The organism is Halodesulfovibrio sp., assembly GCF_025210605.1.
Taxonomy (GTDB): domain Bacteria; phylum Desulfobacterota; class Desulfovibrionia; order Desulfovibrionales; family Desulfovibrionaceae; genus Halodesulfovibrio.
The window spans coordinates 1-55,307 of the sequence record NZ_JAOARI010000012.1; the positions used below are offsets into that span (position 1 = coordinate 1).

Consider the following 55,307-nt stretch of genomic DNA (forward strand, 5'->3'; position numbering starts at 1 on the left):
ACTTTTGCTTTTTAACAATTTTGTAAAAAACGCGATGTTTTTGTTTGGATAAAATTGTCATATTTACAAAATTGTCAAAAATGAGTTTTTTACATTGCCTTCAAAAATAAAAAAAGGGCAGTCTCAATTGAGACTGCCCTTCGTATTGGTATCGTAGTAGATAGTACTACAAAAGACTTCCCACCAGTTCACCGAATGCTTTACAGCCTACGGTTGTGGCATTTTCCATTTGATCTGCAAGGTCACAGGTCACAGTCTTTTGAGAAATAGCCTTACTTACTGCGGTATGAATTGAGTCAGCGGCTTCTGTCCAGCCCAAGTGCTCAAGCATCATGGCACCGGAAAGGATAAGGCTGCCGGGGTTTGCCATGTCTTTTCCTGCAATAGTAGGAGCTGTACCGTGTGTAGGCTCAAAGAATGCCAGATCGTCTGACATATTCACACCCGGAGCAAGCCCGAGACCGCCTACCTGCGCTGCTAATGCATCAGAGAGGTAGTCCCCGTTAAGGTTTGTTGTGGCAAGAACTGAGTATTGTTCAGGGCGGATAAGCGCTTCTTGAAACATAGCATCCGCAATGCGGTCTTTCACAACAATTTTTCCTGCTGCTGGTGCATCTTCTGTCGTTGTCTGTTCTGCAAACTCTTCTGCTGCAACATCATAGCCCCACTGGCGGAATCCACCCTCAGTGTATTTCATGATGTTTCCTTTATGCACAAGGGTTACGCTTGGCTTACCTTGAGCCACTGCGAATTGCAGCGCCTTACGCACAAGACGTTTAGAACCGTTCGGGGTAATCGGCTTTAAACCTATCCCTGCATCAGGACTGACAGTAACACCAAGCTCATCGCGGAAGAAAGCGATAAGGCGTTTGGCTTCGTCGCTGCCGGACTGGAATTCGATACCGGCATACACATCTTCTGTGTTTTCGCGGAATACAACCATATCAACAAGATCAGGACGTTTGACGGGTGACATAATGCCTTCATAGTACCGGATAGGACGAATGCAGGCATATAAATCAAGTGTTTGGCGCAGGGTTACGTTAAGACTTCTGAACCCTTTTCCAACAGGCGTCATGAGTGGGCCTTTCATGGCAAGCTCGGCACTCTGCAACGCAGTTATGGTATCCTGCGGCAGATATTCGCCTGTTTCCTTAAATGCTTTCTCTCCGGCAAGAAGCTCCTTAAATTCCAAGGAACGTTCCTTACCGTACGCTTTTTCAATCGCAGCATTAAGAACCGGACGTGCGGCTTCCCACACTTCTTTGCCGATTCCATCGCCTTCGATAAAATACACTGTTTTTTGCACGGATGAACTCTCCTTGTTACATGTAAAAATGTAGTTTGATCGGGAACGATAGCCCGAACTGCCGGAGCTTTGCAAGAGTTCTAAAAGCACTATTTCACTGTTTTTACACAATATCCTTAATTTATTACAAAAATGTAAATATAGAACATGCGTAAAAAGAAGCCTCTGAATATCATCCAGAGGCTTTCATTATTTTGTATGACCAACGCGCAACAGCGCTTTGATCTATTGAGTTATTACTGCTTGTTTTCATGGTCTAAAGCAATTTCAACTGCTTCAGAGTATAAATCAAGCGGCAACGCTCCACGGATAAGGATGTTGTTTACAAGGAAATACGGTGTGCCTTCAAGTTCAAGCGCTTTTGCGTCTGCCATATCTTGTTCAATAATGGCGTTTACGGCATCGGTGCGCGCTTCTTCAGCAAGCTTTTCTGGATCAAGCCCAACTTTTTTAGCAGCCTGTTTCATAAATGGCTCACCTTCTGCCATGAGTTTTTCACGGTTGGCGAAAAACTCATCATACAGCTTCCATGCTTTTGCGGAATCCAAATTGTTTGCCGCTACAAAGTACTGAGAAGCAAGATGGGCGTTGTCGTGAGAAGCAAGCGGATAGTTTTTGAATATAAGGCGAACTGTTTTGCCGTAATGTGACATAAGGCTGTTTAATGTGTACGCTGCCCGCTCACAGTAAGGGCAGGTAAAGTCAGAAAAAGCAACGATAGTAATAGGTGCATCTGCATTACCGCGAATAGCGCGTCCACTTAAGGCGACATTTTTAGGAACAGCTACATCTTGCTTCCATTGTTTTTTCATGGCTGCAATTTTAGCTTTCGAGTTACCTTCGCGCAGCGCCAACAGAACCTGCTCGCTGTTTTCTCGGACTATATCGAGTAAAATATCCGGATTCTCGCGCAGGATAGATTCTATTTGAGCCTTCAGCTCGTCGTTAGCATCAGCAGAAGCTGTCTGTGGGATAAGAAGCAGTAATGCGAATACTGCCATAAGAATTCTTTGAACCATGCATCCTCCGGACCGGTCTTTCAGAAAGTTTAGGGGCACAAAAAAGAATTGCCGTGACAGGCGAACTGAGTTGAGTAGTACCAAGTGACTGCATACTCGAAAATTAGTGTACTGTCTGTTCAAACAACTACAACGGCAAAAGGCATATTTTTCGTTATGCCGTATTGCTTTATAGTGCAATAAACCTGAGGTTACAGACAATACTATTCCTTCGTCCGCCATTTGTTCATACAGCGCATTTTTTTTCAAGTTAAAATATAATGCTGGACGGTCAGTATACTAAAGCTGTCACCATAACTGCAAGTAATATCAAATTGCAGTGCACTTACAAGTCAGTTATAGAGCTTCAATACCGAATAAATAACGATGCCAACCAAGGGCATCGTATACCGCCATACGATTGCAAGGAGACAGGGACATGCGTAGAACTCCCATAGTTGATGCACTACAGGCAGAACAGGCTGCCAGTGAAATTAAAATTTGTGGCTGGGTGCGTACCCGCCGTGACGCCAAAGGCTTTTCTTTTCTTGAGTTGAATGACGGCTCCTGTCTCAAAAACTTGCAGGCTATTGTCGATGAGTCAGTTCCTACGTACGAAATTATCAAAGGCATAACCACTGGTGCAGCTGTAGAGGTTATCGGTGAACTTGTTGCTTCCCCTGGCAAAGGGCAAAAATGGGAAGTACGCGTAACGGAACTTAAAATGCTCGGTGCTGCGGATGCAGACGACTTCCCGTTACAGAAAAAACGTCATTCCGATGAATTTCTGCGCCAGATTGCTCACCTTCGTCCACGCACAAACAAATATGGTGCAGCATTTCGTATCCGTTCAGAAGCATCCTTTGCCATACATAAATTTTATCGCGACAAAGGCTTCTTTAACGTCCACACACCAATTCTCACAGGCTCTGACTGCGAAGGTGCGGGCGAAATGTTCCGTGTTTCTACCTTGCCAGCAACCGGCGTAGAAGCTCCAAAAGAAGGCTCTGTTTTTGAAAACGACTTCTTCGGTCGTGAAGCAAACCTTACAGTATCCGGTCAGCTTGAAGCAGAACTGCTCGCTATGGGGCTTGGTAAAGTTTACACCTTCGGACCAACATTCCGTGCTGAAAATTCCAATACGCCGCGCCACGCAGCAGAATTCTGGATGATTGAGCCAGAAGTTGCCTTTGCTGATAATGAAGACAACATGGATCTCGCAGAAGAAATGACCAAGTATGTAGTAAAACACATTCTAGATAACTGCGCAGATGACATTGAATTGTTCGCAAAATTCGTCGACAAAGAGTTGATGGGACGCCTCGAAAACATCATCAACGAGCCGTTTGCGCGTGTAACGTACACAGAAGCTGTTGAGTTGTTGTTAGCTGCGAAGAAAAAGAAATGGGAATTCCCAGTTGAGTGGGGAATCGACCTTCAGACAGAGCACGAACGCTACCTCGCAGAAGAGCATTTCAAAAAGCCTGTCATTGTATACGACTACCCTAAAGACATTAAAGCATTCTACATGCGCATGAACGACGACGGAAAAACCGTTGCCGCCATGGACGTGCTTGTACCACGTATCGGTGAATTAATTGGCGGTTCACAGCGTGAAGAACGTATGGATGTTCTTCTCGAACGCATCAACGAAATGGGACAGAATCCTGAAGATTACTGGTGGTACACCGATCTTCGTCGCTTCGGTTCCGTGCCGCACGCTGGCTTCGGCATGGGCTTCGAGCGTTTGCTCATGCTTGTAACTGGCATTACAAACATTCGTGACGTAATCCCGTTCCCTCGCACTCCGCAGCATATTGAATTTTAATCGCTAGAAGCGGTCAGTACGCAAATATTACAGCAAAGGGTGGAAGGTTTCTTCTGCCCTTTTTGTTGTTTGAGTTACGACTATTTTCTGAGGGGAGAGTGTCTCCGACGGCGCTGCCGCGGGCTTTAAGAACCTTTTTCGAAGAAAGGTCTCAACGTTCCGTTACCTTGTGCCTTCGGCGACCAGAGAACCTTCTTGAAAGAAGGTTCTCTGGACTCTCCCAGAACTTTTACCCGCGAGGCCAGCACGTTTTTTACACCACCTCGCGGCTTACGCCTCACTACCTTTCCTTATCCTTGTATACTGTTGCATCATGAGTCCTTTTGATGCGAGCCTATTCAAAATCAAAATAGTACATGCAAAAGGCTGTCCTACATATGAAGGACAGCCTTTTTGTTTAAACTAGCTTTGCTAAGCCGTACAGAGACATATGCGACGGGGTGTCCTCGCATAATAAAAAGTTTTGAAGGGGGGCTGGGGGAAACTTTGCAAAAGTTTCAGCCCAGCCGTCGGAGACAACAAACTACGGCACGCCGTTGGAGACAATAATCTTCAGGGATAACTATTTATTTCCCTGACAACGTCCAGCGTATGCTTTGGCAAGTCCGCCAGTAGACGTTTCGCGATAGAGGCTTGGGAGGTCGTGCCCTGTCTGTTTCATAACGTGGACAACTTCATCAAAAGTTATGTGGTGAGTTCCATCTGAAAGTATTGCCATTTGCGCGCATGAAAGAGCACGAGTGGCAGCACAAGCGTTGCGTTCAATGCAAGGAATTTGCACCAGACCATCAACAGGATCGCATGTAAGTCCTAAGTGATGTTCCAGTCCCATTTCTGCTGCATATTCAATCTGCCGTAATGTTCCACCAAGCAGTTCGGCTGCTGCGCCCGCTGCCATTGCACACGCTGAGCCGACTTCACCCTGACAGCCAACCTCTGCGCCAGAAATTGACCCATTAAATTTAATAACATTTCCGAACAGTGCTGCTGTTCCTAAAGCACGAAGGATATCAATGCGCTTCAATTGCTGTTGTTCTTGCAGGTAGTACAAAACAGCGGGAACTACACCGCTCGCGCCGCACGTCGGTGACGTTACGATAATACCGCCCCCTGCATTCTCTTCTGAAACAGCAAGTGCGTAGGATGTAATAAGCCCTGTTTGCTGCATCTCATCTGATGCGTTGCGGCATCGTCTATGATATCGCCATGCCTGTCTGCTTAGCCCGATGGAACCCGGTAAAACACCTTGGTTTTCCAACCCGCGCTTTACAGCCGTTTCCATTGTCTCCCAAACAGTATCAAGGAACGTGAATATTGATTCCCCTTCGCACTCCACTACATATTCCCAGTATGTAATGCCTTTCTGCGAACAGTACTCCATAATATCTTTGACTGTTGTTAACGGGTAGACAGCGTCGCTTTCTTGCTCTTTATCACCAAGCTCCCGGATTGCACCGCCGCCAACGCTGAAGAATGTGCGAGATCCTAACAGGGTGTCCTGTTCGTCAAACGCTTCGAATTTCATAGCGTTTGGATGTTCCGGCAAGCATGTTTCAGGGTGCCATTTAACCTGAGTGTACTCTTTGCCGAGCACTTCCAGTACAGCTTGATCTGTAAGGTGACCTTTTCCTGTTGCTGCAAGGCTTTCGTACAGATGAACTACGTACCTGAAGGCATGCGTGTACTGTTGTAAAAAGAGTTCTGCCGCTCTTTTGGGTCCCATAGTGTGGCTAGAAGATGGCCCGACGCCAATTCTGTATAATTCACGAATGGATTTCATACCTACTCATCTCCATTTCAAATGTAGAATTGTCTGCCGCTACGACCCCAACATTGCGGTTTAACAATTTTTTACATTTTTTGAAAAAGTATTTTTTCCTACTCAACCCCAGAGTGTTGCACACAATCAAAATTGCGCTCGAGAAGCAAGCTTTTCTAAAACGTTTTTCCTATCTTATTAGAATAGCTAAACACTGTTCACTCTTCGAGGGTAAGTAATCCCTGCCGTAAATAACAGTATGATGGCGAAAAAAGCAATCTTTACTCCTAATAAGTGAAGATAACAGTAGCACTCTCACTAGTGTTTGCAGCTGTTTTATGCAGTGCTGTTATTCATGTAATTGCCTGATTTAGCTTGCAAATTGCAGAGCTTGAGATTAGGTGAGTGCTACTTCATTTTTCAAAATTGACCAGATGAATATAGGTCGAAACGGTGATGAGAGTCTAAGGGGAAAGGCTGCTTGTCATTAACTTGCATTAGGAGAGAATGTGACTCGTCGCGTAATCAAACTCATTGTTATCTGTACTATGGTATTAAGTGCTGTTTCTGCTCAAGCAGCAGGGTTCGGTATTTATGAATACAGTGCTCGTGCAAACGCACTCGGCAACTCTGTTATGGCTGGTAAGGCAGACCCTTCCTCAATTGCAGTTAACCCTGCACAGGTAACCCAGCTTGAAGGCACTCAGCTTGCTGTAGGTGCTACCGGTATTTACCCTTCAGCTACTGTAAAAATTGACTCACCTGCGGAAGACGCCGGTTCTTACGATGGTAAAAGCAGTGTTTGGACTATGCCGCATCTGTACGTAACTCATGCGCTTACTGATGAGCTGTACCTTGGCGTTGGCACATTCGCCCGCTTTGGTCTCGGCACTAAGTTCGATGAAGAATGGGCAGGCGCAAGTGACGTGCACGACGTACGTATCCGTTCATTCTCTATCAACCCTGTTATCGGGTACAAAGTAACTAAGAACTTCTCAGTTGCTGCTGGACCTGAAATTATGTGGTTCGATTTCCTTCTTAAAAAGAAAACCGGTCACCCTCGTGTTCCGGGTTACCTCGATACAGAAATGTCCGGTGACAGCTGGGGCGCAGGTTTCACTCTTGGTGCTCGCTACCAGTTCAATGACTGGCTTTCTGCTGGTGCAAGCTACCGTTCTGAGGTTCGTCAGGATGTTGAAGGCGACATCACAATGGATGCAGGCAGCATGCGTCTTTTAGATACTAGCGCTTCCGGCAAAATTACTCTTCCGCAGCAGATCGGCATTGGTTTCAACGTAAAACCAACAGACAAGTTGAGCGTAGAAGTTGGCGCAACTTGGATTGGCTGGAGCAGCTACAGCGAACTTTGTGTAAAGTTTGATGGCGGTCCATTCGAAAAGAAAAGTGATTACAAAGATACATGGCGCTACAACATTGGTGCTGAATACAACATCAATGATAACTGGGATGTACGTGCCAGCTATGTATACGATAACTCACCGCTTAACAGTGACAGTTTGAGTTACATGGTTCCTGCAAGTGATCGCCAGTTGTTTGGTGTAGGCGCAGGTTGGCATGATAACAGCTGGTCTGTTGACGTAAGCTACACATACTTGCTCATGGCTGAACGTTCCTTCTCTGTTCATGCTGCTAAGTCTACTGGCATGCCATACACTCAGAGTGGCGAATTTAAAGACGGTGATGCACACCTTTTGGCACTCACTATTGGCTACAAATTCTAATTTGAAGAATTCTTCAGCAGAGCTGGTTACGGATACTACCCTGTAGATGACCTTTCTAGCTTTCTGATCTTTTTTAGGCGGCTGCTCAAGAGCAGTCGCCTTTTTTAGTATTCAATACATAAGCCCCTGAACATACTCTATGAGAGTATCATTCAGGGGCTTTTTTATTCTTCGGGAAAACTGGTTATCACACAGCGAGGTACATACTTATCCTGAAGAAAGGGGTATTTGTTGCTGTTAGTTTTTACCGCAGCATTTTTTGTACTTCTTGCCGGAATTGCAAGGACACGGCTCGTTACGACCTACTTTAGGAGTTTCTCGGCGGTAGGTGTCGTGGTTTTGAACCATACCTTCAACGTAGTACCAGTTTTCTCCTTCTTTACGGAAGAAGCTATGCTCGTGCAGTTCCTGAGGTACGCCGCCGAGTTTGTAGTGCGCTACAAACTCTACTTCGCCAACTTCGTCTTCTGCGCTACCAGCTTTGGTGTCCAGAATTTCAAGTCCGGTCCATGTGATCTGTTCAGACCATTCTTTAATTTCATCTACAGAAAGGTCGCCGCGCATTTCAGGGTGCATGGAGGTTCCAAGGTATTCATACATTCCTTTTACATGAGAAGAGTAACGGGAACGCATTAAGGCTTCTGCTGTAGGTGCAGGAGTTTCGCCGGAAATAATAGGCTCACAACAGGCTGCAAATTCAAGTTCGGAACCGCAAGGACATTTGGACATGGTCACTTCCTTATATCTATTTAAAATTTTGAATATAGCTACATTGTTATTGCACAAGTGCGCATACTGCACTGTAAAAAAAGTGGGTGGCAGGCTGCTACACCATATGCAAGTTGCAAACTGTTATTTTCAAGATGATTACAGTACGCAGCTGAGTGGGTACAACATTCAATATAGTCTGGCAAGTATGCAGTATTATCCCAAAATAATTGGAACTTTATAATAGCATCTATACTTGTTTGCTGTGATATTCTTGCACAAGCACTCATCTAACGTTCCTTTCTGTATGCAGAGGGGACAAACTACGCGGCGTATAATACCCCTTTAATCAATATGGGACGATTGCAACATGCCACACGAGGTTCATCATCAGGAACGCCGGGCACTGCCACGTTACACAACTCCGTTTACAGCATCCATTGCAGAATTTGTATTTCCAATGTCTTACCAACCGGAATTTAAAGCCGAGTGCCTAGACATTACCCCAAAGGGTGCCATGCTGAAAGTGCCTTCTGTTATTTCGAAAGGGAGCGTTCAGCAGGTGAGTATTGACCTGCCTGGGTTTGAAAAAATACTGCAAACGAAACATCAATCAACATGCGATATTCCATGCCAGATTAGAGTTGTTTCCCGTGTTATATGGACTGCCATCAGCGAAGAAACTTCTACTATAGGAATAGAGTTTCTGAATATGGGAAAAAGTGCAGAACAAGCACTTGCTAGATATTTGAAAGACATGATCTCCTAATAGCTGACAGCCATATCCTGCTTTAAAGCAGGTTTTATTTTATCCAGTACGCCAATTTTAACCGTGCGTGGTGCGTGTATAATAACGGCAGCAGACAGAAAACGTTTATAGGTGGCTGTGCTTTTCATGTTCTTGAGTTATTGCTGAAAGTTGAAATGAGGGTTGTGCATTGTTTTGCAGAACCCTTCTTTATTATGTTCAGTCAATATTGATATCCAGCCGACTCATCATATTGCGAAGTACACCCTAATGTAAAAAAAATAACGCACCGCAAAATATCCCGCAGACCAGAGACTACGCCTCTTCCCTGTGAATTCCATATCGCCATGCCTGCAAAGTTATTCAATGTTCATTGACACAAATGAGTGCATTCAGCATATTTGTAATGATTCAGATATGTTGTTTATGCTCACTTTTGCCTACTATGCAGAAAAATAAAGGACGCAGTCATGGCGGAAACTCCAAGCACCCCTCGCAAACGACAAGAAATGCAGTCGCTTCTTTCCGAATCATTTAAGCAGAAAATACAACATGTTCCTGTTCAGGAAGAAGTTCAAACAGACATTCAAAGAATAATGCTTGCCTTAGGGTACGCTATTGCGCTTACCCCAACTGGAAGCACCGCCTTTACAAAACAGACTCTGTATAAAGGAATTGATGTTCGGGTCTGGATTCTTAACGAGCAGCAAAATGGTTGCCCTCATTCGTTTCTGGAAACAGTATGGGTTGGCTATTACACTCACGGTGATTTGCGTGAGATGGTAGACGACATTGAATACCCTAGACTTATGGACTATCTGCAAAAAGTTCATCCAGAAATATTCAATTTGTAAGCATCGCATTAGCTGCTATTGAAAAATAGACTCTTGTAAACAAAATATATGGTGTTGATTTATCTAAGTTGACGCCATATTTTCCTGCGGCTATGCTACCAAATCGTACTAAATTTTAAGGAGCCGCATTTCAATGCTCGATCTCAAACTTTTGCAGAAAAATCCGCAAATTGTAGCTGAAGCTTTAGCAAAACGAAACTCTTCTATTGACGTTGATGAGTTTACTAAAATTGACACACGTCGCAGAGAGCTGCTTGTAGAACTGGAGTCTCTCAAAAGCGAACGCAACAAAGCTTCCGGTGAAGTAGCTAAGATGAAACGCGCAGGCGAAGACGCATCTGAGCTTATTTCCCGCCTCGGTTCACTGTCCGATAAAATTAAAGAGCTTGATGCTGAAACGGAAACCATTAAAGCCACAATGCACGAATGGCTTATTGCTGTTCCAAATATACCACACGAAAGTGCTCCTGTAGGTGCAGACGAAGACGATAACGTTGAACTGCACACATGGGGCGAAAAGCCATCTATGTCTTTCACTCCTAAGGAACATTGGGAGCTTGCAGAGACATTGGGCGGTCTTGATTTTGAACGTGCTTCCAAGCTCACAGGTTCCCGCTTTTCCGTATTGTGGGGCTGGGCTGCTCGCTTAGAACGTGCGCTCATCAACCTGTTCCTCGACATGCAGACAACTGAACACGGCTACACAGAAGTGTTCCCGCCTGCTATTGTAAACAGCACTACAATGACCGGTACAGGTCAGCTTCCTAAATTTGAAGAAGATCTTTTCCGTTTGAATCATAAAGACTACTACCTTATCCCGACTGCTGAAGTACCGCTTACTAATATGCACTCTGGAGAGGTTTTGAGCGAAGAAGACTTGCCGCGTGCCTTTACTGCACAGACTCAGTGCTTCCGTTCAGAAGCAGGTAGCTATGGTAAAGATACAAAAGGACTGTTCCGCCAGCACCAGTTCACAAAAGTAGAAATGGTTCGCTACGCGCATCCTGATAGCTCATACGATGATCTTGAAAAAATGCGTCAGCATGCAGAAAACATCCTTCAGCGTCTTGGTCTGCACTACCGTGTAGTAACCTTATGCACTGGTGACATGGGCTTCTCTTCCGCTAAAACCTACGATATTGAAGTATGGTTGCCGGGTCAGGATAAATACCGCGAAGTTTCTTCCTGTTCTAACTGCATAGATTTTCAGGCTCGCCGTGCAAATCTCAAGTTTAAGCGTAAGGGCGCTAAAAAGCCTGAATTTGTGCATACATTGAATGGTTCCGGTCTTCCTACTGGTCGAACCATGATCGCAATCATTGAAAACTATCAGCAGGAAGACGGTTCTATCGTAATTCCTGAAGCGCTGCGTCCTTACATGGGCGGTCTGGAAAAAATTACTCCAGATATGGCAATTAAATAAAAAAACATTTTTTTTCAAAAAGTGTTTGACAATATGAGCACTCAACTATAGAACTGCACTCCTCAAACGGGTCGTTAACTCAGTTGGTAGAGTATCTGCCTTTTAAGCAGAGAGTCACTGGTTCGAGCCCAGTACGACCCACCACTGGATATAAAGACCGGAATTTCGGTTCCGGTCTCATTTATACCACCGTTTGAGTCAGGCAAATCGCTGTCAAAAATTTTAATAAAAAATGTTTGACATGAGGAAGCGAAGTCTATAAAAAATTTCTCCTCAAGAGGGTCGTTAACTCAGTTGGTAGAGTATCTGCCTTTTAAGCAGAGAGTCACTGGTTCGAGCCCAGTACGACCCACCACTGGATACATAAGCCGTATTTGCGAAAGCGAATACGGCTTTTTCGGGTGAAAGGGATGTAATATTTTTTTCTACTTTTTTTAGAAAAAATGTTTGACAAGAATCCACGGAATCTATAAACCACATCTCCGAACGGGTCGTTAACTCAGTTGGTAGAGTATCTGCCTTTTAAGCAGAGAGTCACTGGTTCGAGCCCAGTACGACCCACCACTGGATATATAAGCCGTATTTGCGAAAGCGAATACGGCTTTTTTTGTTTGCATTTTACTGTTCATATATAGAGTAGAATACCTCTAACTGATAGTTAATGAGTTGCGTTTAGCAAGAAGTGCTTTTCGGCTTGCATTTATGGCAATTAATTCGGGAGCATAAATGAATACACATGGTTTGCTCTTCTAAAATGAAAGATTTTGCCCATGAAAAATTGCTTCTTCTCCAAGCTCATTGCGCCGTCAAAAAACTACTTCGGCTCGTTTTTTGCTTTAAATTACATACGAAGCAATTTTTACCACCGGAGTGTATCATGGCACCTATCGAAGGCATCGGACAAGACGCTTTTTCTTTCAAGCTTGGCAATTTGTTACAGTCAACAACACAGAAAGCACAGGAAAAACAGGCTGTTTCAGTTCCTCAGCCAGCTCCTGCTCAAATGGCAGCACCTGTTCGTTCTGAAACAGAGGCGGCAAACATTGCCTATGGTAACACAGTAACTGCACTCGAAAATGGACAGCAGCCAGCCGGTCAAACAGGTCATGCTCTTGACCCTGCCCGTGTTGCAGCCTTGCTGGACTTTTAGTCAGCATAGTTTCAGGGAGTGTTCGCACTCCCTGAAGAAAGACACAAAAAAAGCGTATTGTCATAACAATACGCCTTGTTCACTATACAGTGCATTACTGCGCTGAGTTTTGGAGCTGTGCCTGAAGCTTGGCTGCCCCCATCTTATCCCCTGAAGCTGTCAGAGCTTTAAGCAGATTGAATTGCACTTTTCTTTTATCAGGATCAACTGTAGCGGCTTTCTTTAAGTAACGCACAGCCAGTTTAGGCTGTTTGCAAGCCATGCACCATTCTCCCATCATACGAAATATGCTGTGCTCATCAACATAGCATGAAGCAGCTTCCTTGAACGCATCAAGCGCATCATTCACATTGCCAGCTACAAGATAGCGACGTCCACGGTTCAGTGCTTTATCAAGCGTCAGCTTTCGTTTGAGCTGCTCGTGATATGATTCTGACTCCTGAGCCTTCCGCAGTTCCAAGAACAGCTTTACAAGGCTGTCGTGAACTGTTTTTTCCTGCCCCTTCGTGTAGACAAGCCCTTTAGGGAACATTGTTTTGACTTCTGAAACTCTATTCATATTGTGCAGCACTTCTTTCAGTGCTGAATCAATCGTTATTCTGTCAATGCCGGTAACTTTTCCCGTCAAAACAAGTCTGAGGGCGGCAATAACGGAAGCAGTAGCGCGCAGGACATCATGGCGCTGAAAATATGCTTTCGCACGGGCAATATGTTCTTTAGCAGCTTTGGAATCGTCTTTCATACAGTCACCTTGCAACATTTTATTGAATACAAAGCTACGATAGTAGAATAATACTGAAAGTCAAATATCATTGTACGGTATTCAGAGCATGCTATTCACAAAAGGTACACTTGCAACAAACTCTTTAAGGGAGAATCATATGGCTAAGAAACTACGTATTGACGAAGAAGAATGTATCGGTTGTGAATCTTGTGTAGAACTTTGCCCAAAAGCATTTGAAATGAATGCAGATGGCGATAAAGCCATTGTAGTAGATGAAGACTGTACGGATGATTGTGTTGAAGAATCCATTGACACATGTCCTGTGAGCTGCATCTTTTACGAAGGCTAGGTAATTTAGTCCCAAATAAAAAGCACTGCCTCAATTAGAGACAGTGCTTTTTTCTTTTTTTGTCTATTGTTGCGTCAAACACTAAGTATATTATAAAAACATTAAGAAAAGACAGCACCTTTTGCTTTACCCCAAACGCCTTCTCCTGTAGAACATCTCAACATTGTAAATATCGCATTTTTTTGCATTTGCTAAATTGTGCCCCCATCAGACGTTACTGTTGCAAAAATTATCTGTTTCTGTACCATTTTGATACGAAACAGATGGTATTGATGCGTAACGAGTCTTTTTTATTATACACCAAGGCTCTCTTCACGCTGCTTACTGTCATAGGAGCTGTTATGAATTCTGACGTTACCTTTGCTAAGCCTTTCATTAGTGCTACCAACAATGTACTTTCCACAATGGCTGGCATCACCCCGGTTCCGGGTGCTCCATTTGTAAAAAAAGATAATATTGCGTGCGGTGATGTTTCTGCAATCATTGGTCTTACAGGAGAAAAACGTGGCAGTATCTCTGTTACTTTTTCTAAAAAATGCGCGATTGCTTTGGTACGTGCGATGCTGGGCGATGATGTTCAGGATATTATTTCTGATACAAAAGATGCAGTGGGCGAAATCTGCAACATGATTTCTGGTCAAGCGCGTGCCGGTCTTGCTGAAGTAGGCATTAAGTGTGATGGTTCAACACCGTCTATAATTATGGGGGCTGACCATACTGTCAGTCATGTGACATCAAGCCCTGTTATTGCGGTGCCGTTTACCACTCCTCATGGTGATTTTACCATTGAGTTTTGTTTTGGCTAAATTGTCTTACATTACAGACAAATAGTACATATTTTCTTAAAAAACGCTCACAGTTTGCTGTGAGCGTTTTTTATTACACAGCACCAGCTCGGCTAGTTTCAACGGTTTCACGAGGTTGTAGGTTGTTTCACGCATTTTATGCACACCATTTCCACAGCCGCATGTTAGATTTTGACACTCCGTTATTACTTTTTTTTTACAACCAAACCCGTTGAGATGTCTCACTTCTAATTAATTCCATACCCTGTCTGGAAAAAAGTCTATTGCTAAAAAACTGCCAGCATGAGTATGATTTACTTCTTGCAACTGAGTAGACAAAAACGTCTACTTGTGTTTTTTATATCAATTATTACAATTAGTTATATGATATGAAGTGCTCACGCTACATATCAAGACACACACTTTTGAGGGTTATAGTATGGTATCTGCTTGGTCACGTGTTTTTGGTTTTGAAAGGGTAAGTCTTTGCGATTGGCCCGGTATGAATGCAAGCGTCATTTTTCTTGGCGGCTGTAATATGCACTGCCCAACATGCCACAACTATAATCTTGCCTGGCATAGCGACACAATGGATGTCATCCCGCAAGAAGCGATTGAGTCTTACCTGACTAAACGCGCGCGCTGGATTGACGGTGTCGTCATTACGGGGGGGGAAGCGACGATTACGCCGGGGCTTATTGACCTGATTAAGGATTTAAGAAAGCTCGGTATGCCGGTTAAAATGGACAGCAACGGCATGCGTCCCGACGTAATACACCAATTGCTCGACGAAGATCTCGTTAAGCTTTTTGCAGTTGATGTTAAAGGCCCTTATCAGAAATATCCTGTGCTTACCGGCGGTACGACATCCCCAGAAGAAGCAGCAAAAAATCTCTCTCAGATTTTTGAACTGGCAAAACAGTATCCTGACAAATTCCTGTTCCGCATTACTAAAGTGCCTGTGCTGACAGAAGAAGATATTCGGGAAGCTGAGAGCTACCTGCCGGAAGGTTTTACGCTTAAGCATCAGGAGTACGTTCCCCCAAGGAGAGAACATGCCGAAACAAATTCTGAAGCGCGACAAGTGTCTGGAGACATGGTCGCTTGAGCGAATTGCACATGCAATCCTCAAGGCACTTAAAGCTAGCGGAATTAAAGATCCGCTTCTTTCAAAGCGACTTGCACGAAAAGTTGAAATAAAACTCGGTGCAACGGAAATCGCGCCGCAGGAGTTAGTACAGGACACCATTGAGCAAGTGCTGATGGAGTCCAGCCTGTATCATGTTGCAAAGCGTTTTATTATCTACCGTGAGCAACGCAGGCAATTACGCGAACAAAAAGCTGCTTATCTGGACATCAAAGAAACCATAAATAATTATCTTGATAAAGCAGACTGGCGCGTAAACGAGAATGCGAACATGACGCATTCGTTCCAAGGGCTTATGCTGCATCTTTCCGGTACGTTGCAGGCGAAGTATGCGCTTGAAAAGTATCCGGAAGAAATTCGCCTTGCGCACGAGCACGGCTATTTCCATATCCATGATTTGTCATTCGGTCTTGCAGGGTATTGTGCAGGCTGGAGTCTGCGTGATTTACTTCTTGAAGGATTCAATCTTGAAGGTCGTTCCAGCGCGGGACCTGCGCATCATTTTGATGCCGTACTTGGTCAAATGGTGAACTTTTTAGGAACATTGCAAAATGAATGGGCGGGTGCTCAGGCATTTAACAATGTGGACACGTATTTAGCACCGTTTATCAGGAAAGATGGACTTACGTACACGCAAGTGCGTCAAGCCATGCAGAAGTTCATCTTTAATTTGAACACAACATCCCGCTGGGGTGGACAAAGTCCATTTACCAACCTGACATTTGACATTGTGCCGCCAAAGCACATTGCCAAGGAAGCTGTTATTATTGGAGGAGTGTTACAAGACTCCACCTACGGTGAGTATGTTGAAGAAATGGCGATGATAAACAAGGCGTTTCTCGAAGTTATGCTGCAAGGCGATCATCATGGACGCATTTTTTCATTTCCTATCCCGACATACAACGTCACCTCTGAGTTTCCATGGGAAACAGAAAATGGTGACCTGCTCATGCAGCTGACAGCTAAATACGGTGTTCCGTATTTTCAAAACTTCATCAATTCCGACCTTGATCCGGAAGATGTTCGCTCCATGTGCTGCCGTCTGCAAATGGATTTACGTGAACTGCGTAAGAAAACAGGCGGGCTGTTCGGTGCAGGTGATCTGACAGGTTCTATCGGCGTTGTTACTCTCAACCTGCCGAAACTTGCCTACCTTGCACATAACGAAGAAGACTTCCTCGACCTGATTACAGAATACGCAGAGCTTGCAAAAGATTCACTCGAATTTAAACGTAAGCTTATTCAGGAAAACCTTGATCGCGGCATGTTCCCGTGGTCTGCGCGATACCTGAAAAATGGTTTCAAAGCGCATTTTGCGACAATCGGTCTGGTCGGTGGACATGAAGCATGTCTGAATATTCTTGGAAAGGGTATTGAGACAGAAGGCGGTGTACGCCTGATGCAGCGGGTGCTGAATCATTTACGTGAGCTGACATCGAATTATCAGGAAGACACAGGCAACTTGTACAATCTGGAAGCAACTCCGGCGGAAGGAACAAGTTACAGACTCGCCCGTACAGATAAAAAGCTCTACGCGGACATCATCGCTTCCGGCAACGGTACTCCGTACTACACTAACTCTACAGCGCTACCTGTAGGGGCTACAGACGACGTTTTTGCAGCATTGGAACATCAGGATCAGTTGCAGCCTCTTTTCACAGGAGGGACTGTTTTCCACACATATCTTGGTGAAGCTGTGGCAGACCATGCGGCGTTGAAAAAATTCATTGTAAAGGCGTTTACGAAGACTAAATTGCCGTACATTTCCATAACACCGACATTCTCCGTGTGCAAAGATCATGGATATATTGCAGGTGAGCATTTCTCCTGCCCGACATGTGATGCAAATACTGAAGTATACACGCGCATCGTCGGGTACTATCGTCCGGTTTCTCAGTGGAATAAGGGTAAGCAGATGGAGTACGATGACCGTCTTTGCTACAACAGCGCGCCTGTTGATACAGGAGCAGCGCAGGAACAAGTTAAAGACGCCGTATAGTTCGCAACAAGTATCTGTTACTGATGGTAATCAGCTGTAGAAGATAGACGCATACTGAGCGCAAAGCTCAGACTGCATAGTACTCGCACCATACCGCATTAACCACGCATAAAAAAGTCCCATGATGTACATTCCTCGAAATCAAGGAAAGCGCATCATGGGACATTTTTTGTTTTGTAACCACAATAAATATGCCGTGCCATTGAAGCGGCATCGGCAAAAAATTATAGCACTATGTTATGAGCTACTCGCAGTTTAGGCAGTGTTGATACCCGCTTATCCAGCGGGAATACGAGCGGAAAAGGGTTGCGGCTCGGCAAAATGGATGCCCCTGCACATAGCCCCTTGGAATTCGCCAGTGCAGCAGCACCAATCGGGTCTACTCCTGTCACAGCTGACTTTTCGCTTAATGAAAGGATATTAACAACAGACCGTGCACTGGCATCGATCATGGAGCGCAAATACTTTTTGTCTGCCGCACCTGGCATAGTGTGATGAATAAGCTTGAGAGAGCTTTTCCATGGAAAAGCGCCGCAAAGTGCTACGCTGCTACGAAACACTTGTTTGCGGATGGCAAAGCCGCCTTTATGCTTATTGGTTGCTGCGAGAAGTTCGCAGTCATGATCGGTACAGGATATTTTAAAGAGTCCACGCACGCTGTTGCTGTTCCAGCGCACCATGCGGTCTGCCTGTGCTTCAATATATACGTGTCCAAGCTTACCGGCTGTCGGTGCTCCCGACATAAGGCTTGGAACATAATTATTGTGTGCCACGACATCTGCTGCCAGATGCGAAAGGTATCCGTATGCGTATGAGCGAAGCTTGGGGCTTCGCACGTTTTGTAGAAGTGTAAAGCCGGTTTCCCAGTTATGACTATGACCGGGAACAACTGTGCTGCCTTTTCCAATGAAAATGTCCGCAGAAAGAGCACCGTATTTAAAGGCGTCTTTATGCAAAGCAATGGTATGTGCAACAGAAGCAGGAAGAATAGAGAGGTTGGAAAGCAGCCATTCAGCTATGGATATGTGAACTCCCGGTCCCCATGCGTATGCGGATTCCGGAAGAAAAACAAAAGCAAAGGCAGCAACGGCTGCCAGTACCAGACACTTTTTCATAAAACCATGTCCCCCTAATGCACCTGAGGTTTCAGGCTGAGGTCATAGAGTAGTACTCGCATTCAGAATGTCAACACTTCATTTGTTGCAGTCGCCCCATAGCTTCAAAGAGGTTCTCTATAATCGTGTTGGATACCAGCATGCCGCGCTTGGTAAGGTTGAGATACCCATGACGAATTTTAACCAGACCATGTTGATGCAGGGCTGTTATCATAGGGCGAAAATCTTCCATAAAACTTCTTCCGGTGAGTTCCTTGTACGCAGCAAGGCGTAGTCCCCGTGCTGTGCGCAAACGGAGCATTACAAGCTCTTCCATGCGTTCGTACGGCGTAAGCGTTTCGGCATGTTCACCAATCTCACCACTGGTGGTTTGCTCAGCATATTGGGATAAGTCTTTTGTGTTCATCCAGCGCTGACCATTAATCGTTGATACTGCCGAAGGTCCTAAGCCAAGGTAGTCTGCGCCTTCCCAGTACCCTATGTTGTGGCGGCATTGGTATCCCATGCGCGCAAAATTTGAGATTTCGTAATGCGTGAATCCTTGCAATTCCAAAAAATCTGAGCCGTACAAAAACATTTTGCTTTGATCGTCATCTGATGGCAGCTCAAGTTCGCCGTCATCATATGCTTTTTCAAACGGCGTATTTTCTTCGATGGTAAGGCTGTAGCAGGAAAGGTGATCCGGAGCGAGTTCTACAATAGCTTTCAGCTCTTTCAGCCAGTGTGACAGTCGCTGACCGGGTAATCCCCATATGAAGTCAACGTTGATATTTCCAAATCCGCTCTGCCGTGCACGCTCAACAGCCATGATAGCTTGTTTTGCAGAATGCGGTCTCCCCAGCGTGTGGAGTAAATCTCGATTTAAGCTCTGAATCCCTAGGCTTAACCTATTAATTCCTGAACTGCGTACATCGTGCAAAAAAGTGTCTCGAAGGGCAGATTCCGGATTTGCTTCCATGCTGATTTCTGCACCGTTGCTGACTGAAAAAGTTTTAGCAACACGGTTCAGTATGGTATCAATAGCTTTGGCTGGCAGCATGGAGGGAGTGCCCCCGCCTAAGAAGATGGTCTCAACTGAAACGGTGCCGAGTCTGTCACCCCAAAGGGCGATTTCTCGCATTAAAGCATCCAGATACACTTGCAGTGCATCATCACTCAGTACTTGAGAATGAAATGCACAGTATCCGCATTTACTGCGGCAAAATGGGACATGTAGGTATAACAGCATACGTGGGAACCTAGGGATAGCAACGCAATGCGTCAAGGATTCAATTTAGCGATGTCATTTTAAATGAGGAAGCAAGCTGAAAAGCATTTCGTTTGGTAAAAGTGTCAGGATTTCGTTAGTTCATTCATTTGTGTAACCATCTTACTATACAGGGAATAGTAAAGAATATCTTAGCACTACAGCCCTACCTTCAATACACTGTCAATATGAGTACTATATTATTTTTATTACTGATATTGGCAATGTGTATTGGATGGTACGGGCATAGGATGGGAGCAATTTACGTTACGATTTTTTCAATCGTACTCGCGATCATCTGGTTTGTAAGCCATGCAACTGACCCTTTGAACATTAACCTGTAGAGGGCGTATGCATCCTGATCTTGCGCGTAAGATTAATCTTCTGCTGTTACTGCTGGTCGCGGTAGTTATGTGCGGTTCTCTCTCCGTACAATTCATTATTGGTGACTTGCCGTGTCCACTTTGCATATTGCAACGATACGCGATGGTTGGTCTTGCTATGGGACCGTTGCTTAACTTGCGGTTCGGCATCAGACCTCGCCACCTTTCGGTGACTCTCATGTTTGCCCTTTTCGGAATTGCGGTCAGTGTGCGGCAGGTTCTCCTGCATATTATCCCCGGCACTGGTAATTATGGTGCACCTGTTCTTGGTATGCACCTGTATACGTGGTCGTCACTCATATTTTTTATTGCATTAGTGGTTACTGCGCTTTTGTTACTTATCGAAGACGTATGGTCACCTCTTGATACTCCGCCGTATAACGACAAGATTGTCCATATCGGTTTCGGTTTTATGATCTTAATCACATTACCGCTTGCAGTTGTCACCTTTGCGGAGTGCGGTTGGCGTTGTCCTGATAACCCCGTGCACTATATGCTTCTTCAACCTGCTAATTATATACAGTTTCCTTAATCTATAAAAAATAAAGCCTTCTGTCTTTCAATGCTTTTTCTTCTATTATTAAAACTAATTCTCTATAAAACCTTGACGTAGATTTTTAAATGATCTTTATTGACGCGTGTACAATATGGAATGTGTTAACAATTCGGGGGCGTTTGTAAGGATTTTATGTCTATTCAACAAAAGAAAAGTACGAAAAAAGTATATCTGTCCGTTATTTTAGCAGTATTTATTGCTGCGATTACGTATGGTACAATAATATCATCACGTAACGTACAACCCGCAGAAAACACACAGCCTGCCATTTCCTCGGAAGCAACGGCACAAAATGCCGAACCGTTGCAACAGCCTCCCGCTCCACAGCCTGTTGTGGAAACCTTTAAAGGGACAATTGGTAAAGGGGCGACTGCCTCTACCCTGTTGAACCAATGGCTCTCAAAAGCGGAAGTCTATCAACTGGCATCTGCCGCAGATAAGACATTTCGTCTTACCAAATTGCGTCGGGGAAATCCTTTTAGGGTTATCACGACTGATGGTGATTTTACCCGATTCGAATATGAAATTGATAATGATACGTACCTGTCTGTTTCCAAAATAAGCGAAGGTTTTACCGCAGAGCTTAAGGACATTGAGTACGAAATTGTTACCGACCGTGTTAATGGTGTAATTACTTCCAGTCTTTACGAGGCACTGGCAGACGCAGGGGAAAAAGCCTCTCTTGCTGTCCGCATCGGTGATATCTTTGGCTGGGAAATCGATTTTATTCGTGATCTGCGCAAAAACGATCAATTCACTGTTGTTGTCGAGAAAAGATTCCGTGAAGGGAAATTTCAAGGGTACGGGCATGTGCTTGCCGCACGTTTTGTAAACCAAGGCAACGCGCATGAAGGGTACTACATGAAGGATAAGGATGGCTTTACGCAGTACTACACTGCGGAAGGTAAAAACTTGCGTCGAGCATTTTTGAAAGCTCCGCTTAAGTTTACCCGAATTTCTTCAAAGTACAGCAACCGTCGTCTACACCCGATCCTCAAGACATACCGTCCGCATCATGGCATTGACTACGCTGCACCGCGCGGTACACCAGTATCTGCTATCGGGAATGGTAAAGTGGTCAAAATTGCACGTAGCAGGGGAGCTGGTAAGTACGTAAAAATACGTCACAGCAACGGGTATGAATCTGCCTATCTTCACTTGAACCGATTTGCTAAAGGGCTCAAAGTCGGCAAAAAAGTAACGCAAGGGCAAACCATCGCATACGTAGGCTCAACAGGTCTTTCAACAGGACCGCACCTTGATTTCCGTATGAAAAAGAATGGGAAATATATTAACCCAACCAGAGCAACGAACCCGCGTGCGCCTAAAGCAACCAAAGAGCAAGTTGTTTTGCTTAAGGAAAAGGTCAAGCTTCTGCATCCGGAAGTGCCAGCCAACAATGTTGCAGAGCAGTCTGCTGACGGAACGGTATAACTGGATAGGATATTCTTAAAGAGGTTTTCGAAGCTCTGCGAGGCGGTTGTCGTCTCCGACGGCGCTGCCGCGAGCTTTAAGAACCTTTCTCGAAGAAAGGTTCTTAAAAATCTCCAAAGATTTTTATTAGCGAGGTAGCACGTTTTTTTATGCTCTCTCGCGGCTTAAGCGATACTACTTTTTTATTCTTGGGCGTTTTTTATAATAAGCCTTTTTGCTACGAACTGATTTAGAAATAGTAATGAAAAAGGCTGCTCCCATACGTGTGGGGCAGCCTTTTATATGTGCATCAGTAAGCTCAGCTAACTAGTTATAACCGAATGATAATCGGTTAAGTTCGCGGTCAAGGGGGCGTCCCCCTTGCGGGTGCAGGGCAGAGCCCTTGCCCCTCGGAGAGTCGCCGAAGGCTTCTAACAAAAAGTTTCAGCCCAGCCGTCGGAGACAACACTCTTCAAAAATTAGGCTATTCGCCGCATTTCTCTTTAAGTGCTTTTGCCAGCTCTACACCCATTTCGTAGCATTTTTTGTAGGAGTCGTGCTTTGGTACGAACTGGTTTTTCACGCCATCTACAGGCATTTCAAAGCCCATATCAGTAAGGCTTTCTGTAAGAGCTTTTACACACTCGCCAGACCAGCCAAAGGAGCCGAACGCACCACCAATGCGATTTTGTGGACGAAGTCCTTTCATGTAGGTGAGCATTTTAGCAACTTCTGGAAGGATACCGTTGTTGTGTGTAGGGGAACCGAATACTACCGCACTGGAACGACCAAGCTCTGTCATAACTGCACTGTGGTGGTCAGATTTAAGAGACATGATGCGTACTGGCACGCCTTCGCTCTCAAAGCCTTCTGCAACAGAGCGTGCCATTTTTTCAGTGGAATGCCACATGGTGTCAAAAATGATGACAGCACGTTTTTTCCATGCCTGCTCTGCAAATTCGCGGTACTTATCCATGCACCATTGTACATCCTCTTTGCCACGGAAAATTAAACCATGATCCGGTGCAAGCATATCAATTTCGATACCCATTTCTTCAATGGCATCAAGAGTTTTGAGTACTAACGGTGAGAACGGCAGAACGATGTTGTGGTAGTATTCCACCATATCGTGTTCAACAACTGCGCGGTCAACTTCATCAACAAAACGTTCAGTTGTTGAAATGTTCTGACCGAAGATATCGTTACAAATAAGCAGCTTGTCCTGCGGGATGTAGGACACCATAGAATCAGGCCAGTGAAGCATACGTGTTTCGATAAAGTGGATATCACGAGAACCGATGTTAACGGTTTCGCCTGTTTTTACCACTTCGATTGGCCAGCCTTCGGTATCAAAGTGTGCTTGCATGGAACGTTTACCGAGCGGTGAGCAGAAGATTTTTTCCGGCTTACAGAGTTCTACAAGCTTTGGCAGACAACCAGAATGGTCTGGCTCAAGGTGGTTACAAACAATGTAATCAACTTTTTCCAGCTCAGTCACATTAGACATGCGGCAAAGCATGGTATCTAAAAAATTGCCTTTAACTGTGTCGAAAAGAACAGTTTTTTCATCTTTTACAAGGTACGCATTGTAAGTAGTGCCCTGCGGAGAAAGAGAGTATCCGTGAAAGTCACGGCTTGTGTAATCAACAGCACCAACCCAAAATACGTCTTTTTTAATTTCAACAGGATGCATATGTTTTCCTTATAAGCTCACCCTGCGTACCGCACAGGGTCTTAGAGAGAAATTTTTAGCTGCGTAGAGCGCATTGCTCTTGCAGAATGTTTGTTCTGACTTCAAAAGTCGCTGTGTGCCTGTGCTAACAGCCAGATTTTAGCACAAAATATACTGACGATAGCAATGACATAGCAGATACCCAAATCGATAGCATGCAGGGCTACAGCATGTACAGAGTCAGGCATATATCAATTTACCAAAAAAAGCCCCCCTCGGCGAGGGGGGCTTGAGGATGCGTATTTACTATTCCAGTAAATGCGTGTGAATCTGTGTTGCACTGCTGTAACGGATTGTCTGCGCTGAGTGCATTACGCCGAAAATCAAGCGCGTTACAGCTGTTAAAGATTCACCTTCAGCTTATGCTGGTTCGAATTCGCTTTTAGGTGCCCCGCAAACCGGACAAAGCCAGTCTTCAGGAATATCTTCAAATTTTGTACCTGGCGCTACACCGTTATCAGGGTCGCCTTCGGCTGGATCATATTCGTATCCACAAATTACACATACGTATTTTTCCATGCTGGTATCCTTTTTTTACTAAGCTTCTGCTTTCCAGTGACCGTGGAGGTTGCAGTACTCGCGTGCTGTAACCTTTTCTGCTTCAACACAGAATTCTGCTTCTGGAGCATCGCCCGGGTTGAGGAATTTCGTGTAACTTACGCCGTCAGCAACAAGTTCAATCCACTGAATCCAGTGTTTGTCAACCATAGGATGAGGTACTTCGCCAACTTTTACGAGGTAGCCGTTCGCAGTTTTTTCAATAACAGGAATGTGCTTTTCGCGTGCTGCATCAACAGTACCTTCAACCTGAAGAACCATGTCTTCACCACAGCAAACTAAAGATGGGCCGCCACCTACGAGAATTTCAGCCATATTTCCGCAGTGCTCACATTTGTAAACTTCGAGACGATTTGGCATCGGGAGCCTCCTGATCGACATTGTAATATTTGTATTCGGGGTAAAATCGTTTTCCAATTGCCAGAAAATTTTATAGCAGCGTCACTATACACATAAAGTCATATCAGTTCAACGCGTTGAGCAGGTATATACGTGTTCCTGCTTGCCGTTGAAAAAAGATATACGCAGTTGTTATGGAATAATCAAGCTAATAATAATTATTCTTAATAAGAAAGTATGAATTTTAGCTTTTTGCATTAGATTTTATACTAGCTGTAGCAGCATTTTCTAAACAAATAAACAACAAAAGCAGATGGATATACCACCTGCTTTTGTTGTTTAACAATGTATCAAACTTGGTTCTAAAAATATGTAGAGTCGCAGTTCTGAACAGAGATACTACAAGAGAATGATGACTGAGTACTTGCGACCAGATTTCATTTCAACATATCACAACACCATAAGTAGGGTGGTGCTATGTGATACGGCAGAGTTGATAACCAAGTTACATGTTTTATTTTTTACGGTTGAGCTGATATTTGCGAACAGCCTTGTTGTGCTCTTTCAACGTTTGACTGAACTTATGAGAGCCATCGCCTCTTGCAACAAAGAACAGGTATTTATGCTTTGCAGGGGTTACAGCGGCTTTAAGCGCTTCCAGCCCCGGAGAGCATATAGGACCGGGTGGCAATCCACGGTGCTGATATGTGTTGTACTTGTTCTTTTTGTTGCGAATATCAGAACGGGTAATGTCCCCATTGAATTCCTTACCAATGCCGTAAATGATTGTAGGGTCAGCTTGCATCCGCATGCCCATTTCCAAGCGATTAGCATATACGCCTGCAACCATATCACGCTCTTTAGGAACGGCGGTTTCTTTTTCCACCAAGGTGGCTAGAATAAGAATATTCCGCAGTTTCTCAGGAGTTGGTCTGTGCTCGCCCCACAGTAATGATGTTTTCTGCCAGAATGTCAGTACAAGCATGTCCGCAACTTTTTTTGCAGATGCCATATTCATTTCCCGTGGCTTGTTGAGCCTATATGTTTCTGGAAACAAAAAGCCCTCAGCGTTTGAAAAAGGAATATTGTGCTTTTGCAAAAATGCGGTGTCATGAATGACTTTGGTAAAGTCTTCTGCCTTGGCAAAGCCTTGTTGCTCTACAATCTCAGCAACCTGCCACCACGGAAGTCCTTCTTGAAAAGACAGCGTGTACAGAACACCCTTACCGGTTACCAGTTCTTTAAGCAGGCGAGCTGGAGACCAGTGGGTATCCAACAGATATTCACCGGCTTTTAAATGAGGCTGCTGTTTACGCATCCGCACCAGCATTCTAAATGCGTATGGATGTGTCACAGCCCCTTGGCGTGCCATGTCATCGATTACCTGATTAAAAGATGCACCATCAGGAACGACAAATTGAATCTTACGTGATTCCTTTTGCATAGGTGAATTGATGTACGTTTCAAACGCAAACCAGACTCCACCGGCTGCAAGCAGGAGTATCATGAGTAAGATGCTACATATTTTTGAAATTTTCCCCATAATTATTCACTAATCGTATAATTGTCTGTGTTCATCTGCCAAGTGCAGAAACGACTCTAGAATACGTACTGCTGCCTGTTGATCGACCACTTTGTCAATCTCATGTCCCTTCAGTCCAGCGTCACGTAATTCTAGTTCTGCCTCAAACGAGCTTAGTGCTTCTTCTACAACAAAAATCGGCAAATCGCACCGTCTGCGTAACCGCGCAAGAAAATTACGCACCTGACGGGACATCAGCGTCTCTTCACCAGCAAGCGATTTAGGCAGCCCCACAACAATGGCTATAGGCTCTTCCTGCTCGATGAATTCCAGCAGTTCTGCAAAAAATTTGTCACGAGTTTTCATTAGAAGTGTCTTACGCGGGAATGCCATATTTCCGCCGGTGTCACTGGCTGCAAGCCCTGTCCGCTTCGTTCCGTAGTCTATCGCAATGTATTTCATCTCAGTATTCTTCTGCCCGTAGCACGCAAGACTCCCCTCCTGTAGTCGGGAGGGGAGTCAAAGGTATTAAAGGCTTGTCGTATCGACTATGCGTTTTGAATCTTCGGTGGTCGATTCCGTCGCGATACGTTTTATATGTTTTTTCCAGTCGTCCCCGTAGAGACACTGTGCAATATATTCCACAGTGTGCAGCACTGGGCGTTTTTCGTGCAGGTTCAGGAAGATTCGGGAAATACCGACTTTACATGAAGGACACCCGACAACAACCGGAGCATCATTCGGCATAGTCGGAAGTACTTGGACTAACCCTGCTTCTTTCTTTGCACGTAGCTTATTGTAAATATCAGGGCTGGTAAGAGCACCCATACCCGATTCACCACAGCAGCCGGGGTGCAATGTAACATTCGCACCGCTCAATTCGCTCAATGCTTTTGCATAGACGCCAGCGGCTTTGTTTTTATGTACTCCCGTCCATTCTGCGTGGCAGGATGGGTGGTACAAGACTGACAGCCCTTTGGCAGCTTCTTTCAGCGCATCTTTGCCCATACGTTCAATAAGGAACTGTACTGTGTCCTTATGCTCGAGCGTAAGGTTAAGCGATTCGGCAAGTTCATATGACTCAAGCCCTTCGCGGCAGGAGCCACACGCTGTAATTGAGTGCGTAATTCTCAGTCCGGCGCGGGTTGCATCGGCGAGGAACGCTTTTATTTCTTCAATGTTAGCAGCACGGTTTTTCTTGTATTCTTCATCCTTACCAGCTGCAAGCAGCGGGTATCCGCAGCACATGTGCCGTGGTGGAAGAATAACAGCCACACCGGACTTGAGCATCAGCATAAGTGATGCAAGACCGATATTTCTGTAGAACAAGGAGCCACCGCACCCCGGGAAATAAAAGACTGCTTCCAGCTCTTTTCCTTCCGGCGCATTATCAGGAACAAAAATAGCGCCTTTATCCAGCCGGATTGCTTCACTGAGGCTGCGGTAGCCGACTTCCGGTCCTAAACCGGAGAAGAGCGGGCTATGGATGCCGGAACGCCATGAAGACGGAACAACCTTCAGCATTTTGTTTTGCAGACGCTGTCCCATAGAAGCCATTTTTGCGGCACGCGGTACGCGGGTAGCAACATCGCCCACAAGGTAATCAAGCACCTTGGATTTAATCGGGTGACCACCTGCGCCTTCATCCTCTACGAATGCGCGTAATTCAAGTGCAACCTTGGAGGAATCAATTTTAACAGGGCAGACAGCCTTACACTTGCCACAGCCTGTGCAATGCTCCATAAGCTTACGCAGCTGCGCCATAAGGTTGTCGTCCGGCTTCCCTTTGTTCACCTGAGAATAGTATACTGCTTCAAGCAGCGCACCGAGACTCAGGTTTTTATTGCGCGGATGATACAGCAGATCGCCCTGCGGGTAGAACATTGGGCAAACCTGTTTACATTTGCCGCAACGGGTACAGACCTGAACGTTAGTGAGCAGGTTAATCAGGCGTTCTTTTTCCGGCAGACCGGATGCCTGAATATCGCGGATAAGGCGGTTAAACGAGAACGTAAACGGCTTAACCGGAGTATCACGCTGTGTAAGCTTTGCAGGGTTCATAATGGAAAGCGGGTCAACTCTGCGTTTGAACAGAGTTAACTCATCCATTTTTTCTGCGCCAAGAAACTTGATCTTTGTGATGCCGATACCGTGCTCGCCAGTCACCTCACCATTCATTTCCTGTGCTTTTGCCATAACCTCTTCTGCCACTTCTTCTGCATGGTGCAGCATGACAGGGTTGTTGGAATCTACAGGAATGTTGACGTGACAGTTACCGTCACCGGCATGCATATGGTTTGCAACAATAATGCGGGTTGCAAGCATATCTGCCACAATCTTTTTTAAATTGCGACGCTGCGCCGGATAGCGCTCTTCAGCTTTTTCAAAATATGCCAGAGCGTGTTCAAGCATTTCCTGATCGGAAAGCTCTGCAATCGGCACATCACCTTTGGCAACCTTGGATGCAAATGTAAATGCGCGGTTCAGCTCTTTATCTTCAAGTGGCATGCCTCGCAGGCGACCACTTTCACCAAGCGCAGAACGGAATGCTCTACCCATGCAACGCTGGTTCAGATGTTCGATAAAGTCTGAAAATTCAGGAATGACATCGATTGGAATAACGATATCTTCGTTAATTTTAAAACCGGAAGTACGGCGCGCAATAGCGGAAAGCTTATGTCTGTCTTCCCAGAAAAGCTCTGCTTCTGCTGCATCCTTGGCAACAAATACGTCAACGCCTTCATACGGAGTGCAAATGTCAACGACATCCTGCACACTTGCATCAAGTGCAGCTGTGTCATTTGAGTTCAACTCGACAATTAACACAGAAATCGGACGTTCATCGTACTTTTTAGATTTTGTACGGTATTCGATTGCCTCAACGTATTTGACGCCGAACTCTTCCAATGCCGAGATTTTTACAAGATCGCCCTGTTTGCGGATTGTGTCACGCAGACCGACAATGTCTTTAATCACGAGCATAGCGTTGTGCATGGAACGTCCGAAGAATTCCAGAACAAGCACACGGTCATGCTTTTGCTTAGGGTAACAGATGAAGGTTGCCTCAGTGATGATGCCATCAGTGCCTTCTTTCTGTACCCCCGGTAAGCCGCCGAGGAACTTGTTTGTAACGTCTTTGCCAAGACCTGTTTTACGGATCTGATCTCCACGCAGTGATATGACTGTGCGGACACCACCGGACACGTCTTTAACTTCAAACACCGCGGTTTCATCTTCCATAATTTTATGGCGTGGATGATTTATGCGCTCAACAGTGATGATTTCGCCGGTAGGCGTAACCATGGTGTAATGAAGAATGTTGTCGAGGGTGGTTCCGTATTCAAAGGCAAAAGGACCGCCGGAGTTTTCCGACACGTTCCCGCCGATGGTGGAAGCCGTTTTAGAAGCTGGATCAACAGTGAATAACATCCCTGCATTATCTGCTGCCTTGATGGCATCAAATGTAATAACGCCCGCTTCTGCGGTGAGAGTCATTTCGCTATTGTCGATGGATTTGATAGCGCTCAGCTTTTGCAAACTCATAACGACTGTGCGTTTACGTGCCGGAATAGCGCCACCGGTACAGCCGGAAGCTCCGCCACGCGGAATGAGTGCAAATTTCATTTCGTTCGCAAGGCGAACAATAGCGCTTACCTGCTCTGTTGCAGAAGGTGCAACAACAAGTAATGGAAGCTCCATACGCAAGTCAGTTGCGTCTGTAGAACACTCCACTAATGATGCAGGGCGCAGATCAATGTTGTTTTTTGGAATAATCTGTCCAAGTCTGCGAACCAGTTCGCTCCGGAAAGCCATGTCTGCCTCGTAGGCACTCCAGAACATGGTTATACCTTCACTCAACGTATTCGCGTAGTGATGTGCAAGCGCCGGTTCTGCCCTGTCAAAACGCTCGGTTACACTTGTGCGAACAGTCTCTGAATCGATAAATGGATTGTAGCGGACGAGGAAGAGTTCTTCAGCAAGCGCAATGGCAAGCTCCCGAACAGCCTCCGGCCAATCTTCAAATTCATCAAGATCAATCCGCAACACCCTATGGACAAGAAACTCGGAACCTATTGAAATATGTGGGCCTTTGTGCGGCATGACCAATTCTCCCAGTATTTAAGAACGAAGCTGAAGAGTCTACTTTTAGTTCTTTAAGAATGCAAGAGAAGCATACCCGCTCGTTGCTGGAGAGCTTTGATCTGTAGTAGCGCTACTCTCCTGCACTTTTTTCAATATCTTCTTCAGCTGGTTTTGCACATTTAATCGACCGGTTGCGTGTTGGAGAGACAAGACGTTTGAAGACAAACATCTCCACATCTTTTCCGTCCAGATTTTTGATAGGAACTTCTGCACGGGCAAGAGCTTTATGTCCGCCTGCTGAACCGACATCGTTAAACTGGCAATAAGCAAAGTGCCCTAAGTCACGGTTTACTCCGTCACCACGGAAAATAATAACTGCTTTATCCCTGTACACACCTGCAACAACGACCCAGCGCATTTCATGCACACGCATTAAAAAGTCTGCAATAACGACCAGTGCGTCAGGATTTTCAACCATGCCCACAAAGGAATACCGACCGGAGCCGACTTTGTGCATTCCCGTAATGGCGCGGGAAAAATATTCCAGCCAGTCATAGTGCATTTCGCTTCGGGCAATGCGGGAAAGCAAAGGATGGTTGGCAAATTTACTCAGGTATTTGAAAGCTCTGATATCCACTTCATTAAAATTACGTTCGAAGTCATTGGTATCAGTTTTGATTCCGTACATAAGCGCCGTTGCCAGCATTTTCCCCGGACGTATTTTCATCTGGTATAAATATTCAGTAAGAATCGTGCTGTTCGACCCATACCCCGGCAAAATTTCGCTGAATTCTGCCGTCACAGGAAATTCATCATTAATCGGGTGGTGATCGATAACAACAGAGTAGTCCAGCTCGCTGAATAACGGATGATGGTGAGGCTGGGAATCGACAATGGCGAACTTGTCATACTGTGCGGAAACCTGCGGCGTCAGTTTAACCATCGGAATGCGCAACAGACGTATCATCGCAAGGTTGTCAGGACGGGTAACCTCATTGACGCTTGCAATGCCTACATCTGCCACTCTGTGGCTCATTATTCGTTTCAGTGCCAGCGCAGAGCCAAGGGCGTCAGGATCAGCATTAATTGTAATCAGCCATCGCTCATTGCGTGAAAAAATTTCGGACAGCTGTTCTATCTGTGGTTTTACATTGCGAAAATATGACATACTACGCCTTTTTTACGTATAGCGGGAGTCCCGCAACCATGAGGCAAACCTCATCGCTTACAGCTGCTACAGCTTGATTAAGCGCCCCTAGTCTTCGAATGAATTGCCGAACCTGAGAACTTGCCGCAATAGGTCCCAATCCTGCTTCACATGAAACAATGGTAAGCTGACATTCAGCAGGGACTAATGAAAGGCTGTGTAATAATGCCTGCTGCGACTGCTGCCATTGCCCGTGACATGCGAATACCCAAAAATCCAAACTGTCGATAAGAATTGACCTATATTCCAGTATGGCTTTTTCCAGCAATTGGGGCAATGCAATTCCTGTTTCTTTAACAGGTAGTTCAGGAATGCGCGCTAAACGATGATCGAGAATCTGTTGTCCAAAAGCAAAATCTTGTGCATGACCGGTTGCAAGCAGCACGGATGGTTCGTCACCATTGTATAGTTGCTGCAATCCAAAGTCAGATTTGCCGGACTTGTCTCCCCCAAGAATAAGTCGAATCATCCTATCTTCCTTCAAACGAAAACAATTCGTTAACAACTGGGAAAGAGGATTCAATTTCTTTCCAGTTGAACAGCTCATAGACTAATACGCAGTCTTGCCTGACATGCTGTAGTACTTTGCGGGCTACATGCTTTCCGGCGGCATCTAGATGCACCAGACTGGCATGTTTACTGCGCCCTTTAGCTGTTGTGACGTCCGCAGGAGCATTCAAATGCAACATGCGAAGTCGGTTAAAAATATCTGCACGATCAAGTAGTGCATCATGCCCGTATGCAATGATATGCCCTATGTCAATGCATACTCCCAGCTCCAAGGAGGTAATAACAGGAGCTAAATGAATAAGATCTGCACCTTCAACGTTTTCAAGAAGCAAGTCTTTGCAGTCAAAGCCATGCTTGCTCCATGCCCGTGCTACAAGGCGTAGCGCCTGTTGTGCGTGTTCAACAGAAAGAGCATTTTTCCCCGAAGTTACTGGTGGGTGCAAGACTGCTCGCTGAACTCCCAAAAAGCGAACTTTTTGCATCAGCGCCACAATAGTTTCTGCGACAGCTTCTGGATTGTCCCATGTTAAATCTAACGGTAAATGGACATGATATGATAAATCAAGTTGTGCCAGATCACGCGGCAAATCTTCTTCACCATAAGCGAGGCAGGATTCTGATTCAAAAAATAAGAGCGCAACTTCGTCCACCTTCCCCTCAAGAAAGACGCAGTTTTCATATACGGAACCTGCCATCACCCACGAGGGTGCAGCAACAGTCGGCTTTTTACGCTCTTGTTCAGTATTTTTTTTCATCGATGAACAAGAAGATGGTGATTTTTTCTTTCCCCCACAAGGTGGACATATCTTGCGGGCAGGATAATCTTCTGGCGTTGCCAACAGTATTTCAGTGGTATTATCAGTCTTTTCAGATGGTGTACTATTGGCGTTGCCCATGAGTTTTTTCATAAAATATGTCTGCTACAACAGCGTAAGCTGTGTTTCTTTGTGCTTCTTTTTTGCCTTTAAAGCAGAATGCATAAGCCCGTCATTTGGTAAATCTTGTAAGAACCGTGACGGTGCAAGGTGAACAGTGCGTCCGTAGATCATGCGTTTTGTTGAATGGCTCATGAACAATAACTGCTCTGCACGAGTCATTGCCACATAAAGCAGGCGTCGCTCTTCTTCGATATCATGATGCTCAAGCATACCTTTGGGCGTTCCTGTCAGTGTGTCCATTCCGCAGTATGGCAAAATACCGTCTTCAAGGGCAGGTAAAAATACCGCTTTAAATTCAAGTCCCTTAGATGCGTGCATGGACATAATCTGCACCTTTTCACTTTTTTGGCGCACCAAATCAAGCTCTGTTTGCAGATTAATCCAGTTTAATAACCCAGCCCAGCCTTTGTGCTCTTTGTATTGCTTTACAAGCTGCTTAAAGGCGGTTGATTTCCAGAACAGACGGTCAAACGGCGGGATATCTTCTAAATATACAGCGATAGATTGAGGACCTTTTGCCAGCACGGAGTCAGGGCACTGTATCTGTTCCTCTCCTTCTTTACTGGCAATGCCGACAAAGCGCCCAGCGGCAGCAAGAATAAGCTCAATACGCGGGTCTACCCAGAATGCTTCCTGTTCCGGAACAGCACAAGGAATCCCCAATCTGTTGAGCGTTTGACTGAGTACAGGAATGAGTGCCTTAAAGCGGACAAGGATAGCAATGTCACCGGGAGAAAGTTCACCACCGAGTAGACGTTCCTGCTTGTTATCCTGCAAAGAATGACTGGTTTGTCCAAGCAGACCGCGAAGCTGTTCACCAATCCATGATGCTTCTGCTTCGGAGGTCGGTGCTTCAAACATGCGGACTTCGGCAGCTACATTTTTTTTCGCTTCAATGGGCTGTGCTTTTCGCGCTGGCTGCATGAGAGCGCTGGCGTAATCGACAATTTGCTGCGCGGAACGATAGTTCTCTGATAACTGGATCGTGTTTAGTGACGGGAGTTCTTGCATAAGAAATTCTTGCACACCGCCATGAGCACCACGGAATCCGTAGATAGATTGATCGGGGTCACCTATGCCGAAAAAGCCTTGCCCGTGCTGGTTGTCCTGAGACACAAGCTCGCTGACCACAGCCAGTTGCAGTGGGGATAAATCTTGAATTTCATCGACCAGAACATTCGTCCACGGGCGCACAAAAACATTATTAGTCAATGATTCGAGCCAGAACTCTAACAGATCAGTGTAATCTGCGAGATTCCACGAATCTTTTAAGTGCGAGTAATTTTCATACGCAGATTGGAATTCCAGCGGGCATGGTTCCATGCGCTCACGGCAAAGTGAAATTGTTTCCCACGCTTTTTTACTCTGCTGTTTAGTTGCTTCTGCATTGGCTTCTTCAAACACTCTTTTAGAACCTTCTTCAGAGAGCAAGGTTGGTGCGTCTGAATATGAGCTTTGCCAATATTCAAAGGCAAGTCCGTGCAAGGTGTCAGCGCGGGGGATAGAAACTGCGTTTTGAATGGAGTCTGCCAGACGGGTGGTTAATTCTTTTGCAGCGCGGCGTGTAAACGTCAGGGCAAGAATTTGTCGTGCCTGTACCCCAGAGCTGAGCAGGTATGCTATTCGTCCTACAAGGGTGCGAGTTTTTCCCGTGCCGGGTCCCGCCATAACCAACAGCGGATCAGGTGTTGATGTGATGGCACGTTGCTGTGACTCGTTATACACAATGCCTTCAGACTGTTCTTGACGCTGCTGCACTGCTGTATTGAATACTGGGAGTGATGATGCTTCTTCTTCCGGTGTCAGCCCGCTAATTTTTTCCGGCACATCAATCAAGCTTTTGCCGTGTTTGAATTCGTTACGTTCCTTTTGTGAAAAAACGCGAACTACGCCGTATTCACCATCAAAACCGGGTTGTCTGAGCACTTCACCTTTACGCATTCTGCTCACAGCTTCTGCAAGAAGAGGATGCACCTTGCGGATATCTTCTTCCGGCACATCGCGCAGAATTGTCATTTCAGAACCCAAAGAATGAATCGCTTCTGCATAGAGCGTCATAACTTTTTTGGTTTTTGCCCCTACTCCAAGTACTTCTCCCATAAGTTCGGGAAGCGGAATGAGTGAGCTGTAGTCGCCTGCCTTTGAAGGCTGTTCAGGTGTATCTCTGTCCGCAAGAGAAAGAACGCGGTGTAATACTCCAACAGTCAGAGGCTTGCCGCAGACAGGACAAATGCCGTCGCGTGTAAGTGTTTCGCGAGGCTCCATGACGACATTGCATTTGCGATGCCCATCAAGGTGATATTTTCCTTCTTCCGGGAAAAATTCCATTGTTCCTAAAAAGTTATGCCCTAACCCTTCGCCGCGTAGACTCCGGTACATTCCTTCATATGAGATATCCCCAGCAAAAAGGTTGCATTCACGCCCCAGTTTGTCACCAGAGTGGGCATCAGAGTTTGAAACAAGTGTGAATCTGTCCAACGCGCTCCATAACCAGTTCATTTCAGGGTCGGAAGAAAGCCCTGTTTCCAGAGCGAAAATTTCAGAAGCATAATCCCCATAGCATTCTTCAATAGTATCAAACCCCGATTTAGAGCCGAACAGTGAGAACCATGGAGTCCAGATATGCGCAGGAATTAAGAACGCAAGCGGGTGGGTTTCGAGGACAAGGTCAAGAATATCGCGTGAATCCATTCCGAGAATCGGGCGACCGTCTGAAGTGATGTTACCTATTTCGCCAAGGCGGTTACTGAATTTTCTGGCAGCTTCGAAGGTTGGCATGAAAACAAGGTTATGCACCTTACGTACCTTGCCGCCGCGCTTATAAATGGAGCTGATCTCGCCTTGCAGCATGAACAGAGATCGACCATGCATAGCTGTTTCGTCGAAACGTGGAATCTCTTTTCCGAGTTCCGCAGTTTCTTTTAATCGGAATAAACCGCTCTGGCTGTCTTCAACAAGCTGATCTTCTAACTCATCTAACCATTCAGGGTGGGTACAATCACCAGTGCCCAGAACGTCCAGTCCTTTTACTTCCGCCCAAGCCGAAAGATGGCGCGGTGTCAATTTTTTGCTGGTTGCACGGGAAAAGCGGGAATGAATATGCAAGTCTGCGCGAAATTGTTTCATGGAGCAATATTCCTGACATAACGTCGGTAAATGGCGAATGAGGATCAGGCAGGCATCAAAGACATGTGCTTTTGTTCTGCTGTAAAAAAGCGAAAAGCTTTTTCTTCAACAGTTCGAAAACATAGTGTTTTAATGCAAAATTACGATACTGCCAGTAAAGAATTGAAAGAAGTTGGAAGGCTGGCAACACCGTAGACAAAAAATTCCTGTCTTTACCTGTATCAGAGGAATACTTGCGAGACAATTACGCAACTGATTCGCTTTTCATTAATTATTGTAGCGCAAAAAAGAGTCAGAGTGCATGCAGAGAGCTTTGTACCTTTGCTGATTTTTTTGCCAGTAAGATACTAAAAACAAATAATCATCAAAAACAGTGTTAGTGAGCTGCACCGTTACTTGCTGCGCTTAAGCGTTCGAAAATGTTGAATAGTTTGCAAATGATAAGATTGCGAAAGTGGAAGGGAGTGGTATCGCAGGGAAAGAACATCAGGCATAAAAAAAGCTTACAGAGTTATCTGTAAGCTTTTGATAATCAATGTGGTGGAGCTAAACGGGGTTGAACCGATGACCTCTTGACTGCCAGTCAAGCGCTCTCCCAACTGAGCTATAGCCCCACATCGTGAAGACGGTGTTTATCGGACTAGAGCCCTCTTTGTCAATATGAAATAGTAAAAAAACTACGATGCTAATTAATCAAGCTCAATAATGCTAATATGTGGTACAACGCAGCAAAGTTCAAAAAAAATGAAAAAAGCGTAAAGGCAAATCCATCCTTGCCGATATGCTTAGTAACTAAAGACGTTTTACTACCTACAGGGATAACCTCCCAAAAAAAGGCGACCAGTTGCGAGGTCGCCTTTTTTTGGGTCTATTGACTCATGCCCACATGAAAATGGGCGTTAATTCGGAAAAAGTCTCTGAAATATGAGATTGTATGTCGAACGGATAGAGAGCGCCAGCTTAAGCGTGATGTGCTCTCTACGACCGGAATCTTTGACAAGCTGATCTGCTAAGAAATCTGCTACAGTCGAAAAGTTCTTTGTACCGTGTTCTGCCAGCAGGGTATTATACACTTCAACACTTCTAAAGAGCGCTGTCGCGTTCCCTTTGGCATCTTTTTCCAATTTTTTCAGTTTACAGTAGCTTGAGAAATATTCTTCATAGTTATCTGGAAAAGACTGCTTTAGCGCAAGTTTCCAAAGCGCATAGAAAAGCGCCTTGAGCTCTTGCTTAGCTTTCTTTTTACGCAGAAAATGAAACTTCCCCAGTTCAAATACCACGAGTTCGTTGCTCACATCATACGTATCAAGCAGTGCATCAAGGTTTTCGAATAAATCGGATTCAGCGTAAGTAGTCTGCACTAACTGCACCATCCTGTAAGAATTAAGCTATGACTTTTCAGCACGCCCCTGTGTAGGTTTTTTACGGCTCGGACGAGTACGGCGTCGTTGCTGTTGTTGTCCTTGAGGTTTGCGCTTCCCCCTTTGGCTGCTGCCCTGATTCCGACCTTTTGCTGCTTCAGGTGCAGGCGGTGGCGTATGCAGGGTCTGCTGGTACAACTCATCAAGGAGTTGCGCAGCTAAAAGAAGCTGTTCGTCATCTTGAGAAAGTTCTTTAAGAAGTGGAACAAATCGCTTCATACGTTCTTTCTCAAGGTTGGTTTTACCGCGTAATTTACCTTCCAGCATTGCTGTCAGGCGCAATCCGGCTACCTTGGCAACGTCCTCGTCTGTTGGAGTCTCACGCTCCTGAAGAGAAATTTTGTAATAGTTGCCAATGCGTTCCAATTCCAGCTTCTGCATAATATCTACAAGAGAAATTACTTCGCCGCTGGCACCCGCACGTCCAGTACGGCCTGCACGGTGGATGTAGGATTCACGATCTTCTGGCGGTTCATACAGAATCACGTGTGAAAGTTCCGGAATATCAATACCGCGCGCTGCAACATCTGTTGCTACAAGGAAGCGTACACGCCCCTCGCGCAGTTTTGTGAGTACTTTTTCTCGTTTTGACTGGGACAAGTCAGCGGAAAGTTCGTCTGCATCATACCCGAAGCCTTTGAGCACTGCGGTTACATAGTGCACGTTAGCTTTGGTGTTACAGAAGATAATGGCTGATGACGGGTTTTCCACCTCAAGCACACGCACCAGTACACGATCTTTGTCCATAGGCTTCGCATTATAGAATACATGCGGTGTGTCTACGACATGTACCTGTTGATGCGAAAGGCTCAGCATGGATGGCTTGTGCATAAATTCTCCGGCAAGCTGAATAACTCGCGGAGGGTAGGTTGCAGAAAGCAAAAATGTGGAACGGTTGCGCGGCAGGTGACCTTTGATTTCCACCATGTCGGGATAAAAACCGATGGAAAGCATTCTGTCCGCTTCATCAAATACGAGAATTCTGGTTTTAGAAAGGTTCAAAGTGTGACGGATAAGGTGGTCGAGTACGCGACCGGGAGTGCCGATAACAACATGAGCACCCTTGCTTAGCTTATCTACCTGTTTGCCGTAGCCAACACCCCCGTAGACAGCGCAGGAGGTGATTCCGGTGTCTTTAAACAGCGTAGTGGCTTCGTATTCAACTTGCAGAGCCAATTCCCGTGTCGGCACGAGAACCAGCATCTGCGTAAAGTTTTTGGAAATATCTACTCGCTCCAGCGCAGGAAGAAGATAGGTGCCTGTTTTACCGCTACCGGTGCGGGACTGCACCATGATGTCTCTACGAGCCAATTCGTACGGAATTGCATGTGCCTGCACAGGCATAAGCTTATTCCACCCTGCACGGGTACAGGCTTCACGGATTGTTTCAGGAAGGTCTTCAAGCGTAATTGGTGGCAGCGCATCTTCTGGTTCAGTGATACCTGTAATCTCTGCGGCAATTCTGTCAGCAGGGTCTACAAATTTCTTTTGTTTTTTCGGTGCATCATCTGAAACGCTGTTGCGAGTTTCGTCTGTCATTGTACATCCTGTCAGTCAAACGGACTGTTAATTAGCAAAAATCGAAATTCCACAGCACACTATAGCAGCTGTAGTAACTTACTGCAACTTGCTGAAAAAATAGTTAATAAAGAATAGTGAGTTATGCCTTGGCAGCAAGAATAGCCAAAGCATTTACTGTGGCGGCGGCAAGAGGAGATCCACCCTTTCGTCCGCGAATGGTTATATAAGGAACAGTAGATTGTGCAAGAAGTATTTCTTTGGATTCAGCGGCATTAACGAATCCAACAGGCATTCCGACAATGAGAGCAGGAGGTGTCCCGCCATTTTCCAGATGCTGCATAAGGCGGATGAGAGCGGTTGGGGCATTGCCTATTGCCATAATGGAACCACCGATTTCCGGTGCTGCCGCATCCATGGCTGCCTGTGCCCGTGTGGAACCTGTTTCTTGTGCTTTTTGTACTACATCGGGACGATTAAGCAGGCACTGGGTAGAACATCCGAAAGGTGAGGTTCTGCGGACAGGAATGCCGGAGCGCGCCATTTCTGTATCGGTTAAAATTGTGCAGCCCTGCTGGATGGCATTCACACCTGCGGAAATTGCATCGGGATGGATGATAATATGGTTGAGTAAATCAAAATCCGCAGTTGTATGAATCAGGCGGCGTGCAATCGTCCATTCATCACCGGCAAAAGGACGCGGCTCTGGAACTTCACTGTCGATAATTTCAAAAGAACGCTGCTCGATATTATCTGGAGAAAAAAATGGTTGCAGTGATGTCTTAGTCATGAAGAATCCTTGTTTGTAAGCAGGCATCAACAAAAGCTTTCGCAACAGAAGGTTGCGATGCAAAATGCAGATGCACATATGAACCGACTGTGTTTGCCGTTGTATAGCCGGATGTTGAGGTTGATGTGCCTTTTCTGTCAGTTACAGCATACAGGGATGTATACGCTTTTTCTTCTTCTGCAAATGAATAATGAAATTCGTGTCCGCGTGCGACAGTACCTTGTGATCCCAAAATTGAGTCAGCAGTGGTTGTTATTTCCCGATATCCGAGTGCGCTACGTTTTTTGCCCATGGTGCAATGCAGATTGAAAACACCACACATAGGGTAGGCTGCCTCTTCAGCTGTGATTGATTGTGTGAGGTACATAAACCCACCACACTCTGCATAAACCGGTTTACCGGAGTGTGAATATGCTTGGATAGCTGAACGCATAGACGCATTAAGGCTGAGCCGTTCTGCATATAGCTCAGGATATCCCCCGGGCAAATATATTCCATCTATATCTTGAGGAAGTTTTTTGTCTTCAAGCGGAGAAAACGGCACTATCTCTGCTCCGTTTTCTTGTAACAAACGCAGGTTGTCAGAATAGCAAAAGCAAAATGCAGCATCACGGGCAACGGCTATGCGAACTATATGTTCTGTCTTTACAGAGGGATTGGCAACGGTAGTTGAGGCGACAGGCTCTGGCAAACTGAAAAGCAGTTGATCTAAATCGATATTCTGTTCTGCCCAATCTGCAAGTTTACCGATCAGATCGGCGTTCAAAAAACCTTCTTCTGCTGTTATCAAGCCTAAGTGGCGGGATGGGAGCGTAATGTCATCATTACGCGGCATGCAACCAATTAATGGTACAGAAGGGCAATATGTTTGCATTGCTTCACGAACAAGCGACTTGTGATTGTCGCTTCCAACCCTATTTGCAATGCACCCTGCAAAGTTGAGTTCAGAATCCAGCGTTGTAAAGCCGTGCGCAACAGCAGCAAATGATCGTGCCATTGATCGTCCGTCAATAACCAGTAGTACCGGTGCGTTCAACCATTTTGCTATTTCAGCAGTAGAGCCTGCGTCACTGCTGCCGCTTGCTCCATCAAAAAGTCCCATTACCCCTTCAACAATAGCGATGTCCGGTTTTCTCTCTGCCACTGTTTTTTGGTAGGAGTCGATACATATACTTTTTGAAAGCATCCATCCATCGAGATTAATACTGGCATTCCCCGTAACGGCTTTATGCAGTCCGGGGTCAATAAAGTCCGGTCCACATTTGAACGGCTGCACCGTTAAGCCTCGACGGGTAAAAGCAGCCATTAAAGCAAGACTGACGAGCGTCTTGCCACTCCCGCTTTGTGTCCCCCCAATTACAATTGTTTTTGCCATATATACTTTTCTCCAGAATTTTTATGAAAGTACTAATGAGTAGCGTTCTTGTTTAGTATCAGAAGTTCATCAGTGAAATCTTCCAGTAACTAAGAAAACAAAATTACGACTGAACTCTTTTGCTGTACACTAAATAGTAACTCTTTAGAAAATATGTAAGAAGTACATATAGTACGTAGTCATTAAAGATTGAGAGACTAACAAGGGTAATGCAACAACAAAGAGATAGTATAGAAATATATGACACCTTAATTTTGCATAATATTGTTTTAATATATACATGAAAAAAATTTTTCATATTGCATTTCATAATAGATAAACAAAGAAAAAATAACGAATATATATACTAATATGAGTTTTTATTCTCATTGAGCAATAAACTGATACTCCAAGTTTTTAACTACGGCTTTATTCAGCTAGTTGATAGAAAAATAAATATGTCTTTATAAAAAGTAACATTTAGAAGTGTCAGGAATGTCTGTTTTTTTCTAGATAGAAAAAATATGTGGCTACATGGAACATCATATTTGGGTAAAAAAAAACTGTTCTAGTATTACAGAATATAAAATTGCATTAGTTTTTAAAAAGACAGACTAGTTATAGATATCACACTCATGTCTGGCATTTCTTCAACTGTACTATTAACAGTTGTTATGCATTTTTGATGGTGGAAAAATGCAATTTGTCTTTGATGGTATTATAAAAAAAACTGTAAAAAATTCTATTGTGTGCATATGCAGTTCTGTAGTATGTCTACAGTGCATTTAACATAAGTTTATTAGCACTTATGTACGATTTAGTAGTTGTTTCAATTCGAAAATAAAATACGTAAATCGTCATCCAGTGACATCATTTTAAATATTTTTTCATTTTCTGGGTATAATACTTGTTCATTTAATGGATAGGAGGGGTAGTTTTACATGGAAAGTTATTTGAAGGAAGCTCTGGAAATTGTCAAAGCACAAGCAAGTGTGCGGACAATGACAGAAGAAGAAATCACAACAATGGTTCGTAAGCTTGCCGGGGGTATTAAGGAAATAAGTGCAAGCTGTGCTGTTGATGATGATCCTGCACGCAAAATGATTGAGCCTAAAAAGGCTATTAAAGAAAAATCAATTACGTGCGTAGAGTGTGGAAAATCTTTCAAAATATTAACTAAAAAGCATCTTGCAACACATGGACTTACACCAGAAGAGTACCGTGCGCGTTGTGGATATAAGAAAAATACTCCGCTGGTATGTAAATCTCTCCAGCGAGAGCGCCGCAAGAAGATGAAAGATATGCGACTGTGGGAACGCAGAGCATAACGGAAATCTGGGGACAAAAAAAAGGGTCAATCGACCCTTTTTTTTTGTCCAATTTATACAATGACGACATATGCGGCAACTAGAGAGTAGGACAACAATATTGGAGAAGAGGTAGTAGTGCGCGTAGCGGTAATGCATTACTGCAAAAGTTACTTTTTTTCCTGTCGCAATGAGTTGTTGAAAGCCATCGACTCAATGTACAGTTGTTTGATTTTTTTGTGAGTATTATCTCAGCTCTTCAAGCGAGAATAATATTGATTCGTTAAGAAGACGGATTTTCACCCCTGCCCGATACAATTCTTCACTTACAAACTTGCGTATAGCCTCGCGGGACTGAATATACGACGCTGAGTTTAGTCCCGGTTTATTACTTTTTGTATTGCCGGTACTGAAGGGGATGTTTTTTCTTTTGATTACTTCAGAATCTTTGAACTGAACTATCTTGCCAAATCTCTCAACAAGTAAAGCTAGTTGCATTGTTTCGCCTTCAATACTAGTATTGATGATTACTGCCGGATGATGAACGCGGATGGATGGCGCTGCAAGGCAAAGTTTTTTGCTTATGTCCAGCACGGAAACAGTCTCCGAGCCATAGTTTAAAATCCCTGCCATGAAGGCAGGAGCTTTAGGAACTCTGGTAATATGCTCGGGGTAAATTACCTCCTGCAACAGATGCAGCGGCAGCCCGAAGGTTTCGGAACCGGCGGAGAATGTGAATATTTTTTTAAACGCCTGTGGACTTGTCTGAGTAAGCATAGATAGCACCATATATTTCTTTGAAGTGGTGGTGTTGTATCGTAGTTTGGGTGCGTTGAAAACTAGTAGCGTTTTTTTGATAACGGTATGAAAATAAAGCACATTCTTCAGAGCAAAACTACCTATGATTATTACATATTGTGCTTGATTGTTAATTCAAACAAAAAAATACAATTGTCGTAACATGCTGTTATTTTGCCTGAATACAAAACCTTGTGAGCCTTTCCAAAAATAGAAAAATGTTCTAGTTAAAAAGCGCCAACAGACTATCTTTCTCTCTTATTCGGACGGTCGGGTTTAACACCAAGTATCAGGAAGGTGTGCCTTGCCAACGAGATACTTTCCAATCGCACTATTCGTTGCGATTCTTATTGCCGTTGCCTGCTACGGCTTTTTGCGTCCCGCAGAAACTGCGGCCGTGCCTATGCGTGTGCTGTTAGATAACAGCGCAGGTCTGGTTGTTTTCGACCATGCCAAGCACGTTGACGAATACGGTGTGGACTGTGAAACCTGTCACCATGAGCTTCTTGATGAAGCTGATGAGGACGGAAACATTCCCGAAGACGCAGAGCCTGCTGCATGTAGCGACTGCCATTCTAAAGTTTCTGACGATCCAGATGTACCTGGCTTGATGGACGCGTATCATCAGTCCTGCATGGGTTGCCACGAAGAAATTGATGCTGGTCCATATACACAAGACCAGTGCAATCAGTGTCACTTCAAATAGGGATGTCTTATGAATAAGAATATTTTCATTCTGACTCATGGGGACACAGGAGCATTTGAGACTGGTTCAGTTCCTTTCGAAGTGCGTATTCCCCTTAACGGACATGGTAAAAAGTCGGTAAAGAAAAAAACAGAAGTATATCCCGGTCTTCTTGTGGCAGATCACAAGAATCCAAAAATTGGTGATATGCACGCTGGCATTACCGGTATTGTAACGGAAGTTACAGACAAACACGTCATCATTAAAGCGCAGGAACCTGCTGCTCCGGCAGAAGGTGAAGAGCCGAAACCTACTGGCGTAGAACCTGTTTCCATCGACTCACTTGAGGGCGATGAACTGCTGGTTGCGCTTAAAGGTCTTGGCGTGGATATTCGTCCACTCATTAGACGCTGCGAGCTGCTTGTTGTGAACGCGTTGAACCCTGAACCGGGTATCACATACGCAGAAAGCATGCTTGTGCACGCCAAAAAGACTGTTGATGCAGGTCTTGCTCTGCTCAAACGTCTTTCACCGGCTTCTAAAACTATCGTTGCACTGCCTACAGCTTCTAACGCAACCTTTACTGATGCGGATGTCGCTTTCATTGATCCGCAGTATCCAAACAGCTTGGATGAGCTTGTCGTTGCCAAGATTACTGGCAAAGAAAGCATGAAGGGCGTTAATGTTGTTGACCTGCATACCCTCTACAACTTGGGCGCAGTCGCAGAAAGCGGTATGCCGCTAACGCACACTGTTGTGTGTGTTGAAGGCAAAAATGTAATTGCTCCAATAGGAACTCCGGTCGGTGCTCTGCTCAAACACGCATCAATCGAAGTCTCTGATGGCGACGCTGTTATTCTGGGCGGTCCAATGCGCGGTGAGACTACGGGCGACTTGAACAAAGGCATTGCTAAAAATACCAATGCACTGTTTGTTATGCCAGCTGGTTCTACAGCGCCTATAACAGATCATCCATGTTTCAGTTGCGGTTCTTGTCTCCAGCATTGCCCTTCGCGTATTCAGCCGAACATGATTGCTCGCTATGTGGAATTCAATGAACTTGATCTCTGCCGTCAAGCAGATATCAGCGCTTGTATTGAATGCGGATTGTGCACGTATTACTGTCCGGCTCGTCGTCCGGTGCTTCAGCTGATACGGCTTGGAAAACACAAAATAGCCCTTGAAGAAGCACAGGTTACCGCGTGTGCTTTGCAGGTTGATGAGTAGGAGGGGATACTATGGCTAAAAAAACATTGTCCAATGCTCCTTTCCTGAGGGTAGCAGCCGCACCGCATTTACATTGTGGTGCTTCCATCAAGGGAATGATGAGCACAATATTGCTGGCACTGTTTCCGGCAGTAATTGGTGCTGTATTCTGGTACGGCATGGAAGCAGTCCGCGTTATGGCTCTTTCCATTGCCACGGCGGTTATCGTTGAAGCTCTTTGTTCCAAAATTATGGAAAAAGAAATACGTGTTGACGATCTTCATGCTGTCGTAACCGGTTTACTTTTCGCATTTATCCTTCCGGCAGATGCCCAATGGTGGCTTGTTGTGTCCGGTTCTGCCGCTACAATGGTGCTGGGTAAAATGCTTTGGGGTAACTACGGTGGTGCACCTATTTGCGCTACCGCAGTCGGTTGGGCGTTCTGCACCATTTCATGGCCTGTGTACATGAACATTGATGCAACTATGCTGAATACGGCTTTGGTGAACCCGCTTTCTCAACTTAAATACTTTGGAATCGAATCCATCGCAGACGCATCCATGTATGACTTCTTCATCGGGCATCAGCTTGGTGCTTTAGGAGCCGTACAGGTTGGTGCTTTACTGCTTGGTGGACTTATTCTCCTCGGACGCGGCGTTATTTCATGGGAGATTCCTGTTGCAACTACGGCTTCGGTTCTGGTTGTAGGCGGAATTTACTATGCGATTGATCCTGAACTGTATGCAAATCCATTATTTCATCTGTTCACCGGTTCAACAATGCTCGCAATCTTCTTTTTGCTGACAGACTTCACATCCACGCCGAATACACGGGGCGGAAAAATCTTTTTCGGTCTCATGGCGGGCTTCCTTATCATACTCATACGCACGTATGGTCAGTACCCTGACGGGGTTTTATTTGCTGTGCTTCTTGCGAATATGATTACTCCGCTTTGTGATATGATTAAGCCTAAACCGTTTGGAGCGAGGTAAGCTATGCGTGAAATCGTAAAGATGATCGTGGTGTTGACCTGCCTTACTGGTATCGCAGGCTTTGCGTTATCCTCTCTTAAAGAGATGACCGCACCAACCATTGAGTTGCAGTTGCTTACATTTGTACAGGGACCTTCTTTGAGTCAGGTGTTACCGGGCTACACAAACGATCCTGTGCAAGAACGCAAAAAGTTCAAAAATCCTCTTACAGGAAAAGCAATCAACGTGTTCCCGCTTAAAGTTGATGGCACGCTTAAAGCTGTTGCTATCGAAGGCTTTGGCGGCGGTTACGGTGACAATATTGGCGTTATGGTCGGTTTCGACCTTGAAAACGACAAGCTTGTCGGCATCGGTATTACAACAACAAAAGAGACTCCGGGTATTGGTTCACGCATTACTGAACCGGACTTCCGTGACCGCTTTGTGGGACTCAGCGAGTCCGAAGCTAAATTGACGTCTCAAGGTGGTAAAATTGATGCCCTTTCCGGCGCAACCATTTCTTCAAATGGTACTGTTGTAGCAGTGCAGGATGCCGGTAAAGTATACGGTGCTTTGAAAAAAGAGATACTTGAAGCCTTTAAATAGGTCGCAAGGATAACGTGAGCGCGCGTAACGCGCGATGTGAGGAGAAAAATATGGCCAAAATGTGGAAAGAGTTTTCCAAGGGCCTATGGGCAGAATTACCTCCGTTCCGGCTCCTGCTTGGTTTATGTCCAACTCTTGCGGTTACCACCACAGCAGAAAACGGCTTCGGTATGGGGATAGCAGTAGTGTTTGTTATCACACTGTCCAGCTTTATCGTCTCGGCAATCCGAAAGATTATTCCTAAAAAAGTTCGTATCGCCTGTTATATTACAGTCGCTGCATCTCTTGTAGTAGCTGTAGAATTGCTGATGCAGGCGTACGCTTACCCGTTATATCAGCAGCTTGGTATTTTTGTACCATTGATCGTTGTTAACTGCCTTATTCTCGGCAGGGCGGAAGCCTTTGCAGGTAAGAACCCTATACATCTGGCAGTAGCAGATGCTCTGGGTATGGGTATTGGTTTTACCCTGTCACTTACCTTCCTTGGTGCAATTCGTGAATTACTGGGAACCGGCTATGTCTTCGGCATAGAAGTTCTCTCCGGTTCATTTCAGCCGGTTAAATTCATGGTTGCAGCACCGGGTGCATTTGTGGCGCTTGGTCTTATCCTTGCCGGAATGAACTACCTGAGCATTCTTCAGGCAAAACGCCGTGGCGACCCTGCTCCGGAAAACCCAACTACAGGCTGTGATGCATGTCGCGCCTGTGCTGGTCACAAGTAACTGGAGGTAGTATACTATGGAATATTTCCTGCTTTTTATCTCCGCGATCTTCGTTAACAACATCGTTCTTGCCCAGTATCTGGGACAGTGCCCGTACCTTGGCTGCTCCAAGGAAAAAGGGGTATCCATCGGTATGGGCGGTGCGGTTATCTTTGTTATGGTTATCGCAACCCCTTTGACATGGGTTATTCAGAACTACGTGCTTGTGCCGCTTGAACTGGGGTACTTGCAAACCATTATGTTTATTCTGGTTATTGCATCGCTCGTACAGCTTGTAGAAATGTTTTTGAAGAAATCCGTACCACCGTTGTACAACGCGCTTGGTATCTTTCTTCCGCTCATTACTACAAACTGCGCGGTTCTCGGTGTTGCAATTCTCGTTCAGCGTAAAGAATTCGACCTCGGTCTTTCAATATTCTACTCATTTGCTTCAGGCTTAGGCTTCTTACTTGCGTTAGTCTTGCTTGCAGCAATTCGCGAACGGCTGGAAGTTACCCATCTGCCAAAATCTATGCAGGGTGTTTCTGCTGCGCTGGTGATGGCTGGTATCATGTCTCTGTCCTTCATGGCCTTTAAGGGCATGATCTCTTAGGCACAGGGTTATATGCATGTGACTCCCCTTGCGGGATAAACTAACAAGGATAGCATTATGGTTTTGACATCTGTCCTTTCATTGCTAGCTCTGGGCTTTTTCTGTGCGGTTGTGCTGTCAGCAGCATCCCGTGTCTTCTATGTAGAAGAAGACCCAAGAGTAGAGGCAATCTGTGAAGCACTTCCGGGTGCTAACTGCGGCGGTTGTGGCTATGCCGGTTGTGAAGCGTACGCCATTGCCGTTATTACTGACCCTGATGTATCTGCCGGACTTTGTTGTGCCGGTGGCGCCGAAGTAACAGTAGCAGTATCAGAACTTTCCGGTAAAGCAGCCGGTGGCGATGATCCGGAAATTTCCTTCCGCCGTTGTGTGAAGGATCAAGGCAAGGTTCAGAAAAAATTCGAATATCAGGGCGTACAGTCATGTACAGCAGCAGGCTTGCTGCAAGACGGCCCTGATGCTTGTAAATACTCCTGTCTTGGCTACGGTGACTGTGTAAAAGCATGTCCGTTCGATGCCATGTACATTGAGAACAATCTGGTTATTATCGACCCTGAAATGTGTGTAGCCTGTGGCGCATGTATCAACGTCTGCCCGAACCATGTTCTGGAAATGATACCGCGTCGCGCTCGTGTTCAGGTTTTCTGTTCTACTCAGGACAAAATGAAAGCTGTTATGGACGTGTGTGAAGCTGGCTGTATCAACTGCATGAAGTGCGTGAAGAAATGTCCAGCAAAGGCTATTTCTCAGGTAAATGGTCAAATCAAAATAGATCAGGCTGCGTGTCTTGCATATGGGCCTGATTGTGACGAAGTGTGTGTTGATGCGTGTCCGCGTGACATTCTGCGTCTTATGTGTCCTGTAGGTATCAGTGCGAAAGCACAGGAAGCCGCAGAAGCAAAAGCCGCTGCGGAAGCAGCCAAGGCAGCAGAAACAGAAACTCCACAGCCAACCGCCTAATAGGAGCAAAGACTATGACTACATCTCGTCGACAGTTCCTGCAGGCTTGCGGTGTGCTCGGTCTTGGTGCCGCTGTAACCGGCGTGCCAGCAGTAGCGTCCGCCACACGTGTGGGTGACGAATATAAAGTGCAGGAAACCCGTTTTATGATGGGTACTGTGGTAACCATTACCGCGCTGCACTCCTCCAAGCAGCTTGGAGAAGAAGCCATTGGGCGTAGTTTCGAAGAAATTACGCGACTCGAAGCACTTCTTAGCCGCTACAAAAGCGATTCTCCTGTTTCTGTCTTGAACAGAGACGGACGTGTTTCCGGTATTCCACAGGAGCTTGCAGAAGTTGTGCGTAGCGCACGGTTGCTCAACAAGCTTTCTGACAGCGCATTTGATGTAACCATCAAGCCTGTTGTTGACCTGTATAGCGCAAAAGCTGACCGGAAGAGTGATATGGCTCTTTCAAGAGCAGAGTTTGAAGAAGCACTTGCTCTTGTTGATGCTGACTCACTGATTCAAAAGCGTAACTCTATCCGCCTTAACCGTGAAGGCATGGGAATTACGCTGGACGGCATTGCAAAAGGTTACATCGTGGATAAAGCTTCAGCAGTTCTTGCTGCACATGGCGCTAAAAATCACATGATTAACGCCGGAGGCGATATCCGTACTATGGGTGAAAAAGCAGGCAGCAAACCTTGGGTTGTTGCTGTGCAGGACCCTGAAAAGAAAGGGCACTATCCTGCTGTGATCCAGATGAATACTGGTGCACTTGCCACTTCTGGCGGGTATGAAGTGTTTTACGATAAGAACCATATGTACCATCACTTGGTAAGTCCTCAATCCGGCTTGAGTCCTAATAATGTTGCATCTGTTTCTGTTATGGCTCCAAGTGTTATGGAAGCAGACGCCCTTGCTACAGCAGCATTCATCATGCAGTCTCGCAAGGGACTACAGTTTATTAAGTCACTTAATGGACGTGAAGCGCTTATTGTGACTAAAGATGGTATGAAATTAAGTACCCCTCACTTTGGTTAGTATAAATACTCATTATTATAAGAGCCAGCCTGCTATGCAGGCTGGCTCTTTTTTTATGTAAAAAAAATGAATTTTAGTTTATCGCATAAGTAATTGCAAAAAACACTTCTGTTACAATTGTAATTTACACTTAAGTTTTTATTTCTAGCTCCGATCAGCTATTTGAATAAAAGGAGGAGACGGTGAAAGCAGACTCGATAAAGATAAAGGTAACGTTCTTTGCTGGCGTCACACTAGTAATAGTGATGAGTGCCTTAATTGTAATATCCGGTATTACATTGTGGAACACTTCTTCAGAAGATGCACTTGAAAATGCCAGATCAGTTGCGACTGTACATTCCAAGAAAATTCAAAATACAATGAATCAGGCGCTGAGCATAACCAAAACTATGGCTACAGCGTTAACTGGAATGCGTTCTGTTGAGTATCTCGACAGAATGGGCGTTGACGCAATGCTGAAGCAAGTTCTGAAAGAGAACTCTAATGTTGTCGCGAGTTTCACATTGTGGGAGCCTGATACAATTGACGGCAGAGATTACAACTACAAAGACACGGAAGGTCATGACGAAACTGGACAGTATCGACCATACTGGAGTCGTGGCACTGGCGATTCTTTCATTGTTGAGCCGTTGCAAGATTATGAGGGTCTGTTTCCTGTTCCATTACTAGGTGATTATCTTATCGATCCGTACCTCTATACTATTCAAGGAGAACAGCAACTCGTCAGCACCTTGATAAGTCCTGTTAAAGTCCGTGGAAAATATGCCGGTGTTGTCGGTATCGACATTAACAACAGCTTCTTACAAGAGTCCATCGAAGCGAATGACTTATTTGATGGAACGGGTGAAATTATTGTTATCGCCAACAGTGGAGATATCATCGGTCACTCAAAAAAATCTGAGATGGTTGGGAAAAGCATTTACAAGGTATTCCCGAAACTTCATCACCTGCCGGATCACGTAAAAAAGGGTGAGCGCGACGTAGAATACAATGAAGCGCTTGATTTGTACCACATTATTGAGCCGATCTGGGTTGGTGACATCCCGACTCCGTGGAGCCTGATGATTACCCTGCCAAAAAGTTACACAACACAGGAAGCAACTGATGAAGTGAAGACTCTTTTGCTTACTGCTTGCGGATTAATGATTTTTGGACTTCTTGGTATGTGGTTTGTTGCTTCACGTATTGCAAACCCAATTATCAAGATGGCAGGTGTTGCAGTTAAAGTTGCTGACTCTTCTTTCCAGGATTTATCTGGTATTCCTGAGGCAAGTGAGTTTTCCGGCGAGTTGCTAGACTTGCATTATGGATTAAAAAGCATGACGACGCAGGCAGTAGATGCCCTTGAAGATGCAAAAGCTCAGTCTATGGAAGCAAAGGAAAAAGCTGAAATCGCAGAGCAGGCTGTTCTTGAAAGTGAACAGGCGAAGCGTGAGGGTGAGCAGGCAATGCAGCGAGGCATTACAGAAGCCGCTTCACGTATTCAGGGCATTGTAGAACGGGTTTCGGCGGCCTCAGGACAGCTGCAAGCTCAAGTTACAAATTCCAGTCTGGGTGCAGAAAATCAGCGTGATCGCATGACAGAAACAGCTACAGCTATGGAAGAAATGAATGCTACCGTACTGGAAGTTGCGAAAAATGCTTCTGAAGCTGCTGCGAACGCTGATGCAACCAAAGCCCGAGCGACAGAAGGCGCTGCTGTGGTAAGCGATGCAGTCCAGTCCATCATGGAAATTAACCGTCAGGTTGGAGAAATGAAAAAGGGTCTTGATGACCTTGGACAGCAAACAGAAGGCATTGGTCAGATAATGGAAGTTATTACTGACATTGCAGATCAGACTAACTTGCTTGCTCTGAACGCTGCTATCGAAGCTGCTCGAGCTGGCGAAGCAGGACGCGGTTTTGCCGTTGTTGCTGATGAAGTGCGTAAACTGGCAGAAAAAACCATGTCTGCAACCAGCCAAGTAGGCAGTGCTGTGGCGGCGATTCAAGCAGGAACTCGTGAAAATATCGCCAGCATGGAACATGTGTTTGGTGTGGTAGAAGACAGTACCAAGCAGGCACAGGAATCCGGCACATCTCTTACAAACATTGTGACTATTTCTGAGTCAACAGCAGATCAAGTACGTGCCATTGCGACAGCGTCAGAAGAGCAGGCTGCCACTTCTGAGCAGATTAACCGTGGTACAGAAGAAGTAACAAGGATCTCCGAAGAAACAAACGAGTCTATGAACGAAGCATCCAATGCAATCACCGAACTTACTTCTTTAACAACCGAACTTGCATCCATTGTACATGAAATGCAAAACAGCAAATAAGAACGTTTTAATCGTTTTCAAAGCGGGGTGGTCTGAACAGGCTTCCCCGCTTTTTTTTTGACAGAGCCTAAAAAGAACTTATGTTCCTTGATGTACATTAATGCAGCTTAGCAAGCTGCAATTATGGCTAGGAACCTGAAAAGTTGGCTTCCTGTAAGCTCGTGATTGCCAAAGTAATTGATTAATTCCCTACCTTGTAGGTAGTATATCAAACGTATACAATCACTGCTTGCAAAAATAGCCAAACATGCTAGTCCTACCCTCACGCGATACAGTCCGGTCGTATCTGCTTATATAGCTGATAGCTATTGTAAATGTGAGTGTGTACAGACTGGTTGATTTGTACTTTTTTTATTGTGAAGAAGGCATATTTGATTGATTGCGACAGCGGTTACTAAGTAGCTTTTTACTAACTTGCTGTTCTTTAAGTGTTTAGCTGCATCAGCTGGCACAGTTAACTGACTTATTTCTTTTTATTCTACAGTAAATTGTGCGACAGACAGTTCATTGTAAGAGCGAGCCTGCCGCCGACCTACACATCTTTTTTTGCGGAGGATGCCTTATGTCTAAGCACGTAGTTGTTATTGGTGCTGTTGCCCTTGGTCCAAAAGCTGCCTGTCGTTACAAACGTCTTTGCCCAGACGCAAAAGTAACAATGATAGATCAGGCTCCACGCATCTCTTATGGTGGCTGTGGTATTCCTTACTTTGTTTCCGGTGAAGTAAACACCGTCGTAGACCTTCAGTCTACACCATACCACATCGTTCGTGACGCTGCGTTTTTTAAAACTAACAAAGACGTAGACGTTCTGGTTAACACACGTGCTACCTCCATTGATCGCGAAGCAAAAACTGTTTCCATTGAAAACGTGTTAACTGGCGAAAAAGAAGTTATTTCTTACGATGAGCTTGTAATTGCTACCGGCTCCAAGCCAAACATGCCTCCATTTGAAGGTATTGATCTTAAAGGTATCACTCCTGCCACAAACCTTGAAGAAGCAGAACTTATCAAAAACGCTGTTGCAAACGGCGAAGTTAATAATGCTGTTGTCGTTGGCGCAGGATTTATCGGTCTTGAAATGGCTGTTGCATTTGCTGATATGTGGGGCATCAACACAAGCGTTGTTGAGCTTCAGGAGCAGGTGCTTCCTGGATTCATGCCTAAGTCATTAGCAAAAATGGCACAGGCTGATCTTGAAAACAATGATGTGAATGTATACCTCGGCGAGTCTGTTACCCGCTTTGAAGGTAAAGACGGCAAGGTCACTAAAGTTATCACCAACAAGCGTGAAATTGAAGCTGACCTCGTTATCCTTGCTGTCGGTGTATCTCCAAACACCCAGATTGCTGTTGATGCAGGTATTGAGTGTGACGAACGCGGTGCTATCCTCGTTAACGAACGTTTCCAGACTTCTGACCCTGCAATCTACTCCGGTGGTGACTGCGTAACTATCCCTAACCTTGTTACTGGCAAACGCGGCTTCTACCCGCTCGGTTCCATGGCTAACCGTCAGGGTCGTATTATCGGCACTAACCTTGCCGGTGGTAATGCAAGCATGGCTGGTGCAATCGGCAGCTGGTGCGTAAAATTATTTGAAAAATCATGCAGTGGTGCAGGTCTTACTCTTGAACAGGCTCTCGCAAACGGATTTGATGCTATCTCCGTTCATGTTGAGCAGATGGACAGAGCGCACTTCTTCCCTGAAAAAGCACTTATGTCACTTCAGATCGTTGTAGACCGTGCAACACGTCGTGTTCTCGGTATGCAGGGTATGAACGAATTTGGCGATGCGCTTACAGCTCGTATTAACGCAGTCGTTCCGCTTATTTCTTCCCACGCTACCATCGATGATGTATCCAACCTCGAAGTTGTATACTCTCCACCGTTCTCTTCTGCGATGGATATTGTTAACGCTGTTGCAAACGTTGCTGATAACGTACTTGCAGGCAGCAATAAGTACATGGATCCTGCTGAATTTGAAAACTGCTGGGCAGAGCGTGACTGCGGTGATTACTACTTCATCGATACCCGCCTTGCAGGTGGTGCAAAAGATATGTGCGAAGCACACCCAGAGCACTGGCATAATATTCCAAACGAAGAAATTCGTGAACGCATTAATGAAATTCCAAAAGACAAACAGGTAGTCATGATCTGCAACACAGGTCTGCGTTCATACGAAGCAATGCTGCTTGCTTGTGAGCTTGGTATTGAAAACATCAAAGCCTCTGCTGGCGGTATGGGCGCTCAGAAAAAACTGAACGCTACTATCTAAGGCTTGGGTTAGGCGTAAAGTCTTGAGGGTTGTCTTCGGCGGCGCTGCGAAGCTTGTTGCCTCCGGCGGCTGGGCTGAAACTTTTGCAAAGTTTCCCCCAGACCCCCTTCAAAACTTTTCATTATGCGAGGATATCCCGTTGGATATGTCTTTGCACGGCTTAGCGTAACTTGATTCAAACAAAAAGGCTGTCCTATCTATGTAGGATAGCCTTTTTTACTTGTTATTTTTAAAGAACATTGCAGCAAAAGACGTAGGCACAAGCCAACTTGAATAAGGAAGGGTAGTGCCGCTTAAGCCGCGAGAGAGCAAAAGAAACGTGCTGGTCTCGCAGGTAAAAGTCTTTGGAGATTTTTAAGAACCTTTCTTCGCGTAGATTGTAATTTGAAACTTAACACCTTGATGAACTTAGGGCTTCAAAACAAGAAGCCCCATGATATGTTGTCCTTACATGAAAAAACTCCACAATGGAGGGATAACTACATGGGGCATAAACAGATTACATTTGAAG

The 55,307-nt window shown here is 45.2% G+C and carries 46 protein-coding genes and 4 tRNA genes; 27 read left to right on the forward strand and 23 right to left on the reverse strand.

The window, feature by feature from the left end:
- Nucleotides 1-166: 166 nt before the first annotated feature.
- Nucleotides 167-1,309, reverse strand: coding sequence for an NADP-dependent isocitrate dehydrogenase (icd, locus tag N4A56_RS03830; RefSeq protein ID WP_295545161.1), 1,143 nt, complete (start codon nt 1,307-1,309; stop codon nt 167-169).
- A 236-nt stretch (nt 1,310-1,545) separates the two neighbouring features.
- Nucleotides 1,546-2,328, reverse strand: a complete 783-nt coding sequence (locus N4A56_RS03835; RefSeq protein WP_295545163.1) for a thioredoxin domain-containing protein — start codon at nt 2,326-2,328, stop codon at nt 1,546-1,548.
- Between the two features lie 418 nt (nt 2,329-2,746).
- Here N4A56_RS03835 and asnS point away from each other — a divergent pair, with 418 nt between their 5' ends.
- On the forward strand, nt 2,747-4,135 hold the full coding sequence (gene asnS, locus N4A56_RS03840) for an asparagine--tRNA ligase (RefSeq protein WP_293669841.1): 1,389 nt from the start codon (nt 2,747-2,749) through the stop codon (nt 4,133-4,135).
- Nucleotides 4,136-4,697: 562 nt separating this feature from the next.
- Here asnS and N4A56_RS03845 read toward each other — a convergent pair.
- Nucleotides 4,698-5,915, reverse strand: a complete 1,218-nt coding sequence (locus N4A56_RS03845; RefSeq protein WP_295545164.1) for an L-serine ammonia-lyase — start codon at nt 5,913-5,915, stop codon at nt 4,698-4,700.
- Between the two features lie 488 nt (nt 5,916-6,403).
- Here N4A56_RS03845 and N4A56_RS03850 point away from each other — a divergent pair, with 488 nt between their 5' ends.
- Complete coding sequence (locus N4A56_RS03850) at nt 6,404-7,636, forward strand: OmpP1/FadL family transporter (protein WP_295545166.1); 1,233 nt, start codon at nt 6,404-6,406, stop codon at nt 7,634-7,636.
- Nucleotides 7,637-7,873: 237 nt separating this feature from the next.
- Here N4A56_RS03850 and N4A56_RS03855 read toward each other — a convergent pair whose 3' ends face one another.
- Nucleotides 7,874-8,365 carry a YchJ family protein gene (locus tag N4A56_RS03855; RefSeq protein WP_293669788.1) on the reverse strand — a complete coding sequence of 164 codons (492 nt, stop codon included), beginning with the start codon at nt 8,363-8,365 and terminating at the stop codon, nt 7,874-7,876.
- Nucleotides 8,366-8,714: 349 nt separating this feature from the next.
- On the opposite strand from N4A56_RS03855, the gene N4A56_RS03860 reads away from it, so the two are divergent.
- The 7 genes from N4A56_RS03860 (at nt 8,715) to N4A56_RS03890 (ending at nt 12,519) form a co-directional block, all read left to right on the forward strand.
- On the forward strand, nt 8,715-9,113 hold the full coding sequence (locus N4A56_RS03860; protein ID WP_293669787.1) for a PilZ domain-containing protein: 399 nt from the start codon (nt 8,715-8,717) through the stop codon (nt 9,111-9,113).
- Between the two features lie 449 nt (nt 9,114-9,562).
- Complete coding sequence (locus N4A56_RS03865; RefSeq protein ID WP_295545169.1) at nt 9,563-9,946, forward strand: hypothetical protein; 384 nt, start codon at nt 9,563-9,565, stop codon at nt 9,944-9,946.
- A 133-nt stretch (nt 9,947-10,079) separates the two neighbouring features.
- The gene (gene serS, locus N4A56_RS03870) at nt 10,080-11,369 is read left to right on the forward strand and encodes a serine--tRNA ligase (RefSeq protein WP_295545171.1); all 1,290 of its coding nucleotides are present in this window, start codon (nt 10,080-10,082) and stop codon (nt 11,367-11,369) included.
- Between the two features lie 68 nt (nt 11,370-11,437).
- Nucleotides 11,438-11,513 (forward strand) — tRNA-Lys (locus tag N4A56_RS03875).
- Between the two features lie 135 nt (nt 11,514-11,648).
- Nucleotides 11,649-11,724: transfer RNA gene (locus N4A56_RS03880), tRNA-Lys, on the forward strand.
- A 133-nt stretch (nt 11,725-11,857) separates the two neighbouring features.
- A tRNA-Lys gene (locus tag N4A56_RS03885) sits at nt 11,858-11,933 on the forward strand.
- 313 nt (nt 11,934-12,246) lie between these two features.
- On the forward strand, nt 12,247-12,519 hold the full coding sequence (locus N4A56_RS03890) for a hypothetical protein (protein WP_295545173.1): 273 nt from the start codon (nt 12,247-12,249) through the stop codon (nt 12,517-12,519).
- A 94-nt stretch (nt 12,520-12,613) separates the two neighbouring features.
- On the opposite strand, the gene N4A56_RS03895 is transcribed toward N4A56_RS03890, so the two are convergent.
- The gene (locus N4A56_RS03895; protein ID WP_295545174.1) at nt 12,614-13,261 is read right to left on the reverse strand and encodes a hypothetical protein; all 648 of its coding nucleotides are present in this window, start codon (nt 13,259-13,261) and stop codon (nt 12,614-12,616) included.
- 139 nt (nt 13,262-13,400) lie between these two features.
- Between N4A56_RS03895 and N4A56_RS03900 the strand changes: the two genes are divergently transcribed.
- From N4A56_RS03900 to N4A56_RS03915, 4 genes are all read left to right on the forward strand, one after another.
- Complete coding sequence (locus tag N4A56_RS03900) at nt 13,401-13,592, forward strand: ferredoxin (protein WP_295545175.1); 192 nt, start codon at nt 13,401-13,403, stop codon at nt 13,590-13,592.
- Nucleotides 13,593-13,933: 341 nt separating this feature from the next.
- The gene (locus tag N4A56_RS03905; RefSeq protein ID WP_293669780.1) at nt 13,934-14,398 is read left to right on the forward strand and encodes a chemotaxis protein CheX; all 465 of its coding nucleotides are present in this window, start codon (nt 13,934-13,936) and stop codon (nt 14,396-14,398) included.
- 418 nt (nt 14,399-14,816) lie between these two features.
- Nucleotides 14,817-15,485: an anaerobic ribonucleoside-triphosphate reductase activating protein gene (locus tag N4A56_RS03910; protein WP_293669779.1), complete on the forward strand. Its 669-nt coding sequence runs from the start codon at nt 14,817-14,819 to the stop codon at nt 15,483-15,485.
- The gene (locus N4A56_RS03915) at nt 15,433-17,523 is read left to right on the forward strand and encodes a ribonucleoside triphosphate reductase (RefSeq protein WP_295545176.1); all 2,091 of its coding nucleotides are present in this window, start codon (nt 15,433-15,435) and stop codon (nt 17,521-17,523) included. The genes N4A56_RS03910 and N4A56_RS03915 overlap by 53 nt, the downstream gene beginning before the upstream one ends.
- Before the next feature lie 224 nt (nt 17,524-17,747).
- Here N4A56_RS03915 and N4A56_RS03920 read toward each other — a convergent pair whose 3' ends face one another.
- Both N4A56_RS03920 and hemW read right to left on the reverse strand, forming a co-directional pair.
- Nucleotides 17,748-18,638 carry a zinc dependent phospholipase C family protein gene (locus N4A56_RS03920; RefSeq protein WP_293669777.1) on the reverse strand — a complete coding sequence of 297 codons (891 nt, stop codon included), beginning with the start codon at nt 18,636-18,638 and terminating at the stop codon, nt 17,748-17,750.
- 70 nt (nt 18,639-18,708) lie between these two features.
- Nucleotides 18,709-19,866: a radical SAM family heme chaperone HemW gene (gene hemW, locus N4A56_RS03925; RefSeq protein ID WP_295545179.1), complete on the reverse strand. Its 1,158-nt coding sequence runs from the start codon at nt 19,864-19,866 to the stop codon at nt 18,709-18,711.
- 206 nt (nt 19,867-20,072) lie between these two features.
- On the opposite strand from hemW, the gene N4A56_RS14920 reads away from it, so the two are divergent.
- From N4A56_RS14920 to N4A56_RS03935, 3 genes are all read left to right on the forward strand, one after another.
- Nucleotides 20,073-20,228 carry a DUF5993 family protein gene (locus N4A56_RS14920; protein ID WP_366519890.1) on the forward strand — a complete coding sequence of 52 codons (156 nt, stop codon included), beginning with the start codon at nt 20,073-20,075 and terminating at the stop codon, nt 20,226-20,228.
- A gap of 7 nt (nt 20,229-20,235) precedes the next feature.
- Nucleotides 20,236-20,799 (forward strand): disulfide bond formation protein B, encoded by a 564-nt coding sequence (locus N4A56_RS03930; RefSeq protein ID WP_293669773.1) that lies wholly within the window; start codon nt 20,236-20,238, stop codon nt 20,797-20,799.
- 156 nt (nt 20,800-20,955) lie between these two features.
- Entirely contained in the window at nt 20,956-22,257 is a 1,302-nt protein-coding gene (locus tag N4A56_RS03935; protein ID WP_295545181.1) for a peptidoglycan DD-metalloendopeptidase family protein, read from the forward strand.
- 463 nt (nt 22,258-22,720) lie between these two features.
- On the opposite strand, the gene N4A56_RS03940 is transcribed toward N4A56_RS03935, so the two are convergent.
- The 15 genes from N4A56_RS03940 to N4A56_RS04010 all read right to left on the reverse strand — a co-directional run bounded on the left by N4A56_RS03940 (nt 22,721) and on the right by N4A56_RS04010 (nt 41,355).
- Nucleotides 22,721-23,929, reverse strand: coding sequence for an FprA family A-type flavoprotein (locus N4A56_RS03940; RefSeq protein ID WP_293669752.1), 1,209 nt, complete (start codon nt 23,927-23,929; stop codon nt 22,721-22,723).
- A gap of 399 nt (nt 23,930-24,328) precedes the next feature.
- The gene (rd, locus tag N4A56_RS03945) at nt 24,329-24,487 is read right to left on the reverse strand and encodes a rubredoxin (RefSeq protein WP_293669751.1); all 159 of its coding nucleotides are present in this window, start codon (nt 24,485-24,487) and stop codon (nt 24,329-24,331) included.
- An 18-nt stretch (nt 24,488-24,505) separates the two neighbouring features.
- Nucleotides 24,506-24,886, reverse strand: a complete 381-nt coding sequence (locus N4A56_RS03950; RefSeq protein WP_293669749.1) for a desulfoferrodoxin — start codon at nt 24,884-24,886, stop codon at nt 24,506-24,508.
- 493 nt (nt 24,887-25,379) lie between these two features.
- A complete protein-coding gene (gene mltG, locus N4A56_RS03955) occupies nt 25,380-26,372 on the reverse strand; it encodes an endolytic transglycosylase MltG (protein WP_293669748.1) in 993 nt (330 codons plus the stop codon).
- 45 nt (nt 26,373-26,417) lie between these two features.
- Nucleotides 26,418-26,849: a Holliday junction resolvase RuvX gene (gene ruvX, locus N4A56_RS03960; RefSeq protein WP_295545186.1), complete on the reverse strand. Its 432-nt coding sequence runs from the start codon at nt 26,847-26,849 to the stop codon at nt 26,418-26,420.
- Nucleotides 26,850-26,915: 66 nt separating this feature from the next.
- Complete coding sequence (locus N4A56_RS03965) at nt 26,916-30,488, reverse strand: FAD-binding and (Fe-S)-binding domain-containing protein (protein WP_293669744.1); 3,573 nt, start codon at nt 30,486-30,488, stop codon at nt 26,916-26,918.
- Between the two features lie 112 nt (nt 30,489-30,600).
- Complete coding sequence (locus tag N4A56_RS03970; RefSeq protein ID WP_295545189.1) at nt 30,601-31,638, reverse strand: DHH family phosphoesterase; 1,038 nt, start codon at nt 31,636-31,638, stop codon at nt 30,601-30,603.
- A gap of 1 nt (nt 31,639) precedes the next feature.
- Nucleotides 31,640-32,146, reverse strand: coding sequence for a bifunctional adenosylcobinamide kinase/adenosylcobinamide-phosphate guanylyltransferase (locus tag N4A56_RS03975; RefSeq protein ID WP_293669741.1), 507 nt, complete (start codon nt 32,144-32,146; stop codon nt 31,640-31,642).
- Between the two features lies 1 nt (nt 32,147).
- The gene (cbiR, locus tag N4A56_RS03980) at nt 32,148-33,095 is read right to left on the reverse strand and encodes a cobamide remodeling phosphodiesterase CbiR (RefSeq protein WP_295545191.1); all 948 of its coding nucleotides are present in this window, start codon (nt 33,093-33,095) and stop codon (nt 32,148-32,150) included.
- A gap of 12 nt (nt 33,096-33,107) precedes the next feature.
- A complete protein-coding gene (locus N4A56_RS03985) occupies nt 33,108-36,251 on the reverse strand; it encodes a UvrD-helicase domain-containing protein (RefSeq protein ID WP_295545193.1) in 3,144 nt (1,047 codons plus the stop codon).
- A 538-nt stretch (nt 36,252-36,789) separates the two neighbouring features.
- Nucleotides 36,790-36,865, reverse strand: a tRNA-Ala gene (locus N4A56_RS03990).
- Nucleotides 36,866-37,150: 285 nt separating this feature from the next.
- Nucleotides 37,151-37,612, reverse strand: a complete 462-nt coding sequence (locus tag N4A56_RS03995) for a hypothetical protein (RefSeq protein WP_293669734.1) — start codon at nt 37,610-37,612, stop codon at nt 37,151-37,153.
- Between the two features lie 27 nt (nt 37,613-37,639).
- Complete coding sequence (locus tag N4A56_RS04000; RefSeq protein ID WP_295545196.1) at nt 37,640-39,211, reverse strand: DEAD/DEAH box helicase; 1,572 nt, start codon at nt 39,209-39,211, stop codon at nt 37,640-37,642.
- A gap of 121 nt (nt 39,212-39,332) precedes the next feature.
- Nucleotides 39,333-39,980: a precorrin-8X methylmutase gene (locus tag N4A56_RS04005; RefSeq protein WP_295545197.1), complete on the reverse strand. Its 648-nt coding sequence runs from the start codon at nt 39,978-39,980 to the stop codon at nt 39,333-39,335.
- Complete coding sequence (locus tag N4A56_RS04010; RefSeq protein ID WP_295545198.1) at nt 39,973-41,355, reverse strand: cobyrinate a,c-diamide synthase; 1,383 nt, start codon at nt 41,353-41,355, stop codon at nt 39,973-39,975. Before N4A56_RS04010 ends, N4A56_RS04005 begins: the two co-directional genes overlap by 8 nt.
- Before the next feature lie 920 nt (nt 41,356-42,275).
- On the opposite strand from N4A56_RS04010, the gene N4A56_RS04015 reads away from it, so the two are divergent.
- Nucleotides 42,276-42,662, forward strand: coding sequence for a MucR family transcriptional regulator (locus tag N4A56_RS04015; protein WP_293669729.1), 387 nt, complete (start codon nt 42,276-42,278; stop codon nt 42,660-42,662).
- Nucleotides 42,663-42,887: 225 nt separating this feature from the next.
- Here N4A56_RS04015 and N4A56_RS04020 read toward each other — a convergent pair whose 3' ends face one another.
- Nucleotides 42,888-43,418 (reverse strand): chemotaxis protein CheW, encoded by a 531-nt coding sequence (locus N4A56_RS04020; RefSeq protein WP_293669727.1) that lies wholly within the window; start codon nt 43,416-43,418, stop codon nt 42,888-42,890.
- A gap of 325 nt (nt 43,419-43,743) precedes the next feature.
- Here N4A56_RS04020 and N4A56_RS04025 point away from each other — a divergent pair, with 325 nt between their 5' ends.
- The 10 genes from N4A56_RS04025 (at nt 43,744) to N4A56_RS04070 (ending at nt 54,796) form a co-directional block, all read left to right on the forward strand.
- Entirely contained in the window at nt 43,744-44,145 is a 402-nt protein-coding gene (locus N4A56_RS04025; RefSeq protein ID WP_293669726.1) for a cytochrome c3 family protein, read from the forward strand.
- A 9-nt stretch (nt 44,146-44,154) separates the two neighbouring features.
- Nucleotides 44,155-45,351, forward strand: a complete 1,197-nt coding sequence (locus N4A56_RS04030; RefSeq protein WP_293669725.1) for an NADH:quinone oxidoreductase subunit RnfC — start codon at nt 44,155-44,157, stop codon at nt 45,349-45,351.
- A gap of 11 nt (nt 45,352-45,362) precedes the next feature.
- Nucleotides 45,363-46,322 (forward strand): RnfABCDGE type electron transport complex subunit D, encoded by a 960-nt coding sequence (locus N4A56_RS04035; RefSeq protein ID WP_293669724.1) that lies wholly within the window; start codon nt 45,363-45,365, stop codon nt 46,320-46,322.
- A gap of 3 nt (nt 46,323-46,325) precedes the next feature.
- Nucleotides 46,326-46,907 (forward strand): RnfABCDGE type electron transport complex subunit G, encoded by a 582-nt coding sequence (gene rnfG, locus N4A56_RS04040; RefSeq protein WP_293669723.1) that lies wholly within the window; start codon nt 46,326-46,328, stop codon nt 46,905-46,907.
- Nucleotides 46,908-46,957: 50 nt separating this feature from the next.
- Nucleotides 46,958-47,629 (forward strand): electron transport complex subunit E, encoded by a 672-nt coding sequence (locus N4A56_RS04045; protein ID WP_293669721.1) that lies wholly within the window; start codon nt 46,958-46,960, stop codon nt 47,627-47,629.
- Nucleotides 47,630-47,645: 16 nt separating this feature from the next.
- On the forward strand, nt 47,646-48,221 hold the full coding sequence (locus N4A56_RS04050; RefSeq protein WP_293669720.1) for an RnfABCDGE type electron transport complex subunit A: 576 nt from the start codon (nt 47,646-47,648) through the stop codon (nt 48,219-48,221).
- Between the two features lie 57 nt (nt 48,222-48,278).
- Entirely contained in the window at nt 48,279-49,181 is a 903-nt protein-coding gene (gene rnfB, locus N4A56_RS04055; RefSeq protein ID WP_293669719.1) for an RnfABCDGE type electron transport complex subunit B, read from the forward strand.
- A gap of 14 nt (nt 49,182-49,195) precedes the next feature.
- Nucleotides 49,196-50,206 carry an FAD:protein FMN transferase gene (locus tag N4A56_RS04060; protein ID WP_295545203.1) on the forward strand — a complete coding sequence of 337 codons (1,011 nt, stop codon included), beginning with the start codon at nt 49,196-49,198 and terminating at the stop codon, nt 50,204-50,206.
- A 182-nt stretch (nt 50,207-50,388) separates the two neighbouring features.
- A complete protein-coding gene (locus N4A56_RS04065; protein ID WP_295545205.1) occupies nt 50,389-52,524 on the forward strand; it encodes a methyl-accepting chemotaxis protein in 2,136 nt (711 codons plus the stop codon).
- A gap of 562 nt (nt 52,525-53,086) precedes the next feature.
- A complete protein-coding gene (locus N4A56_RS04070; protein WP_295545206.1) occupies nt 53,087-54,796 on the forward strand; it encodes an FAD-dependent oxidoreductase in 1,710 nt (569 codons plus the stop codon).
- Nucleotides 54,797-55,307 lie beyond the last annotated feature (511 nt).

Excerpts from the sequence above, each read along its gene's own strand:
- N4A56_RS03935 (WP_295545181.1), top strand. The coding sequence starts at position 20,956 with ATGTCTATTCAACAAAAGAAAAGTACGAAAAAAGTATATCTGTCCGTT.
- N4A56_RS04035 (WP_293669724.1), top strand. The coding sequence starts at position 45,363 with ATGGCTAAAAAAACATTGTCCAATGCTCCTTTCCTGAGGGTAGCAGCC.
- cbiR (WP_295545191.1), bottom strand. The coding sequence starts at position 33,095 with ATGAAAAAACTCATGGGCAACGCCAATAGTACACCATCTGAAAAGACT.
- N4A56_RS03930 (WP_293669773.1), top strand. The coding sequence starts at position 20,236 with ATGCATCCTGATCTTGCGCGTAAGATTAATCTTCTGCTGTTACTGCTG.
- N4A56_RS04000 (WP_295545196.1), bottom strand. The coding sequence starts at position 39,211 with ATGACAGACGAAACTCGCAACAGCGTTTCAGATGATGCACCGAAAAAA.
- N4A56_RS04030 (WP_293669725.1), top strand. The coding sequence starts at position 44,155 with ATGAATAAGAATATTTTCATTCTGACTCATGGGGACACAGGAGCATTT.
- mltG (WP_293669748.1), bottom strand. The coding sequence starts at position 26,372 with ATGATACTCCTGCTTGCAGCCGGTGGAGTCTGGTTTGCGTTTGAAACG.
- N4A56_RS03905 (WP_293669780.1), top strand. The coding sequence starts at position 13,934 with ATGAATTCTGACGTTACCTTTGCTAAGCCTTTCATTAGTGCTACCAAC.
- N4A56_RS04060 (WP_295545203.1), top strand. The coding sequence starts at position 49,196 with ATGACTACATCTCGTCGACAGTTCCTGCAGGCTTGCGGTGTGCTCGGT.
- rnfG (WP_293669723.1), top strand. The coding sequence starts at position 46,326 with ATGCGTGAAATCGTAAAGATGATCGTGGTGTTGACCTGCCTTACTGGT.
- N4A56_RS03895 (WP_295545174.1), bottom strand. The coding sequence starts at position 13,261 with ATGAAAGACGATTCCAAAGCTGCTAAAGAACATATTGCCCGTGCGAAA.
- N4A56_RS14920 (WP_366519890.1), top strand. The coding sequence starts at position 20,073 with ATGAGTACTATATTATTTTTATTACTGATATTGGCAATGTGTATTGGA.
- N4A56_RS04015 (WP_293669729.1), top strand. The coding sequence starts at position 42,276 with ATGGAAAGTTATTTGAAGGAAGCTCTGGAAATTGTCAAAGCACAAGCA.
- rd (WP_293669751.1), bottom strand. The coding sequence starts at position 24,487 with ATGGAAAAATACGTATGTGTAATTTGTGGATACGAATATGATCCAGCC.
- N4A56_RS03835 (WP_295545163.1), bottom strand. The coding sequence starts at position 2,328 with ATGGTTCAAAGAATTCTTATGGCAGTATTCGCATTACTGCTTCTTATC.
- N4A56_RS03975 (WP_293669741.1), bottom strand. The coding sequence starts at position 32,146 with ATGATTCGACTTATTCTTGGGGGAGACAAGTCCGGCAAATCTGACTTT.
- N4A56_RS03965 (WP_293669744.1), bottom strand. The coding sequence starts at position 30,488 with ATGCCGCACAAAGGCCCACATATTTCAATAGGTTCCGAGTTTCTTGTC.
- N4A56_RS04050 (WP_293669720.1), top strand. The coding sequence starts at position 47,646 with ATGGAATATTTCCTGCTTTTTATCTCCGCGATCTTCGTTAACAACATC.
- rnfB (WP_293669719.1), top strand. The coding sequence starts at position 48,279 with ATGGTTTTGACATCTGTCCTTTCATTGCTAGCTCTGGGCTTTTTCTGT.
- N4A56_RS03865 (WP_295545169.1), top strand. The coding sequence starts at position 9,563 with ATGGCGGAAACTCCAAGCACCCCTCGCAAACGACAAGAAATGCAGTCG.
- N4A56_RS03915 (WP_295545176.1), top strand. The coding sequence starts at position 15,433 with ATGCCGAAACAAATTCTGAAGCGCGACAAGTGTCTGGAGACATGGTCG.
- N4A56_RS03985 (WP_295545193.1), bottom strand. The coding sequence starts at position 36,251 with ATGAAACAATTTCGCGCAGACTTGCATATTCATTCCCGCTTTTCCCGT.
- serS (WP_295545171.1), top strand. The coding sequence starts at position 10,080 with ATGCTCGATCTCAAACTTTTGCAGAAAAATCCGCAAATTGTAGCTGAA.
- N4A56_RS03855 (WP_293669788.1), bottom strand. The coding sequence starts at position 8,365 with ATGTCCAAATGTCCTTGCGGTTCCGAACTTGAATTTGCAGCCTGTTGT.
- N4A56_RS04005 (WP_295545197.1), bottom strand. The coding sequence starts at position 39,980 with ATGACTAAGACATCACTGCAACCATTTTTTTCTCCAGATAATATCGAG.
- N4A56_RS03950 (WP_293669749.1), bottom strand. The coding sequence starts at position 24,886 with ATGCCAAATCGTCTCGAAGTTTACAAATGTGAGCACTGCGGAAATATG.
- N4A56_RS04045 (WP_293669721.1), top strand. The coding sequence starts at position 46,958 with ATGGCCAAAATGTGGAAAGAGTTTTCCAAGGGCCTATGGGCAGAATTA.
- N4A56_RS03845 (WP_295545164.1), bottom strand. The coding sequence starts at position 5,915 with ATGAAATCCATTCGTGAATTATACAGAATTGGCGTCGGGCCATCTTCT.
- ruvX (WP_295545186.1), bottom strand. The coding sequence starts at position 26,849 with ATGAAATACATTGCGATAGACTACGGAACGAAGCGGACAGGGCTTGCA.
- N4A56_RS03890 (WP_295545173.1), top strand. The coding sequence starts at position 12,247 with ATGGCACCTATCGAAGGCATCGGACAAGACGCTTTTTCTTTCAAGCTT.
- N4A56_RS03900 (WP_295545175.1), top strand. The coding sequence starts at position 13,401 with ATGGCTAAGAAACTACGTATTGACGAAGAAGAATGTATCGGTTGTGAA.
- N4A56_RS03920 (WP_293669777.1), bottom strand. The coding sequence starts at position 18,638 with ATGAAAAAGTGTCTGGTACTGGCAGCCGTTGCTGCCTTTGCTTTTGTT.
- N4A56_RS04070 (WP_295545206.1), top strand. The coding sequence starts at position 53,087 with ATGTCTAAGCACGTAGTTGTTATTGGTGCTGTTGCCCTTGGTCCAAAA.
- N4A56_RS04020 (WP_293669727.1), bottom strand. The coding sequence starts at position 43,418 with ATGCTTACTCAGACAAGTCCACAGGCGTTTAAAAAAATATTCACATTC.
- N4A56_RS03910 (WP_293669779.1), top strand. The coding sequence starts at position 14,817 with ATGGTATCTGCTTGGTCACGTGTTTTTGGTTTTGAAAGGGTAAGTCTT.
- N4A56_RS04010 (WP_295545198.1), bottom strand. The coding sequence starts at position 41,355 with ATGGCAAAAACAATTGTAATTGGGGGGACACAAAGCGGGAGTGGCAAG.
- N4A56_RS03860 (WP_293669787.1), top strand. The coding sequence starts at position 8,715 with ATGCCACACGAGGTTCATCATCAGGAACGCCGGGCACTGCCACGTTAC.
- N4A56_RS03970 (WP_295545189.1), bottom strand. The coding sequence starts at position 31,638 with ATGTCATATTTTCGCAATGTAAAACCACAGATAGAACAGCTGTCCGAA.
- asnS (WP_293669841.1), top strand. The coding sequence starts at position 2,747 with ATGCGTAGAACTCCCATAGTTGATGCACTACAGGCAGAACAGGCTGCC.
- N4A56_RS03940 (WP_293669752.1), bottom strand. The coding sequence starts at position 23,929 with ATGCATCCTGTTGAAATTAAAAAAGACGTATTTTGGGTTGGTGCTGTT.
- hemW (WP_295545179.1), bottom strand. The coding sequence starts at position 19,866 with ATGCTGTTATACCTACATGTCCCATTTTGCCGCAGTAAATGCGGATAC.